Here is a 46,362-nt window from a genome sequence, read left to right on the forward strand (position 1 = left end):
GGCAGGCCACCCTGCAACATCTTGAGCGCCTGGTCGCCGACGGACTGATCGGTCACTCCGACGCGCGTAGGGGCGTGGGCCGGCCGCGCCGCATCTGGACCCTCACCGAAAAGGCCCAGGCCCGGTTCCCGGACACCCACGCCCAGCTGACCCTGGAGATGCTGGACGCCGTGCGCGCCGAGTTCGGCGAGGACGGGGTGGAACGGATGATTCTGCGGCGCGAACAGGCGACCGTGACAGGCTATGCGGCCGCGATGGCCGACGCCGAGACCCTGGAGGCGCGGGTCCAGCGCCTGGCCGAAATCCGGACGGCGGAGGGCTACATGGCCTCTGCGTCGCCCGACCCTGCAGGCGGCTTCCTCCTCGTGGAGAACCACTGCCCGATCTGCGCGGCGGCGGCCGCCTGCCAGGGATTCTGCCGCGCCGAACTGATGGTGTTCCGCGCCGTGCTGGGGCCCGGCGTCGAGATCGAGCGGACCGACCACATCCTGGCCGGCGCCAGGCGGTGCGCCTACCGGATCACGGCGGCCTGAAGCTCAGGGCGCCGGCGGCTTGTCGCGGCCCGGCGTGGCGAGGATCTCGAGCTCGCCCCGATAGCCCAGCTCGCGGACCTTGGCGGTCAGCGCCTCGACGGCGGAGAGCGGCGGCGCCACCTCGCGGGTGAAGATGTAGACCTTGTCGAAGCCCGGCTCGGACGAGATGAACCAGGACCGGTCGGGGTCGGTGGCGATGATCCGATAGGTGCGCGAGATCCGCAGCGGGCCCAGGCGGTAGCGCACAGCCAGGGTGGCGTTCACGCCCGGGTCGCGGATCGTGCCGACGCCTTCGATGCTGCGTTCGGGCGCATCCTGACGCTTGTCGTGGCAGGCGTCCTTCACCGCGATGCGACCCTTGTCGTCGCGGCTGTAGCGCGTGGTGGCCCACTCGCAGCCCTTGGTCAGGCCCGTGGGCGTGCGCGCCTGCTCGTACCAGACACCGGCGTAGAAGGCGTCGGGGGTCAGCGGCCCGGCGCTGGGCGGTTCGGGCGTCGCCGTGGCGGCGGCGAGGAGCAGTCCGGCGGTGGCCAACAGCGACACGGGCGTCCTTCCCAGGCATGGGTGGCGCGGGCGTGCGCCGAAGCGAACATAAGAACGAAGCCCCGGGGGTCCAGAGGGACGCTTACTTCTTCGCGGGCGCGGCGGCTCCCGGCAGTTGTGGTTCGAAGCCGGGCTGCCGGTGGTTGGCGGTGCCCGATGTGACGTACCAGCTGATGAACAGGGCGCAGATCAGGGCGCCGGGGACGTAGGAGTTGGTGCGCCGGTAGGTCCAGGCGCCGATGACGCCGATCACGCCCAGCAGCGGCACGAACTGGATGGCGATCACCGTGTTGAGCGGCTCTTTCGGGGTCAGCAGCAGGCCCGTCGAGAACAGGGTCGCATACTGCCAGGCCACCATCACCAGGAACCCGCCGGCCATGGCGATCTTGGCCCAGCCCAGGGACGCGATCAGCCCCTCGCCCTTCACCGCGATGCGGCCCGCCAGCCCGCGCATGGCGACCAGGAAGAACAGCGTCCAGAGGATCAGGTAGCCGGGCAGCTGCATCGCCCGGGTGGCGTCCAGCGGCTTCAGGCCCAGGACCCAGAACCTGTAGTCCACCTTGAACAGGCCATCGATGACCAGGATTGAGCCGTAGGCCACCGCCATGGTGGCCAGCGAGGCCAGGATCGCGGGGACCCAGCGGTTGGTGAAGACGGCGCGGTTCTTCAGGAAGACGCCGAGGATCAGGCTGATCAGCGCCGTGCCCAGCGCCCACACCAGCAACTGATTCTGGACCCACTGCGGGAAGGGCGCCATCGGGAAGAACACCTGCCCCACCTTCATCAGCGGGAAGTAGGTGAGCGCCGGCAGGATCGCGGTGACCGCCAGCATCAGCCACCAGCGGCCGTCGCGGCGCTCGACCACGGGCTGGGCCGGCTGGGCCAGGGCGGCGAAGGGCGGCAGGCCGATCAGCAGGTCGAAGGTGGCCAGGATCAGGCCGACCAGACCGATGAAAGCGACCAGCGTGCCGAGCTCCTTCGAGAGCCAGACCTGATCGGACGCAGGCTTGGCGTTGGGCGCCGGGATGGTGCGCTGGAACCAGTCGACCGCGCCGCCGACGCCGCTGGCGGAGAAATGTTCCCAGGGGTGGGTGATCGGCGGGTTGAGCAGCAGCCGCGCGGTGCCCTGGGCGATGTCGCCGTAGAGGCGCCCCTCCTCCACCGGGCCGGTGACGCCGAACACCTTCTGGAGCTTGGCGGACGTCTCGATGTCGCCGCCCTTGGGGACGCCCCACATCAGCCCGGCGAACTCGTCGAACTGGCCGAAGACCACGGCGAGGTTCCTCGGATTCTCGGGGGCCGGCGCGCCGAGCAGGCCGGGCGTCGAGCCTTCCAGCACGATCGCGCGGTAGCCGTCCGGGTCGGCCTTGGCCGCGGCCAGGATCGGGCCGCCGCCCATGGAATGGCCCTCGAGCCCGATGTTGGCCTTGTCGACGAACGGTAGGCTCTTGAGGTGGCGCAGCGCCGCGGGGCCGCCGAATCCGGCCGTGCCCACGATGCCGCCCGAATAGCCGTGGCCGGTCATGTCCATGGCCAGGACCACGTAGCCGCGGCGCGACAGCTCGATCGCGAACGGGCTCTGCATCTCGCGGGTGTTGATGTAGCCGTGGCTGACCAGGACGCCGGGTGCGGGCTTGGCCGCCGTGGCGCCGGCCGGCCTGTAGAGCAGCGCCGAGACGGTCACGCCCTCCTCGGCCGGAATCCGCACCTCGGTGATCGTCACCGCGCCGCCGTTGGTCTGCACCCGCGACGCGAAGAACGCGCCGCCCAGGATCAGCCCCCAGGCAAGCGCAAAGGCCAGCCACTTCCGCATCGTTCCCCCGCCCCGTTCCTTCTCGTTGAAGGGACGATGCGCCCTGCACGCGCGCCGCTCAAGTCGCGGATTCCTGTTCCTCCTACCGACGACTGGTGAGGCGGCGGCCGGCAGGGCATAGTCGCCCGGCCACGCGCGGACGGACCCAAGGATCCGCGCGGGCCAAGAGGAGGATCTCATGCCCTACGCGCCCGCGGGCCGTGCGTTCTATGACGCCGACAGCCACATCATGGAACTGCCCGACTTCCTGAAGGCCTATGCCGACCCGGCGTTGCGCGACGAGATTCCGGAGGTCAGCTATTCGGCCTCGATCGTGACCGACGAAGAGGTCGCGGTGATCGTCGGCCAGGGCAACCGCCACAGCCCCGAGCACGTGGCCGCCCAGATCGCGATGGGCGACGAGCTGATCGCGAAGTCCAAGGAGATCCAGGCCCTCGGCGCGTTCAACAGCGCCGACCGGACCACCGCGCTGGACCTGCTGGGCTTCCGGAAACAGCTGGTGTTCGCGACTCACAGCGTGGCGATGCCGTTCTCGCCGTCATCGAAGCTGGAGCACCGGCTGCGCTATGGCGCGGCGCGCGCCCACAACCGGCACATGAGCGAGTTCTGCAAGTCCGACCGGCGGCTGATGGGCGTGGCGGTGATCCCGTTGGACGATCCCGACCTGGCGCTGGCCGAGCTGGAATTCGCGCTGAAGGCCGGGCTGAAGGCGGCGTGGATCCCGCACCGGCCCTGCGGCGAGCGCTCGCCGGGCCACGTCGACCTCGACCCGTTCTGGGCGCGGCTGGCCGAGACGGGCACGCCGTTCCTGCTGCATGTGGGCGGCGCGCCGCTGCAGCTGGCCAAGGCCTGGATGAACAACGGCCGCCCGCCGACCAAGGACTGGCTGGGCGGCGGCGAGAACCTGCGGACCAAGGACATCGCCCTGCTGCACGAGGGGCCCGAACAGTTCCTGACCATGATGGTGTTGGACGGGGTGCTGGAGCGGCATCCGAACCTGCGCGGGGCGGCGGTGGAGCTGGGCGCCGGCTGGGTTCCGGAACTGCTGCGCCGACTGGACTGGGTGGTGAAGCACTGGAGCCGCAACGACGAGAACCTGCAGCGCCTGCGCCGCACGCCGTCGGAACAGATCACCCAGCAGCTGGCGTTCACGCCCTTCGTGTTCGAGGAGGTGGGCAGCTTCATCGACCAGTCGAACGCCGACCTCTACCTGTTCTCCAGCGACTATCCGCACATCGAGGGGGGCCGAAATCCAATCGGCCGGTTCGAGGCGGCGCTGGGCGAGCGGCCCGAGGCGGTGCGGGACAAGTTCTACGCCGACAACTTCCTGCGGATCTTCGCCGACGCGTGACGTCAGACCTGCCTTTCCCACGTAGTGGGAGAGGGGGACCGCTCGCCGAGCGCAGCGAAGAGCGGGTGGTGGAGAGGGCAAGCGGCCGCAGGGGCCGTTGGCCGATCGGCTGCTGAGCCCTTAGGCGGACATTCGATCCGCCGAGCCTGAGGCATGCCCTCTCCACCACGCCCTCTACGGGGCGCGGTCCCCCTCTCCCACTGCGTGGGAAAGGCAGGTTGAAGTCATATAAAGATATCTTTATGTCTTCTGTCGCGCTTAGCCACAGGAGCCGTCCGCATGCCCGTTCAACACGCCAGGGAAGCCGTTGGTCAGGCGTTCTCGCTGCCCGCGATGCTGCGCGCCCGGGACCTGACGTTCGAGGCGGTGCGCAAGATCGCCGCGGCGATCACGCCGGGCATGACCGAGGGCCGCGGCGGCGAGGTGGCGCAGGAGATCCTGGAGGCCATGGGCATGGAGCGCCTGTGGCATCGCAACGTGATCCGCTTCGGGCCGGGCACGCTGGAGACCTTCTACGGCGAGTTCACGCCGGACTATGTGCTGCGGGCCGACGACATATTCTACGTCGACCTGGGGGTGGTCTGGGACGGCCACGAGGGCGATGCGGGCGACACCTTCGTGGTGGGAAACGATCCCGAGATGGCCGCCTGCGCCCAGGCCGCGCGCGACCTGTGGCATGAAGTGGCGGGCCGCTGGCGCGACGACGGCCTGACCGGGGCGGCGCTGTACGCCTTCGCCAAGGCCCGGGCCGAGGCGATGGGCTGGCGGTTGAACTGGGAGGTGAAGGGTCACCGCGTCTCGGACTTCCCGCACGCGATCTACAAGGCGGGCGCCCTGGGCGAATTCGACGCGATGCCGACCACGGGCCTGTGGATCCTGGAAATCCAGATCGCCCACCCGACGCGTCCGATCGGCGCCTTCTACGAGGACCTGTTGGTCCGCGAGGCGGCCGCGGCGGCCTAGCGGGCCGTCAGCCAGGCGGCGACGGCCTGCTTGTCGTCGGCGGTCAGGCCCTCGGCGGCGGCGGCCATGGGACCGGTGGTCAGGGCGGCGACGATCTCGGCGGGCGTCTTGGCGGCCAGCTGCTCGCGGGTCAGCGCGCGCTCGTCGCCGGCCTCGTGACAGTCCTTGCAGCGCTCGGCGTAGATCGCAGCGCCGCGCGGCGGGGCGGCCGGCGCCTGACCGAACGCGGGCGCGGCCAGCACGCCCAGCGCCATCAGTCCTGCAGCACCGGCCCACTTCGCGCTCATGCGAGACTCCCGGACACTCTGGTTGACCTTCCCAAGGGGTTCGCCGGGCGCTAGGCAACGCTCGGTTCATTTCGGGAAGGAGACGCCGATGCGGCGCGTGTTCAAGGCGGTGTCGACCGCGGCGGCTATCACGTCGGGCGTGCTCACCGCAACGAGCGCATCGGCCCAGGTCGAGACCCGGCCGCCGATTACTGCGTACAAGCCGGCCTTCGCGGGCCAGACCCGCGCGCCGGAGCAGAAGCTGGGCGGCGCGTTCGACGCTACGACAGTCACCTCGGGCCTGCAGTTTCCCTGGTCGCTGGCGTTCCTGCCGGATGGCCGGATGCTGGTGACCGAGCGCCGGGCGGGCAAGCTGCGGGTGGTGGCCAAGGACGGGACGCTGGCCGAGGCCGCGGTCGAGGGGACGCCGGCGGTGTTCTCGGGCGGCCAGGGCGGCCTGCTGGACGTTGTGCTGGACCCCGCCTTCAAGACGAACGGCCTGGTCTATCTGAGCTATGCCGAGCCGAACGCCGACGGGACCAACAACACCGCCGTGGCGCGGGGCAAGTGGGTGGACGGGCCGACGCCCAGGCTGGACGGCCTGACGGTGATCTACCGCCAGCGCCCCGCCCTGGCCTCGCCGCTCCACTTCGGCTCGCGGCTGGTGTTCGCCCGCGACGGCAAGCTGTTCGTGACGCAAGGCGAGCGCTCGATCCCCGCCGGCCAGAAGCAGGCGCAGGATCTGGCCAGCGGCCTGGGCAAGATCGTGCGGATCAATCCCGATGGCTCGATCCCCAAGGACAATCCGTTCGTCGGCAAGGACGGGGCGCGGCCCGAGATCTTCAGCTATGGGAACCGCAACGTGCAGGCTGCGGCGCTGCACCCGCAGACCGGCGAGCTTTGGGAAGTGGAGTTCGGCCCGCAGAGCGGCGACGAGATCAACATCATCCGCAAGGGCCGCGACTATGGCTGGCCCACCATCACCTATGGCGTGAACTACGGGCCGGCCAAGACGCCGATCACCGGCGGCGAGACCCAGCGGCCGGGCATGGAGCAGCCGCTCTACTACTGGGACCCGACGATCGCGCCCTCGGGCATGATCTTCTACACCGGCAGCCTGTTCCCGAAGTGGAAGGGCAGCCTGCTGATCGCCGGCAAGCAGCCGCAGGGCCTGCCCGGCGGCTTCGTCACCCGGCTGACGCTCAAGGGCGAGAAGGTGGTCGGCGAGGAGCGGCTGGAGACGCCGGCCCCGGCCAACTGGCGCGACATCCGCCAGGGACCGGACGGGGCGGTCTACCTGCTGAAGGACGGCACGGCCGGGGCGATCGTGAAGCTGACGCCCAAGAAGGGTTAGGTCCGACGTCGTCGCGTTGACGCGGTCGCGGACGTCGTGGTTTTGACGGCTCTGCCCAAAACAGCGGCAGTTCTCGGACCTGAGGCACAGGCGGGCTTTGAGTCTCGGATTTGAAAGACAAAACTGCTAGCTAACGGCCAAGGGATAGGGAGGACGTTTCGCCTAGCATGGCCGCACCTGTCGCCATTCGAGGTCAGCGGAGCCTGCTGCGGCAGATCCGCGAGGCGCTTGCCGGGGGCGGCCCCGCGCAGCAGCGCCTGGACATGGTGGTGCGCATCATCGCGCTCTCCATGGTGGCCGAGGTGTGCTCGATCTACCTGCGGCGCGCCAGCGGCGAGATGGAGCTGTTCGCCACCGAGGGCCTGGATCCCAGCGCCGTCCACGTGACGCGGATGAAGCCGGGCGAAGGCCTGGTCGGCGAGATCATCCGAGCCGGCCGACCGCTGAACCTGGCCGACGCGCCCGAGCACCCCGCCTTCTCGTACCGGCCCGAGACGGGTGAAGACCCCTACCACGCGTTCCTGGGCGTGCCGCTGCTGCGCGGCGGACGCGTGATCGGCGTGCTGGTCGTCCAGAACCGCACCGAGCGGACCTATTCCGAGGACGAGGTCGAGGACATCCAGATCGTCGCCATGGTGCTGGCCGAGATGGTCGCCTCGGGCGAACTGATCAGCGTGGGCGAGCTGGAGGGCGTGGAACTCGCGCCCCGCCGGCCCGACCAGCTTAAGGGCTCCAAGTTCGCCGACGGACTGGCCTATGGCGTGGCGGTGCTGCACGAGCCGCCGGTGGCGTCCTCGCAGCTGCTCAGCGACGACGTGGTGGCCGAGGAGAAGCGCCTGGCCGAGGCGCTGCAGAGCCTGAAGGACCAGATCGACCGCATGCTGGAGGGCCAGCACGGCCTGGTCGACGCGTCGTACGACGTGCTCGAGAGCTACCGCATGTTCGCCCACTCCTCGAGCTGGAACCGCAGCCTCGAGGACGCCGTGAAGAACGGGCTGACGGCCGAGGCGGCGGTGGAGCGGGTGCGGTCCGAGCACCGGGCCCGCCTGGGCCAGGCCCGCGACCCCTACATGCGCGAGCGGCTGCACGACCTGGAAGACCTGAACGACCGGCTGCTGCGCCACCTGTCGGGCGCCGGCAGCGTGGCCCGCGACCTGCCCGAGGGCGCCATCCTGATCGCCCGGAACCTGGGGCCGGCCGACCTTCTGGAATACGACCGCACCAAGCTGGCCGGGCTGCTGCTGGAGGAAGGCTCGTCGGCCAGCCACGCCGCCATCGTCGCCCGCGCCCTGGACATCCCCTGTGTGGGCCGCCTGGCCGGCCTGCGCGACAAGGTGTCGGAAGGCGACCCCGTGATCGTCGACGCCGAGACCGGCGAGGCGTTCCTGCGGCCGCGGCCCGACGTGGTGAAGGCCATCCAGGCCCGCGTGCTGGTGCGCCGCCAGCGGCGCGCCGAGTTCGCCAAGCTGAAGGACACGCCGGCCTTCACCCGTGACGGTGTGAAGGTGACGCTCCTCATGAACGCCGGCCTGGACGTCGACCTGGAGAGCCTGGCCGACACCGGCGCTGAGGGCATCGGCCTGTTCCGGACCGAGTTCCAGTTCATGGTCTCGGAGGAGATGCCGCGCTTCAACGCCCAGACGGCGCTGTACTCGCGGGTGATGGACGCGGCGGGCGACCTGCCGGTGACGTTCCGCACCCTGGACCTCGGCGGCGACAAGGTGCTGCCTTACATGGAGGCCGAGCGCGAGGAGAACCCGGCGCTGGGCTGGCGGGCGGTGCGCATGGGCCTGGACCGGCCGGCGTTGCTGCGGCTGCAGCTGCGGGCGCTGATCGCGGCGTCGAAGGGCCGGCCGCTGCGGATCATGTTCCCGCTGATCGCCAGCGTGGACGAGTTCAGGGCCGCGCGCGCCTGGGTGGACCAGGAGGTGGCGTGGGCCCAGCGGCGCGGCCGCCCCGCGCCGTCGCGGCTGGACGTGGGCGCCATGATCGAGGCGCCGTCGCTGATCTGGCATCTGGACGCGCTCTTGCCGATGACCGACTTCGTCAGCGTCGGGACCAACGACCTGATGCAGTACATCTTCGCCGCCGACCGCGGGAACCCGCGGGTGGCCGACCGCTACGACTTCCTGTCGCCGCCGATGCTGCGGGCGATGGAGGCGATCCAGCGGGCCTGCGCCGAGACCGGCACGCCGGTCAGCGTGTGCGGCGAGATGGCCGGCCGGCCGCTGGAGGCGTTCACCCTGGTGGCGCTGGGCTTCGAGCGCCTGTCGATGCCACCCACCGGCGTCGGCCCCGTGAAGCAGATGGTGCTGTCCTGCGACCGTGAAGCCGCCCGGCGCGGCGTTTCGGCGCTCTTGAAATCGTCGGCCGGATCGGTTCGGAACGAGATTGAAACCCTGGCGCGCAAACTCTACCTCGCCGTCTGAGACTCGCCCGAATCCGTAGACACTATGGGGCTGGAGCCCCCGAACCTTGGCCTTGTTGAAGAAGCGTCCGTCGAAGAAGCCGCCGTCCGGCCGCGACCGGATGCGCGCGATGCTGAGCCTCGTAGGGGCCGAACCGCCGGCCGACGCCCCCGGCGGCGGCGCCGCACCCGAGGAACCGGCGGGGCCCATCGATCCCCTGTTCGCGCACGACACCCTGGGCGAGGCGCTGAAGGCGATCCGCCACGATCGCGGGTTGTCGCTGGAAGACGTGGCCGAGCGGACGCGGGTGCGCCGGGCCTACCTGCAGGCGATCGAGGAGATGCGGCTGGACGCCCTGCCCTCGCGCCCCTTCACCATCGGCTACATCCGCGCCTACGCCGGGGCGTTGGGCCTGGATCCGGACGCCGCGGTCGAGCGGTTCAAGACCGAGGAGCCGGTGCTGGACGAGCCCCTGCGCGCGCCGGTGGGCATGCTGGACGAGAAGGATCCGCGCGTCGCGGCCTTCACCGTGGGCGCCATGGTGATCATCGCGGCCATCGTGCTGTGGAACATCGCCCAGCGCTCGATGATGGCCGCCGCCCCGCCCCCGCCGCTGGCGTCGGAGACCCAGTCCGAGCAACTGTTGGCGAAGCTCAAGGGCGGCACGATGGTCCTGGGCGAGCCGCTGCCGGCGCCGGTCGAATCCACCACGCCCACGCCCTACGAGACACCCGGCCTGGCGGCGTCGCTGGGTCTGAAGACCGATCCCAACGATCCGAGCTCGGGCCACCCGCCGCCGCCGACCCGTTTGGGCGAACCCCCGCCGGTGGACCTGGCCTCGCTGAAGCCGGTCTTCACGCCGGCGGGCAAGATCTACGACAGCGGCAATCCCCGGCTGGGCTCGACGGTGACGGTGCAGGCGATCAAGGCCGGCGCCCTCATCGTGCGTGGCCCCGACGGCTCGGTCTATTTCGCCCGGCAGCTGGCGAAGGGCGAGGCCTACCGGGTGCCGAACCTGGCCGGCCTGACGCTGGACGTCTCGGCGCCGCAGGATTTCCAGGTGTTCGTGGCCGGCCGCTCGCACGGCGTGCTGCCCTCGACCCAGGTGCTGGCCTCGAAGCTGGCGACCGCGACGCCGAACGTGGCTGCGCCTGCGGCCGCTCCGGCGCCGACGACCGCTGCGCCGGCGGCCGCGCCCGTCCTGAAGATCCCGCCGGCGAAGACCGCTGCCGCGCCGGCCCGCTGAACGACCTCCCGCCGTTTCGCAGGGGAGGCGAGATAGCGTTTCGCACCGCCACGGACTATTTTCCCCGCCATGACGACCGAAGCCCATACCGCCGTACGCCCCTGGCGCGCGATCGACCGCCGCGCGAGCCGCAAGATCCGCGTGGGCAGCGTGGAGGTGGGCGGCGACGCGCCGATCACCGTCCAGTCGATGACCAACACCCTGACCGCCGACGCGAAGGCCACGATCGAGCAGGTGCGCCAGCTGGAAGAGGCCGGCTGCGACATCGTCCGCGTCTCGTGCCCGGACGAGGAGTCGACCGCGGCGTTCAAGGAGATCGCCCGGGCGGCCAAGGTCCCGCTCGTGGCCGACATCCACTTTCACTACAAGCGCGGCATCGAGGCGGCCGAGGCGGGCGCGGCCTGCCTACGGATCAATCCGGGCAATATCGGCAACGCCTCGCGCGTGCGCGACGTCATCCAGGCCGCCCGCGACCACGGCTGTTCGATGCGGATCGGCGTCAACGCAGGTTCGCTGGAGCGCGAGCTGCTGGAGAAGTACGGCGAGCCCTGCCCCGCCGCCATGGTCGAGAGCGCGCTGAACCACGCCCGCATCCTGCAGGACCACGACTTCCACGAGTTCAAGATCAGCGTGAAGGCGTCCGACCCGTTCATGACGGTGGCCGCCTACCAGCAGCTGGCCGAGGCCATCGACTGCCCGCTGCATATCGGCGTCACCGAGGCGGGCGCGACGCGGACCGGCACCGTGAAGAGCGCGATCGGGATCGGCTCGCTGCTGTGGGCCGGGATCGGCGACACGATCCGCGTCAGCCTGGCGGCCGACCCGGTGGAAGAGGTGAAGGTCGGCTTCGACATCCTGAAGAGCCTGGGCCTGCGCCACCGGGGCGTGAACATCATCGCCTGCCCGTCGTGCGCGCGTCAGGGCTTCAACGTCATCAAGACGGTGGAGGCGCTGGAGTCCCGGCTGGCCCACATCGCCACGCCCATGAGCCTGTCGATCATCGGTTGCGTGGTGAACGGGCCTGGCGAGGCGCTGATGACCGACCTGGGTTTCACCGGCGGCGGCAAGGGCTCGGGCATGGTCTATGTGGCCGGCAAGCCCGACCACAAGATGGACAACGACCACATGGTCGACCACATCGTCGAACTGGTCGAAGCGAGGGCCCGCGAACTCGAGGCCGCGAAAACCGTCGCCCAGGCCGCGGAGTAGCGCCCATTCGTCCTCTCTACGGGGCGGCATTACAAAAGTGACACCTGCGTCACTCTTGCGTGCGGCGGCGTGTCGCGCTTAGGTGCGCGACCAATTCTCTTGGAGGAACTCATGTCGGCGGACGGCAACTGGAAAGTCACGATCAACACCCCGATGGGCGCGCGCACGATGGCGGTGAAGATCGCCACGAGCGGCGACACCTTCACCGGCTCGGTGGACTCGGAAATGGGCGCGCAGGAAGTGACCGGCAAGGTCGACGGCGACACCCTGACCTGGAGCACCGACATCACGAACCCGATGCCGATGAAGCTCGAGTTCACCGCCAAGGTCGACGGCGACAAGATGAGCGGCAACTGCAAGCTGGGCATGTTCGGCAACGCTTCGCTGACCGGCGAGCGCGCCTAAGACTTACGTCCGCTCCCGCGACTCTGCGGGAGACGTGACGTCCGGATCAGGGGTCGCACCGCGATGGCGGCGCGGCCCCTTTTTCGTGCCTGCGAGATGGCCTAGTTCGCGGGCGTGACCGCGTCGGCGGCCTTGCCGGCGGCGTCGCTGACGCCTTCGGCCGCCGTGGCGGCGCTGTCGGCCACGCTGGAGGCGGCGCTGGTCACAGCCTGGGTCTGGAGCGCGTCGTTGCGGTTCGCCTGCAGCAGGAAGAACGCCACGATCGCCACCATCGCCAGGACGGCGACGCCGACCATGATCCCGCCAAGGCCCGAGCCGCGCTTTTCCACATAGGTCGTGCCGCCGCCGACATCGCGTTCCACCACGCGTTCCGTCGTCTGGCCGTCGCTGCGTTCCGTCACCCGTTCGGTCGCCATGGTCTCGTTCCTCCGCATGTCACCGGGTGCGAGAACACGCGAGGCGGGCGACCGTTCCGGTCAGGCTCTGCGCGGCGGAACCACGTCGGCGAAGTCGGGGAAGGTTTTCCACTTGGGCTCGACCGGCGCCTCGCCCGCGGCGGGAACGTACGGCGAGGCCTCCTGGACGGTCATCTGCGGGATGTAGCGCGGGCAGTTCGGGAAGATGTCGATGGGCGTCACCTTCACCAGCAGCTGGGCGCCGGGGACATCGGCCATCGCCGGATCGTCGCTCACCACCTCGGCGCGGCCGTTGACCCGCAGGCGTCCGGGCTTGTCGCCCATGGCGATGAAGAGCAGGCCCACGTGCGGGTTGGCGGCGATGTTGCCCAGGCTCTTGAACATGCCGTTGCCGTCGTAGTCGGGGAACACCAGCAGGTCGGGCGCGGCGATGCGGACGAAGCCTGGCGCGCCGCCCTTGAACGAGCAGTCAGGGCGTCCCTCGGCGTCGGCGGTGGCGAGGAAGAAGAAGGGCAGGGTCGCGATGAAGGCGGCGTCGCCCTCGGTGAAGCGGTCGCGCCGCAGCTTCTCCTCCAACCGGTCGGCCAGCGCGCGGCTGCCGAAAGCGTCCTGGAGCTGGCGGTTGCCCTCATGGAACATGGCGGTCTCCTCCCTGGCGGCACCATAGCGCATTTGGCGCCGAGGCTCGTCTCGGCTAGAGACCCGCTCCCATGCGACTTCCCCAGGCCCGTCTCGACCAGGTGCTCGACCGCTTCCGCGAGATCGAGGCGCGTATGGGCGCCGCCACCGACGGCGCCGAGATCGTGCGCCTGTCGAAGGAGCACGCCGAGCTGAAGCCTGTCGCCGATGCGGTGACGGCGCTGGAGCGCGTGAAGGCCGAGGGCCCCGAGCTGGAGGAGATGCTCACGGCCGGCGACCCCGAGATGGCGCAGATGGCCCGCGACGAGCTCGAGGCGCTGAAGGCCAAGCTGCCGGCGCTGGAGCACGAGGTGGCTCTGCTGCTGGCGCCCAAGGACAAGGACGAGAACGCCTCGGCCGTGCTGGAAGTGCGGGCCGGCACCGGCGGCGACGAGGCGGCGCTGTTCGCAGGCGACCTGTTCCGGATGTACTCGCGCTATGCCCAGTTGCACGGCTGGCGGGTCGAGATCGACAGCGTCACCGAAGGCGAGATGGGCGGCTACAAGGAGATCGTGGCCGCGATCACCGGCGATGGCGTCTTCGGCCGCCTGAAGTTCGAGAGCGGCGTCCACCGTGTGCAGCGCGTGCCGGCCACCGAGGCCCAGGGGCGCATCCACACCTCGGCGGCGACCGTGGCGATCCTGCCCGAACCCGAGGATGTCGAGATCGAGATCCGCGACCAGGACCTGCGCATTGACACCTATCGCTCGTCGGGCGCCGGCGGCCAGCACGTGAACAAGACCGACTCGGCCGTGCGCATCACCCACCTGCCGACCGGCATCGTGGTGACCAGCTCGGAAAAATCGCAGCACCAGAACCGCGCCCGGGCCATGAAGGCTCTGAAGGTGAAGCTGTACGACATGCAGCGCGAGGCGCTGGATAGCGCCCGCTCGGAGAGCCGCAAGAGCCAGGTGGGTTCCGGCGACCGGTCGGAACGCATCCGCACCTACAACTTCCCGCAGGGCCGCGTGACCGACCACCGGATCAACCTGACCCTCTACAACCTCGCCAAGGTGATCGAGGGCGAGGCGCTGGACGACGTGATCAACCCGCTGATCGCCGAGGACCAGGCCGCCCGTCTGGCGGCGCTGGAAGACGAATTCAGCTAGGCCCGTCCGCTACTTCGGCGCAGGTCCACGTCCGCGCAGGACCCCGACCCGCTGCTGCGCCGCCTGCCAGAGCTCGCCCACGCCCTTGAACCGCAGCCCGACGGTGTCGGCCATCGCGGCGCCCCGTTGGCCCATGGGCGCGGGCGGGCCGATCGTGGAGTCCATGGCGGTCTGGTGTTCGATCTCGGCGTTCAGCTCGGCGCCGATCAGCACCACCATCACCGAGAACCAGATCCACAGCATGAAGCCGATCACCGCCCCCAGGGAGCCGTAGGTGGCGTCCAGGCGGGCGACGTTGGCCAGATACCAGGAGAAGCCGGCCGAGCCCGCCATCCAGAGGAAGGCCGCCACGAGGCTGCCGATGAACACCCAGCGCCAGCGGGCGCGCTGGCGGCTGGGCCCGTAGCGGTAGATCACGGCGAAGGCGCCCGCGGCGGCGGCGTACACCAGGGGCCACAGGGCGAGGGCGCTCCCCTCCCCCCGCAGGCGCAGCGGCGCGGCCACCAGGATCGCGCTGACCACCGTCAGAAGCAGCAGGAAGGCGACGGTGAAGCCGTAGGTCGTGGCCGTCCGCGCGACGAAGCCGCGCTTCTCGGTCTCGTCATAGGCTGTGTTCAGGCCGTCGAAGAGCGACTTCATCCCGGCGCTGGCGCTCCAGATCGACAGGAGAAGACTGACGACGAAGGCCGCCGACAGGCCTGCCGTCTCGCCGTTGGCCAGCCGCAGCATCTGTTCGCCCAGGAGCCGCACGGCTTCGGGCGGGAAGATCGAGGAGAGCTGGGCCAGCTGCTCCTGCACCGTGCGCACGTCGGCGATCAGGCCGTAGAGCGAGACGAACACGCCCAGCGCCGGGAAGATCGCCAGCAGGGCGTAGTAGGTGACGCTGCCGGCCACCACGGTGAGCCGGTCCTCGCCCACTTCGCGCCAGGTGCGCCAGAGGATGTCGCGCCAGCCGCGCCAGGGAATCTGGCGCGGGCGAACGGCCACGCGGCCCCGATCCGGTTCCTGGATTTCGAACACCGCAGGCTCGGCCACGGTCTGGCGCGACAGACCGGGCTGCGGCTCGGGGGGCGGCTCCGCAGGCGGCGCCGGCGCGCGGCGGTTGGACCACCACGCCGAGGTGGCCACGGCGGCCAGCGCCCAGGGCGCAATCGCCAGCAGCCTGTTTGTCATCCCACGCGCCAACCCGAACCTCCGACAGCCGCCCGGGGGTCTAACCGCCGAGCCGCGCGCACGTTCCGGCGCCTCCCGCCTTGAGATCAGCCGGGGTTTCGGTCAGAAGCCGCCCATGAGCGGCCACGTCGCGGCGATCTTCCGCCATCCTGTGAAGGGCTTCACGCCCGAGAGCCTGACCCACGTGGACCTCGCCCCCGGCGAGGGCTTCCCGCACGATCGCATCTGGGCGGTGGAGAACGGGCCGTCGGGGTTCGACCCGGCCCAGCCCGCGTGGACCTCGAAGCAGAAGTTCACCGTCCTGGCGGCCATCCCCCAGGTGGCGGTCGCCAAGACGCGCTATGACGAGGCAACGGGCGTGTTCAGCGCCCAGGCCGAGGGGCGCCCCACGTTCTCAGGGCGGCTGAGCGAGGCCGAGGGGCGCGAGGGCTTCGCCGTCTGGCTGACCGCCTTCCTGGATCCCGACGACCTGCGCGGACCGCTGAAGGTGATGGACGCCCGCGGCGGGTTCCGGTTCACCGACCACCCCGCGGGCCAGGTCTCGATCATCAACCTGGCCAGCGTGCGCGACCTGTCGGCGAAGATGGGCGTGCAGCTCGACCCCCTGCGGTTCCGCGGCAACGTTTATGTCGAAGGCTGGCCGGCCTGGGCCGAGAACGACTGGGCCGACCGCGACCTGATGGTGGGCTGGGCCCGGGCTAAGGTGTTCAAGCCGATCGTGCGGTGCGCGGCGACCGAGGTGGACCCGACGACCGGAGCCAGGGACCGCGAGGTCGTGAAGGCGTTGTTCGACAACTACGGTCACACCCTGTGCGGCGTGTACGTGCATGTGATGTCGGCCGGCCGCGTGGGGCTGGGCGACGCGGCGACCACGCCGCAGGCCCTGGAGGGCGCGCCATGAGCCTCAACCTGGTCCAGGCCTGGAAGGGCGCGCGGGCGCGACTCGAGGCGGCGGGGCTGACAGGCCCGGTGATCGATGCGCGGCTGCTGGTGGAGGCCGCCGCCGAGGCCACCCGGGTGGACATCGTGACCGATCCCTACCGGGAGCTGACACCCCAGCAGGAAGCCACGCTCGAGGACTACCTCTCGCGGCGCGAACGACGCGAGCCGGTAAGCCACATCCTGGGCCGAAAGGGCTTCTGGAAGATCATGCTGAACGTCACGCCCGACGTTCTGACGCCGCGGCCCGACACCGAGACGGTCGTGGAGTACAGCCTGCGCGAGTTCCCCGAGCATGCGCCGTGGCGCATCCTGGACCTGGGCGTGGGCTCGGGCGCGATCCTGCTGGCGCTGCTGGCCGAGCGCCCGGCGGCCCGCGGACTGGGGATCGACGTCTCGGAGGAGGCGCTGGCCGTGGCGCGCGACAACGCCGCCGCATTGGGGCTGGCGGGACGCGCCGCATTCCTGCGCGGTGACTGGACGGCCGGCCTGGCGCCCGACGAATTCGACCTGGTCGTCTCGAACCCGCCCTACATCGCCGACCATGTGATCCCGACGCTGGAGCCCGAGGTGAAGGACCATGAGCCGCACCTGGCGCTGAGCGGCGGGGCGGACGGGCTGGACCATTATCGGATCCTGGCGCCCGAGATCCTGCGGGTGCTGAAGCCGGGCGGACGGTTTTCGGTGGAGATCGGCTTCGACCAGAAGGACGCCGTCGAGGCCCTGTTCCGCGAGGCGGGCGCGGTGTTCGTCACGACGATCAAGGACCTGGCCGACCGGGACCGGGTGGTCGCCGGTGAGAAAAAGGCCTTGGAAACGACGGCCTGACTCGCTACATCAGATCACGTCTCCACCCAAATTCGTCGGTGCTGAAGGTAGATGCGTCCCCAAGCAGGACGCCCGCCGAACCCGACAGGCGCGACGCTTTCTTGATCAAGCAGGCCTCTCGCTGACGAGCTTCCGGGCGGAAGACGGGGAACACTTACGCCTTCACATGACATGCCCAGGCCGGGCCACATCCCTGAAGGCCAGTCGCCGATCAGGCGCTAGGGAAGAACCAAACGGTTTCTTAAAATATGAGAGATTTCAAGGGTATGAAGCGCCAACGCGGGCGCAATCGGGGTGGTGGCGGCGGTAGTGGCGGCGGCGGCAAGCCGCAGGCCCACAACGCCAACCGGGCCTTCGATTCGAACGGCCCCGAAGGCGTGAAGGTGCGGGGCAATCCCCAGCACGTCTTCGAAAAATACCAGCAGCTGGCCCGCGACGCGAACGCGGCGGGCGACCGGGTGCTGGGCGAGAACTACCTGCAGCACGCCGAGCACTATTTCCGCCTGCTGCGCGCCATCCAGCCCAACCGGCCGGCCAGCGAGATCCTGGGCCGCGACCAGTTTTCCAGCGGCTACGACATCGATTTCGAGGACGAGAGCGGCCAGCAGGCCGCCATGGCCGCGGACGAAGCGGCCCCCATTGAGGGCGCTGAAGCGCGCGAGGAGGCCGAGGCCCAGCGCGAACGCGACCGCGAGCAGAACCGCAACCGCGACCGCGATCAGAACCGCGATCGTGGCGAGTGGCAGAGCCGCGACCGGGATCGTGACCGCTTCCGCGACGGCGAAGGCCGCGGCCGAGATCGCGACCGCAACCGCAATCGTGACGACCGTCCGCGCACGGAAGGCGACGACCGTCCCCGGGACGACCGGCCCCGTGACGACCGAGGCGGCGACGACCGGCCTCGCGACGACCGGCCTCGCGATGATCGTCCCCGCGACGAACGCCCCAGGGATGATCGTCCCCGTGACGAGCGCCCGCGCGACGAACGTCCGCGGGACCGTGACGACCGGCCGCGTGGGGATCGCCCCCGCTTCGAGCGTGACCGCCGCGACCGTGGCGACCGGGACGATCGTCCCGAGCGCGACCCGCTGGCCGTGGTGCAGCCGACCGAAACCGGTCCGATGCTCCGCGACTCCGACGGCGGCGCCAGCCACGCGCCGGCCTTCCTCCAGGCGGCCCGACCCGCGCCGGCCCCTGTGGCTGACGACGGCGAAGCCAAGCCCAAGCCCCGCCGTCGCCGCGCCCCGCGCAGCTTCGAAGGCGAAGGCGCCCCGGCGGCCGCCGAGAGCGAAGACTAGCCGAGCCCCCCGTCTCCCCCTGCGGGAGAAGGTGGCGGCCGAAGGCTGACGGATGAGGGGTCGCACCGCGGCCCCTTTTTCGTGTCCGGCCGAACGTCGGCCAAAGAAGACCGCTATTCCGAGCGCTTCAGCAGCGCCGCCAGCTCATCCTTCCACAGGGCGGCGTGCGTGTGCGTGCCGTGGCCGCGGGACTGCAGGGTGGCGGGGATCAGGACGTAGCGGGTGGTCTTCAGGCGCGTGATGGCGGCCTCGGCCAGGCCCAGCTCGGGCGGGTTGATGAAGTCGTCGGCCGAGTTCACCCAGGTCATGGGCGCGGTGATCTTCTCGAGGTCCTTCGAGGGGTCGTAGGTGCGCGACGAATCCACCTGATAGATGAAGTCGTTGGCGTCCATGCCGGCGATCCGGCGGGGCAGTTCGCGCGCGACATAGTCGTCCACGGCCGCCCGCGTCGGCAGCTGCGCCTGCAGCGGCAGCGGCGCCGCGCCCGCCAGGATCAGCAGGTTGGCGGCGGTCTTCAGCCCCTGGACGGGCTGGGTCCTGTAGTCGCCGCCCATCCAGGCCGGGTCGGAGGTGATCGCCTCGATGGCCATCCGCCGCCACAGCCGGTTGCGCCCGGCGATCTCCACCGGCTGGCACGCCAGCGGCATCAGGGCTTTCGCGCCCTGCGGATAGGTCTCGGCCCAGATGAAGCTGTGCATGCAGCCCATCGAGGTGCCAATGATCAGGCGCAGCTTGTCGATCTTGAGGCTTGTGACCAGCGCGTGCTGGGCCTCGACCATGTCGGCGTAGTCGTACCTGGGGAACTTCGCCCGCAGCCCGTCCGACGGCTTGGAGCTGTCGCCATGGCCGATATTGTCGGGCATGACGATGAAGTACTTCGCCGGGTCCAGAAGGCCGCCGGGCGTGAACAGCACGTCGGCGAACAGCGGGTTGGTGAAGCTGCGGCCCGAGCCGCCCGTGCCATGCAGGATCAGCACCGCGTTGGTCACCTTGCCGGCGGCGTCGAGCTTGGGCGCGCCCAGGGTGTGGTAGCGGATCTTGAGCTCGGGCAGCGTCTCGCCGGTGCGGAACCGGAAGTCCTTGATGACGAAGTCATGCCCCACCGGCTCCGGCGCGGCCTGGGCCGCGCCGGTCGCGATCAGGGTGGCCGCCAGGGCGGCGGCGGCAAGTTTCAGGACACGCGACATCAGCAGGCTCTCCAGATCGACGCGCGAGCTTACGGCGCGCCGGCCCTTCGAGCCTAGAAGGTGTAGCCCACGCCCACGCGGAAGCTGCGGCCCGGCAGCGGCGCGATGTCCTTGAGGAACGAGGCGTGCTCGCGGGCCTCGGTGTTGGTCAGGTTGTGGCCGTCGAGGAACACCTTCAGGCCGTCCTTGCCCTTGAGCGGACGCACCACCAGCGAGGCGTTCAGCATCGTGTAGCCGCTGGTGGGCAGCTCGAACGTGGCCACCCGGTCCTGCTTGCCGACGTGATGGACCTCCACCGTGCCGGTCCACCAGCCCGCCTCGTACACGCCGCGGCCGGTGACCGACCACGGCGGGATCCGCACGGCCGGGCCGAAGTCGGTCTTGCCGTGGACGTAGTCGGCCGCCGCCTCGAGGTGGAAGCTGCGTTCGCCGTCGCGCCAGGTCTCGACCGAGGCTTCCGTCTCGAGGCCGTAGAACTTCGCCCCGCTCTGCACGAAGGTGAAGACCGGGAAGCCGGATTCGGCGTCCACCGCGCCCGTCGGGATCAGGTCGATGAAGTTGTCGTAGTCCGAGTAGAAGAGGTGGGCGTCCACCGTCCAAGGGCCGCCCCGATAGTGCAGGCTGGCGTCCGCGGCGTACGACACCTCCTTGTCGAGGGTGGCGTCGCCGATCTCGAACTGGCCCGTGGCCGGGTGGGCCCCCAGCGACGACAGCTCTTCCTCGGTCAGCCCGCGGCTGGTGCGTGAGAGCGCGAGGCCCAGGAAGAGGCCCTCCGCGGGTCGCACGAAGCCGGCCACCGAGGCCGAGATGTTCGTGAAATCGCGATCGGCGCGGACGTTCTTCACCGAACGGCCGTCCACGCGCAGGCCGCCCTCCAGGCCCCAGGCGTCCTTGTCGTATCGCTGGAGGGTGAAGACGCCCCATTCGTTGATCTTGGTCTTGGGGATCAGCGCTTCCTCGCCGATGGCGTCGAACGAGCGGTGCAGACCCTGGACGCCGATCGCGCCCTGCCAGCCGTCCCGCTCGCGCTGGACCAGTTCGATGCGGCCCTCTTCGCCCTTGGACAGGAAGGTGGTGCCGGCCTCGGCGCCTTCGAACTCGGTGTGCTCGTAGTCGGCGTAGCCGCCGGTGAACCGCACGCTGGCGAACGGGCCGCCATCGAAGTCGAGCGCGCCGCGGGCGTCCACGCGGGTCTGCTTGAGCTCGATGCGGACCTCTTCCTCGGCCGCGCTTCCGTATTCGCTTTCGGTGCGCCGGACCGCCACGCCGCCCCAGCCGGGTTCGCCGACGTAGGAGAAGCCACCCCCGAACCCATCCAGCTTCGTATAGGTGTTCGGGACCTTCTCGCCGTCCCGCGACGGCTTGGGCAGGCCCTGATCCGCCGCCAGCCGGCGCGATATCGCCGCCACAGGGATCTCGTAGTCGTCGGTGCGGCGGCGGACGCCGTCCAGCGTGACGCTGAGGCCCTCGGCGAGGCCGGCCTTCAGAGCGCCCGAGACCTGACGGCCGTCGTCAACCGAAGAGTAGGTCCCCAGCGCGCGGCCGTGCACGCCGGCCTCAAACTTGGACGGGATGCGCTCGTCGATGACGTTGACGATGCCGCCGATGGCCGAGCCGCCGTACGCCAGGGCCGAGGGACCGCGCAGCACCTCGATGCGCTCGGCCTCCTGCGGGTCGCTTGCCACCTGGTGGTCGGGCGACAGCCCCGAGGCGTCGATCTGGCCCACGCCGTTGGTCAGCACCTGCACCCGAGGGCCGGCCAGACCGCGGATCACGGGGCGGCTCGCGCCCGGACCGAAGAACGACGAGCGCACCCCCGGCAGATGGGCCAGCACGTCGCCCAGGCCGGCCGACGGGGCGAGGTCGAGGGCGTCGCGCTTGATGACGTTGACGCTGGTCGTGGTGGAGTCGAGCGAGACCACGTACGGCGCAGCCGTGACCACGACCTCGGAGAGGTCCTTATGCCCCGGCTCGGCCGCTTGGTCGGCCTGCGCAGCCGAAGCGGAGAGAACAAGGGCGCCGACGGTGGCGAACAGAGTGACGCGGGACATCAGATGGACCTGGACGGGAGATGGGACTTGAAGAGCGGCGCTACTGTTATGAAATAACATAACGACCCGTCAAGCACGTTGCGAACAGGCAGGATCGGCGGTAGCGGAAAGACATGGCGAGCGACTGCCACCATCACGAACACCATGTGCACCACGGCCTGAAGGGCGCGGCCCTGGGCCAGGCGCTGGGCGCGGCCGAGGATCGCTGCACGACCAGCCAGGAGCGCCTGACGGCCCCTCGGCGCCGGGTTCTCGAGCTGTTGCTGTCGGCCGACGCGCCGCTGAAGGCCTACGACCTGATCGCCGCCTTCGGCCAGCACGGCGAACCGGCCAAGCCGCCCACCGTCTATCGCGCCCTCGAGTTCCTGGAGCGCCTGGGCTTCGCGCACCGGATCGAGAGCCTGAACGCCTATGTGCCCTGCCGGATCGAGGGCGGGCACATGGCCGCCTTCCTGATCTGCGACTGCTGCGGCGAGGCCGCCGAGTTCCAGCCCGACCTGTCGGCGGCGCGCGATGCGGCGAGCCGCACCGGCTACGCGGTCCGCGCGATCACGCTGGAAGCCCGCGGCCTCTGCGCCGCCTGCCAGGCCGGATAGACGTCCCTCCCCGATGGGAGGACCAGGCGCTCAGTACCAGAAGATGTTGCGGACCACCTGGACGATGCGGCCGGTGTACTGGTCGATCAACAGGGCGTCGGGGCCGGAGCGCACCCAGTCGAACCCGGGCGGCGGCAACGGCAGATCGTACTGCCAGGGATCGAGGATCCAGTAGCTCGGGCCGAACCAGCTCCGCGGATAGAACTCGCCGTAGCTCCAGCTGCGGACATAGAAGCCCGACGGCGGCCGCCACGCATGGCGATAGCGGTAGCTGCTGAAGTAGACCGAGGGATAGCGCCCGCGCTCCCAACGGCGATAATCGCGCCGATCGTCGTGGCGGTCCCAGTCGCGGCCGCCGGACCAGCGGCGATCCCCATCACGGCGATCCCCGTCCCAACGATCATGATCGCGGCGATCCTCCCCGCGGCGATCGCGGTCGCGCCAGCCGTCATCGCGCCGGCCCTCCACACGATGATCCTGATCACCACGGCGCCAATCGCCGCCATCGCCTCGACGACCGTCCACAAGGCCGTCACCCCCGGGGCGTCCCTGCCAGCGTGGGCCGTCGCCGCGACGCCCCTCGCCACGTTGTCCATCTCCGCGGGGGCGATCCCCGCCCCCATCCCAGCGGCGGCCGTCACCCCGGCCCTGCCCGCCGTCGCCCCGGAACCGCGGCTGCGCCGCTTCGGGAGCCTGAGGCGCCTGGGGAGCTTCGCGCGCGCGTGGCGGCTCGCCCCCGTCGCGCCGGCCGCCGGTTTCGCTGACTTCGCGCTGGGCGCGCACGCCGCCGCCTTCGGGACGGCCGCGGCCGTCCGCGCGGCCTTCACTGCGCTCGGCCCGGTCGTCGCCGCCGCGGCCTTGCGCCAGCGCCGCGGGCGCCTGGGCCGCCAGTACGACGGCGATCGCCGTCATCACCATTCTCTTCATCGCACCAGTCCGAATTGGGCCACTCACGCAGCCCTGCAGTCCCATCTGCAAGTAAGGTACGCACCGACTGGGTGAACGGGGGTTGAATGGACCCGCTTGAACAGACCGGCTTGAACAGGGGGGGCGGTTCAGGCGAGTTCAGGCGATCGAAGGAAAGAGACCGTGCCCGCGACCCCGAACGACATCCTGACCTTCTGGACCAATGCCGGCCCCCAGAAGTGGTATGCGGTAAAGCCCGCCTTCGACGAGACGATCCGGCTGAAGTTCGAGCCGACACACCACATCGCCGCGCGCGGGGGATATGATGACTGGGCGGTGACGCCGCAGGGCGCGCTGGCGCTGCTGATCCTGCTGGACCAGTTTCCGCGCAACCTCTACCGCAACTCAGCGCACGCCTTCGCCACCGATCCCAAGGCGCGCGCCATCGCCCGCATGGCCGCCGAGAAGGGCTGGCATGCCCAGGTCGAACCGCCCATGCGGCAGTTCATGCTGTTGCCGTTCGAGCATTCGGAAGAGATTGCCGACCAGGACTATGGCCTGGCGCTGGCTGAAGCGCTGGGCGACCCCGAGATGATCAAGTGGCACCGAATCCACCGCGACGTCATCGCCCGCTTCGGCCGCTTTCCCCACCGCAACCCGGCGCTGGGGCGCACGACCACCGCCGAGGAGCAGGCGTTCCTCGACGACGGTGGTTTCGCAGGCTAGCGGCGTTCGGCCCTACTCGGCCTTGGGCTGCTTCTCGGCGGCCTTTTCAACGCCGCCCGACTGGGTCACGCAGACCTTCCGCGGCATGCGCGAGCCGCTGGGCGTGGCCGTGTAGCACGTCTTCTTGGGTGCAGCCTTGGCCTCGGTCGACTTGGCCTCCGGCGCAAGCGCGGGCGCAGGAACGGCTGCCTGGACGGACTCGGGCGCAGCGAGCAGAGCCATCGCCGCGAACGCGGAAACAAACATAGGACCCACCTTACATAAAAACTGTAGGCGGCCCTTAACGAACCGTTCACCGTGCGCCAACCCGGGATTCGACGAACGGTCATGTGGATCGAATACGTCGTCTGTGGACGAGGCAGGCCCTGCGACCGAATCAGCGGTTCCCGAATCAGCCTGCCCGCGCGACGCTCGCCATCGAATGAACGCCCATGTCGCCATCGCCACGCCGTACGCGGCCGCCCCGGACCATCCGGAGCGCCAGTACCTCGACCTGCTCGCCGACATCCTGGCGAACGGCGCGCAGCGCGGCGACCGTACGGGCACCGGCACGATGGGCGTGTTCGGCCGGCAGATGCGGTTCGACCTCTCCAAGGGCTTCCCGCTGCTGACCACCAAGAAGCTGCACCGGAAGTCGATCATCCTGGAGCTGCTGTGGTTCCTGCGCGGCGACACCAACGTGCGCTGGCTGCAGGAGCGCGGTGTCAGCATCTGGAACGAGTGGGCCGACGCCGACGGCGAACTTGGCCCCGTCTACGGGAAGCAGTGGCGCTCGTGGGCCGCGCCCGACGGTCGGGTGATCGACCAGATCGCCACCGTCGTGAACAGCCTGAAGACCAACCCCGAGAGCCGCCGCCACATCGTCTCGGCCTGGAATCCGGCCGAGGTGGAGGACATGGCGCTGCCGCCCTGCCACTGCCTGTTCCAGTTCTTCGTCGCGGACGGCAAGCTCAGCTGCCAGCTCTACCAGCGCTCGGCGGACGTGTTCCTGGGCGTGCCGTTCAACATCGCCAGCTATGCGCTGCTGACCCTGATGATGGCCAAGGTGACGGGGCTGGAGCCGGGCGAGTTCGTGCACACCCTGGGCGACGCCCACCTCTACATGAACCATCTGGACCAGGCCCGCGAGCAGTTGAGCCGCGATCCCCTGCCCCTGCCCGTGATGCATGTGGCCGACCGCGACGACCTGTTCGCCTTCGAGTTCGAGGACTTCAAGCTGACGGGCTATCAGGCCCACCCTTCGATCTCCGCGCCGATCGCCGTCTAGATGCCCAAGCCGCCGCTGACCCTCCGGGAAGTCACCGAGTCCGCGGCGCAGATCTCCGACATCTATGCCGGCAAGTACGGCATCGTCCGCGACGACGACTGGTACCTGCTGAAGATGCAGGAGGAACTGGGCGAACTCAGCCAGGCGCACCTGCGCCTGTCCAGCCGCGGCCGCGGCGAGGCCAACGAGCACGACCGCGCCGACGAAGCGGCGGACCTGCTGTGCCAGTTGCTGCTCTACTGCCGCCGCTTCGGCATCGACCCGGACCAGGCCGTGCGGCGCAAATGGCTGCAGTGGCTGGAGCCTGTGGAGTAAGCTCCCTCCCTTAATGGGGAGGGAGATCGTAGAAGGCTTCCATGTCGAACGTGATCCTCGCCGCCGGTCCTATCGCGCGCGCCCGAAACGGCGTCATCGGGCGGGACGGGACCCTGCCCTGGCGGCTGAAGACCGACCTGGCGATCTTCCGCGCCATCACCATGGGCAAGCCGGTGATCATGGGGCGCAAGACCTGGGAGAGCCTGCCGAAGAAGCCGCTGGTGGGGCGGACTAACATCGTGCTCAGCCGCGACGGCTCGTTCGAGCCAAGAGGCGCGGTCGTCTGCGAGGAGTTTTCCGAGGCGTACTCGATCGCCCGCGAACAGGCCGAGGAGGATGGCGCGACCGAGGTCTGCGTGATCGGCGGCGCCTCGCTGTTCGAACTGGCTCTGCCCAAGGCCCGGCGGCTGTACCTGACCGACGTCGACGCCGAGGTGGAGGGCGACGTCACCCTCTCGCCCATCGACGAGAGCGGCTGGAAAGAGGTCCGCGCCGAGCGGCACGAGGCTTCGGACGTCGACCAATACCCGTTCACTGTGCGTGTGCTGGACCGCGCCTAGCTGACGCCGCGTCACGACTGGCGGCGCGTGATTGGCGCGCTAAGGTCGCCCGCAACAATGAGCGACAGGGAGAGCGCCATGGACTTCGAACTGGTCTGCGAGGGGCTGGAGTTCCCCGAAGGCCCCATCGCCATGGCGGACGGGTCGGTGATCCTCACCGAGATCAAGGCCCAGCGGCTGTCGCGGATCACGCCAGACGGCAAGCGCGAGACCCTGGTCGACACGGGCGGGGGCCCGAACGGCGCGGCCATCGGGCCCGACGGGGCGATCTGGATCACCAACAACGGCGGCTCGTTCGTCTGGCTCGACAATGGCGGCCTGACCATCCCGGGCCCCACGCCGCCGACGCACACGGGCGGGATGATCCAGCGCTACGACCTCAAGTCCGGCAAGCTGGAGACCGTCTATGACAGCTGCGACGGCAAGCGGCTGGTGGGGCCGAACGACCTGGTCTTCGACAAGTCCGGCGGGTTTTGGTTCACCGACCACGGCTGCTCGACGCCGGACGGGCGCAAGAACGGCGCGGTCCACTATGCGAAGACCGACGGCAGCCACATCAGCCAGCAGCGCGGTCACCTGATCTCGCCGAACGGCATCGGCCTCTCGCCCGACGAGAAGACCGTCTATGTGGCCGACACCCAGCTGGGCCGCCTATGGGGCTTCGACGTGGCCGAGACGGGCGTGCTGGCGCCCAACGCCGGCTTCGCGCCGGGCCGGGTGATCTGCAACCTGCCCGGCTATCAGCTGCTGGACAGCCTGGCGGTGGAGGCCTCGGGCAAGGTCTGCGTGGCGACGATCATCAACGGCGGCATCACCGCGTTCGATCCCAACGGGACCACCGAGCACTACGCCTTCCCTGACCTCATCTGCACCAACATCTGCTTCGGCGGCGACGACATGCAGACCGCCTGGATCACGGCCTCGTCCACCGGCAAGCTGTTCAAGGCCCGGTGGCCGCGCCCGGGGCTGAAGCTGAACTTCAACGCCTGAGCGGCGTCATCGATCTGTCGTGAAACTGTGATGACGTGATCTCCCATAGAGGAGCTCGTCCATGGACAGCCTCGACATCGGCGTCGTGATCGGCGGCGTCGCCCTCTTCCTCCTCCTGATCTTCATCGCGCCCGCGGCCTATCGGTACGATCGGCGGATGGCCCGTGGCCGCCGCAGCGACGACGGTGGCGCGACGGTCGCCACCAGCGCCGCGGTCTTCGGCGGCGACGGCGGTGGCGGCTGCAGCGATGGCGGCGGCGGGAGCTGCTGAGCTTGGATCAGGTCGAAGCGATGCTGCTGCTTGGCGGCGGCGCAGTGATCGTGTTGGCGATCCTGGTGGTGCTCGTGTTTCCAGCGCTTGGGGGCGGCGCGACCGACTCGGCTGACTCCGGCATCGGCGGGCCCGGCGACGGCGACTAACCTCTACCTCCCCCGCGAAGCGGCGGGAGGGGGACCGATCGCCGAGCGTAGCGGAGAGCGATTGGTGGAGGGGGCGGGCTTCAAGCTCCGCGGGCCGTAGGCTGTCGTGAATTCCGTTGAGGAGGCTCGCCCCCTCCACCATCCGCTCTTCGGCCTGTGGCCTCGGCGGACGGTCCCCCTCCCGCCGTCGCTGCCGCGACGGGGGAGGTAAGATCGAAGCTCTAGTACAGCGTCGCGAGCGCCCCGCGGTCGTAGGCCTGCAGCTCGTCCTGGCGGCCTTCGCGGACCTTCACGACCCACTCGGGGTCCTGCAGCAGGGCGCGGCCGACGGCGACGAGGTCGAAGTCGCCACGGTCCAGCATCTGCTCCAGCCGCTCCAGCGACGCGGGCTGCGAGACCTCGCCGCCCCAGCTGGTGACGAATTCGCCGGTGAGGCCCACCGAGCCCACGGTGATCGTCGGCACGCCGGTGATCTTCTTGGCCCAGCCCGCGAAGTTGAGGTCGCTGCCCTCGAACTCCGGCTCCCAGAACCGGCGCTGCGAGCAGTGCAGCACGTCGGCGCCGGCCTCCACCAGGGCGCCCAGCCAGCTTTCCAGCGCCTGCGGCGTCTCGGCGAGACGGGCGGCGAAGTCCTGCTGCTTCCACTGGCTGATCCGGATGATGATCGGATAGTCGGGGCCGACGGCCTTGCGGACCGCGCGGATGATGTCGGCGGCGAAGCCGGCGCGACCGGCGATGTCCTTGCCGCCGTAGGCGTCCTCGCGGACGTTGACGCCGTCCCAGAAGAACTGGTCGATCAGATAGCCGTGGGCGCCGTGCAGCTCGACGCAGTCGAAGCCCAGGTCCTTGGCCGCCTTGGCCGCGTCGGCGAAGGCGCGGATGGCGTCGGCCACCTCGGCGTCGCTCATGGGCTCGCCGAACTTCTTGCCCGGGCTCGAAAGGCCCGACGGGCTGTCGTAGGGGCCTGGCGGCTGCCACGTCTCGCTGCGGGTGCGCACCGCGCCGACGTGCCAGAGCTGGGGCGCGATCAGACCGCCCGCCTTGTGGACCTCGGAGGCGACGTTGCCCCAGGCCGCGAGCTCCTTCTCGCCGTGGAAGCGCGGGATGTTGGGGTCGTTCAGCGACGCCGGCCGGTCGACGCCGGTGCCCTCGGTGACGATCAGGCCCACCTGGTTCTCGGCGCGGCGGCGGTAGTAGGCCGCGACGTCGTCTGTCGCCACGCCGCCCGGCGAGAACGAGCGGGTCATGGGCGCCATGACGATACGGTTCGGAAGCTTCAGCCCCTTGAACTCGAAGGGCGTGAAGAGGACGTCGGAAGCCATGCTGTTCCCCAGGACGAAGACTATGGGCGAGAGATTTCAAACGCCTGTTTAGCGCACGATCGGTCGCTTGCCAGACAGAAAAGCTGAAGCTTCGCTCAGCGCCCCGGCCCCAGCAGGGCCTCCCGGCGGGCCAGGCTCTCGGGCGGCCACTCGGCCTGCATGTCGTAATAGACGTCGAAGACCCGCGCGCCCTCCGGGAACCGCACCCACGGCAGTTTCGAGCGGGTGAAGATGTGCACGTCGGGCGGCAGGGCGGCGCGATCGTCGAGGGTGGTGGCGCGCAGGAAGCTGAGCACCTCGCGCCGTCCGTAGTCGGACCAGATCGTGGTCCCGCACGCGGCGCAGCGATGGGTGTCGTGCGGCCGGCCGCTGTCGGTGGGCATCGTGATGCGCACGGTCTCGCCCTGGAGCATCTCGACCCGGTCAGTCTCGATCAGGGCGTTGATCACGAACGCCGAGCCCACCTGCCGCTGGCAGTCTGAGCAGTGGCAGCAGTGGACGAACATCGGTCCCGACCTGAGGCGATATCGCACCGCCCCGCATGCGCAACCGCCCTCAAGCCCACTCATGGCGCCCCTCGGATGAATCGGCGGCATTTTTTCAGGCCGGAAAAGTTGACGCCACCGTCATCTTTCGTTGACTAGGCGCCCGTAGGAGATCATCGTTCAGTAGACGGACTGCGGGCGCGCCAAGACCCGCTATCGGAGGACACCTATGGCTGACGACGCTTCGATCGACCTGCAACGCGCCGCCCGCGATGCGGCCTATTCAATGCCGCTCGAAGAGATCAATCCGGCCAACCCGGAGCTCTTCCGTACGGATACGATGTGGCCCTACTTCGAGCGCCTGCGGAAAGAGGACCCGGTCCACTTCACGGCCGACTCGGGCTTCGAGGACATCGGGGGCTACTGGTCGGTCACCAAGTACAACGACATCATGGCCGTGGACACGAACCACGAGGTGTTCTCGTCCGAGCCCACCATCGTCCTGCCCGATCCGGCGGAAGACTTTACGCTGCCGATGTTCATCGCGATGGACCAGCCGAAGCACGACGTGCAGCGCAAGACGGTCCAGCCGATCGTGGCGCCGCATCACCTGGCCTATCTCGAGCCGATCATCCGGGAGCGCGCCGGCAAGATCCTGGACGACCTGCCGATCGGCGAGGAGATCAACTGGGTCGACAAGGTCTCGATCGAGCTGACCACCATGACGCTGGCGACGCTGTTCGACTTCCCCTGGGAAGACCGCCGCAAGCTGACCCGCTGGTCCGACGTGGCCACCGCGGCCCCGGACTCGGGCCTGTTCGACTCGACCGACCCAGAACTGGCCGAACAGCAGCGCCGCCAGGAGCTGTTCGAGTGCGTCGACTACTTCATGAACCTGTGGAACGAGCGTGTGAACGCCCCGCCGCAGCCCGACCTGATCTCGATGCTGGCCCATGGTGAAGCCACGCGGAACATGGACCGCATGGAGTACCTCGGGAATCTCATTCTGCTGATCGTGGGCGGCAACGACACGACCCGGAATTCGATCACGGGCTCGGTGCTGGCGCTCCACCAGAACCCCGACCAGAACAGGCTCCTGCGCGAGAACCACGCCCTGATCCCGAACATGGTCTCCGAGACCATCCGCTGGCAGACGCCGCTGGCCTACATGCGCCGCACCGCGCTGAAGGACGTCGAGCTGGGCGGCAAGACGATCAAGGCCGGCGACAAGGTCGCCATGTGGTACGTCTCAGGCAACCGCGACGAAGAGGTCATCGACCGCCCGAACGACTACTGGATCGAACGGCCGCGGGTGCGCCAGCACCTGTCGTTCGGTTTCGGCATCCACCGCTGCGTGGGCAACCGCCTGGCCGAGCTGCAGCTGAAGATCATCTGGGAAGAGATCCTGGCGCGCTTCCCGCGCCTTGAGGTCACGGGCCCGCCGCGCCGCGTCTACTCGTCCTTCGTGAAGGGCTACGAACACCTGCCGGTGGTGATCCCCACCCGCAACTGATCACGACCTGCGAGCATCTGGTCGCTTTCCCTGAGCCTCCGCGCAAGCGGGGGCTCTCTCTTTTTGGCCAGGGTGTGGAGAGTATCGTCGCGATCGATTGACGGGCCTCCACGCGTGGTCTTCCATCCGCCCGCTCAAGCGGGGGCTGGGCCCAATGGAGACTAACCATGACCAAGGCTGCCGCCTGTCTCGTCGCACTCGCCATCGCGGGGCTCGCCGCGCCCGCCTCCGCGGCTGAAACCAAGCTCTCGGCCCATCTGGGCGGCGCCGGCTCGGCCGACACGGACGGCGCCGGTCACGCGAACTTCCGCATCGACGCCGCGACAAACCAGGTCTGCTACGACCTGATGGTCGAAAAGATCGCCGAGGCCACCATGGCCCATATCCACAAAGCCCCGGCCGGGGCGAACGGCCCGGTCGCCGTGCCGCTCAACAAGCCCGGCGCCGACGGCAAGGCCTCGGGCTGCGCCACGGTGGGCGCGCCGGTGGTGGCCGACATCCTGGCCAATCCCGGCGGCTACTACGTCAACGTGCACAACGGCGAGCATCCGGGCGGCGCGATCCGCGGACAGCTCTCGAAGTAGCGACCGTCAGGTCTTGGGCGTCGCCTTCGCCGGCGGCGCCTTGGCGGCGGGAGCCTTTACGGCGGGAGCCTTGGCCGCAGGGGTCTTCGTCGCGGGCGCCTTGGTGGGCGGAGTCTTGGCCGGCGACTGGGCGCTGGGCGGCACATAGGGCGTCGGCGGCGGATCCCATGAGCCCATCAGGCTGATCACCACCTTGGCCACGGATTCCGCCGACACCACCGAACCCCCGCCGCCGCCTTCGCAGATCACCCGGTGGGCGGCATAGGTGTCGGAGGCCTCGTCGGCCGGGCCCCATTCGGGGTTCGGGTTGACCTTGCTCACCAGGAGCGCGCCCGACCGGGAGAAGGCCGAGAACTCGCGCCAGCGGGTGCGGGTGGCCTCGCAGTCGTACTCGGTGAGGGTGCGCACATAGCCCGGCGTGGGCGGGTTCCCGGTGAGGATGTTGCGCTGGACACGGACCACCCAGGCGCGGCGCTGGGCTCCCCCGGGCCCGATCCGCTCGATGCCTTCAGGATCCATCACCGTCCAGGCGTCGGCGCCCGACTGAATAATGTAGAAGCTGCGCGCCTGCGCGGCGCCGGCGGCCAGGGCCAGGGCGAGGCCGGCAGCGAGGACGCGGGAAAGGGTGCGGCGGGATGTCACGATCGCCACCTTAGACTGCGGTCGTTAACGGCGCCTACCACCCTCTGGTCACGTGCCGTTCAGGCGAGCGCAGCACGGCGACGGCGCAGGAACGCGCCGGCGGCCCCGAAGCCAAGAATCATCATCGCCCAGGTCGCGGGCTCGGGCACGGCCCCCACCGCGCCGTTGCTGGGCGGCGGGTCCATCGACGGCGGCTCCGGCTCGTTCGTCGGCGTGATCACCGGCGGCGGAATGACCGGAGCCGGGCCGGTAGCGTAAAGGCGCGCCGCCGAGGCCGAGCCGTAGGACAGCATGAAGCTGGCCAGATTCACACCCGCGTCGAAGCGGTAGAAGCCGGTCACGCCGCCGGGGGTCTGCGGGCTGGGGCTGTTCGTCCCGGCGCCGAAGTGGATACCGACCCAGGTGACGCCATTCAGGGCCGTCTGGAAATCGACCAGCGAGCTCGACAGGTTCATCTGCGGTTCGACCAGCGAGCCGTCCCAGTTGCTGAGGCCGATGGCGTTAAGCGCCGCCAGCTGGGCCGAGACGTCGGGGCTGCTGTTGTTGAGCAGGTTGCCCTGGAAGAAGCCGCTGCAGGCCGCCGCTCCGGGCGACAGATCGCTCAGCGCGCAGACGGGCAGCACCACCGGCGCCGCCTGACCGCCGGTGGCGCCGCTGCCATTCGAATTGCCGTTGCCGTTGCCCTTCGAACTGGAAGACGACTTGTCGTTCTTCGCCCAGGCAGGCTCTGGCGCGACCGCCACAATCGCGACGACGCCGATCGCAGCAGCGAGCGTCGCCGCCATGCCGGACGGGAGGCTGGCGGCTTTCGCCGTGGCGGCCAGGGGCTTCAACATCACCTACTCCGGTCTCTCTTGCGCTCGAAGCCTAGGCCCCAAGATGTTGCATCGCGGTATACGGACGCGACGCGGCCTTGGCCGTGCGACACGATCGCCTGAGGTACCCGTTCCGGGGAAATTATGATTACTGCTCAATAACTTGTAGGTTGCGCGCACCGACCAGGGCGCGTCCGGCTCCGCCTCAAGTCACGGCTTCGCGCACCTGGTATTCCGGCCGCCGCCAGGCGGCCGTGGCCATGATCTCGGCCAGGATGTCGACAGCGTCCCAGACGTCGAGGTAGCGCAGGTAAAGCGGCGCGAAGCCGAAGCGCACGATGTCGGGGGCGCGGAAATCGCCGATGACGCCGCGGTCGATGAGGGCGCGCATGATCGCGTAGCCCTCGGGGTGAGTCAGTGAGACCTGGCTCCCGCGGTCCTCCGCCGCGCGCGGGCTGGCGACGCCGAACATCTCCGGACAGCGCTGCTCCGCCAGCCGGATGAAGAGGTCGGTGAGCGCCATCGACTTCTTTCGCACCGCGCCGATGTCGGCGGCGCAGGCGATGTCGAGGCCAAGCTCGGCCAGCGACAGGCTGACGATCGGCTGGGTGCCCGTGAGGAACTGACGGATGTCGCCGGCCGGCGCATAGGTGGGCCGGAAGGCGAACGGCTCGGCGTGGCCCCACCAGCCGGTGAGCGGCTGGATCGCCTGGCCATGGTGGCGGCGGGCGGCGAACAGAAAGGCCGGCGAGCCCGGACCGCCGTTCAGGTACTTGTAGGTGCAGCCGACCGCGAAGTCGGCGCCCGCGCCGTTAAGGTCCACCGGCATGGCGCCGGCGCTGTGGCAAAGGTCCCAGATGGCCAGCGCGCCGGCCTCGTGGGCGCGGGCGGTGAGCCCAGGCATGTCGTGGATGTGGCCGGTCTTGTAGTGGACGTGTGTCACGGCGATCGCGGCCGTGCGCGTATCGATAGCGCCTGCGATCTCGTCCTTTTCCAGCAGCTTCACCTGCAGCCGGCCGCCGCTGAGCGCGGCCAGGCCCTGGGCCATGTAATTGTTGGTGGGAAAGTTGCTGCCTTCCAGGATGATCGTGTCGCGGTCGGGGCGCATGGCCACCGCCGCCGCCATCGCCTTGAAGAGGTTGATTCCGGTGGCGTCTGTCACCACCACCTCGCCTGTCCCCGCCCCGATCAGCGGCGCCAGCCTGTCGCCCAGCCGTGTCGGCAGCTCGAACCAGCCGGCCGTGTTCCAGCTCTTGATCAGGTCCACGCCCCACTCGACGCCCACGACATGCGCAGCACGGTCCAGGGCGGCCACAGGGCGCGGACCCAGCGAGTTGCCGTCGAGGTAGATGCAGCCGTCGGGGATCGCGAAGCGGTCACGGAAGCCGGCCAGGGGGTCGGCAGCGTCCAGCGCGAGGATGGCGGCGCGGTCGAAGGTCATCGGGGCGTCCTGCGGATGTGCAGAGGGTAGAACGACAAGGCGGCGGCCGCCGCAAGGCCTGTCGCGCATCGGAGGCGCCGGGACGGGAAAGTCCGCCCGAGCCGCTCAGAGGCGCTCGGGCGGCAAGGAACGGCGGCGGGGAGGATGGCGCGCGCCGGTATCTCGATCAGCTCGGCCTGAGCCTCAGGCGGACGCCAGCGGCAGGTTCAGAGCCGCGGCCACGGCGGGATGGACGACCTTGCCGCCCGCCACGTTCAGGCCGGCGGCGAAGCCGGGGTCGTCGGCGAACGCCCGCTCGACACCCTTGTCGGCCAGCGCCAGGACATAGGGCGTGGTCGCCGCGCCCAGGGCGTAGGTCGAGGTCAGGGGGGCGGCGCCCGGCATGTTCGCGACGCAATAGTGGACCACGCCGTCGACCTCGTACGTCGGCTCGGCATGCGTGGTCGGCCGGGAGGTCTCGAAGCAGCCGCCCTGGTCGATGGACACGTCCACCAGCACCGAGCCCTTGCGCATGATCTTGAGGTCTTCGCGGCGGATCAGCTTGGGGGCCGCCGCGCCAGTGACGAGCACGCAGCCGATCACCAGGTCAACGGTCGGGAGCATCTCGAGCAACGCGCCGCGCGACGACAGCATGGTGCGGGCGCGACCCTCAAAGTGGGCGTCCAGCTGGGCCAGGCGGCTGGGCGAAATGTCCATGATGGTGACGTCGGCGCGCATGCCGACGGCGATCTCGGCGGCGTTGAAGCCCGAGACGCCGCCGCCGAGCACCAGCACCTTGGCCGGCGCCACGCCGGGGACTCCGCCCATCAGAAGGCCGCGGCCGCCGGCCGGGGCCAGGAGGTAGGCCGCGCCGACCTGGGCGGCCATCCGGCCCGCCACCTGGCTCATCGGCGTCAGCAGCGGCAGCCCGCCCTTGCCGTCGAGGATGGTCTCATAGGCGATGCAGGTGGCGCCCGACGCCATCAGGCCCTGGGTCTGGGCCAGGTCGGGCGCGAGATGCAGGTAGGTGAACAGGACGTGGTGCGGCTTCAGAAGAGCGATCTCGGAGGCCTGGGGCTCCTTCACCTTCACGATCATCTCGGCGGCCGCGAACACCGCCGGCGCGTCGGGGAGGATGGTCGCGCCCGCCGTGGCGTAGTCCGCGTCCGACAGGCCGACGCCGGCGCCGGCGCCCGACTGGACGAAGAGCTCGTGGCCGTGGGCGACGAGGGTGGCGACGACGGATGGCGTCAGACCGACCCGGCGCTCCAGCTTCTTGATCTCGGTGACCGTTCCGATCCGCATGCGCTGTCTCCGCTGGTGTCGCGGGCGGAGTGTAATCGCAAAGCCGGGAACGATCCTTGATTTGTCACCGCCCGGGCGGCATGCGAATGCAAGATTTCTCCGACATCAAAACGCAAATTGGAGAAATCTTCAGTGATCATCGATAATCAAGACAAGGTCCTGCTGCGCCATCTCCAGGAGCATGGCCGGGCCACGAACGCCGAACTGGCCCAGGCGGCGAACCTCTCCGAGAGCGCCTGCTTCCGCCGCGTGCGCGCCCTGGAGGCGGGCGGCGTGATCACCGGCTATGCCGCCACGGTGGACCCCGCCGCCGTCGGACTGGGCCTCACCGTCTATGTCTCGATCACCCTGGCCAGCCAGGCGCAGGACGTGCTCAGCGCCTTCGAGGCGGCGGTGAACGAGGCGCCCGAGATCATGGAATGCCACCTGATGACCGGACAGGCGGACTATATCGTCCGCGTGGTGGCCTCGGACGTCGCCGACCTCGAGCGGGTGCACGCCCACGTGCTGACCCGCCTGCCCGGCGTGGCCCGGCTGAACTCGTCGATCGCCCTGCGCAGCATCGTGCGCCGCGGCGCGCTGCCCATCCGATAGCGCAGGGCGAGCGCCGGCGTGAGCTAGGCTCTCCGCACCACCGGCAGGATCACGTGGCTCGGATGCGTGGCGTCGAGGTGCACGACGTTGCGGGCGGGCCGCATCCTGCGCCAGCGCCCCTCGGGCTCGCCGGTGTTCGGGTTGAGGTCGAAGTGCGGAAAGTTGGCCGAGGCGATGTCCAGCCGGATGCGATGCCCGGCCTTGAACAGGTTCGACGTCGGGAAGGCCTCGACGCGGATCCTGTAGATGCGCCCCGGCGTCATCAGGGACGGCGTCTCCCAGGAGTCGCGATAGCGACAACGCAGGATGCCGTCGGTCAGGTTCATGGCGAACCCCTGCGGATAGTCCGGGTTCGGCGGGTAGACGTCGACCAGCTTGATCGTGAAGTCGGTGTCGGGCGCGTCGGACGAAATCCAGAGCTCGGCCGTGATCGGGCCGGTCACCTCGACATCCTGGGCTAGCGGCGGCGTCTGGAAGACCAGCACGTCGGGCCGGTCGGCGAGCGCACGGCCGGGCTTCTCCGAGGCAAAGAACCGATCGTCCTCGCGCTGGTCGAAGGCGCCGCCGACCATGATCGGCTGGCCGGAGGTGATGGTGCCGCCCACGGACGGGGTCGGATGGGCAGGGTCGTAGGTGAAGCGGCGGTCGGCCTTGGCGGCGCCGGACCGCTCAGGGCGCAGGCCGCCATCGGCATGAAGGTAGTACGGCGTCTCTCGGGCGTCCGGCAGGGGCCAGTCAGGCTCGGCCCGCCAGCGGCCCCCGTGGTCCATGCGCCCCTCGGCATTGCGGCGGCCGGAGCCTCCGCCCATCACGAAGATCCGCACCCGCGGCTCGTCGTCGACGCCGTTCGCCTCGCCTTTGAGGTGGCGATCAAACCAGCGCTTGCGGAGCGTGGTGAGGTCGGGGGCCAGGTTGCCGGCCAGGACCGCCTGCGGGCCGAAATCGACGTCGCCGGAGAAGCTCTGGTGGTTGTTGCCGTGGGTCCAGGGCCCGAGGATGAGCCGCACCGGGGCCGTCGTTCGGCGGCTGAGCGCCATGTAGTTCTGTGTCGCCGTCCGCGGATAGGGGTCGTACCACGACGACATCCAAGTCATCGGCGCTTTCGGAAACGCGTCGTAGTAGCCCTCGGCATAGATGCCCAGCTGCTTCCAGAAGCCGTCGAAGTCGCCCGCCTCCCATTGGTCGAAGACATAGTCCTCGTATTCCGGGACGAGGCTAAGCGGCGAGTTCCCGCGGGTCCAAGGCCAGCGCTTGAACCAGGCCTTGATGTCGACCGCCTGCAGGGCGGCGGTCTTCGCCGGATCGTCGCGAACCTCGGGCGACTCGAACGCGGCCCGGTAGGCCCAGGTCACCTGCTTCAGTTCGAACGCCCCGCCCTGGCGAATACCGCCCTGGTAAGCGTTGGCGAAACCGCCGCTGTCGAGGAACAGCGCCGCCAGGGGCGCACCGGCGCCCGCCATCGCGCCGACTGTGTGCGCCCCGTACGAGAGACCCTGGGCTCCGATGCGGCCGTTGCACCAGGGTTGCGCCAGAATCCAGGCGCAGCAGTCGGACCCGTCCTGACCGTCGCTCAAATACTTGACGTAATCGCCCTGCGAACCGCCGCGACCGCGGCAGTCCTGGAACACGACGACATAGCCATGGCTGGCCAGCATCCGCGCGATCGCGACACTGGCGTGGCGCAGGCCGTCCTGCGATTTGCCGTAGGGCGTCCGCTCGAGGATCACCGGGAACGGGCCCGGCAGCGGCGTGTCGCCATCGGCCGGACGGTAGATGTCGGTCGCGAGTTTCACGCCGTCGCGCATGGCGACCATGACGTTCCGATCCACAGCCACCCGATGCCGGCCGTCCGCCGGGAACGCAAGCGCGGGCGCCGGCACGGCCAACGCCGCCGCCAGCCGCAGGAACTGGACGCCCAACTCACGCCGGTCGATCGGGCGCGCCAGGCTGCGCGGCGTCATGCGGGTGCTCCTGTCTGATCGCCGGCCGAACGTAGCCGTAACGACGGCGGACGTCGTAGGTGTAGTTCTCGAACCCGATGAGATTCTTCATCGTCGAGGCGAGCGGCATGAGGTCGGACGCGTCGTCGATCCCGATCGCCGCACCGGAGCTGATCCATGACCCTGGACCGCCGCACGCTGCTCGCTCTGTCCGTGGCGGCCGCCGCCAGCCCTGCCGCCGCCGCCACCGGTAGCGATCCGCTCCGGAACGTCGTCGTCGTGAACGCCCTGGGCGGCCTCAACGACCCGAATTTCCCGGAGCCTCCGCGGCCGGTGCTCACCCCCCGCATCCTGGCCGACGCGCGGGCCTCGGGCACGACCGCCGTCAACGTCACCATCGGCTACGTCGCCGGGCCCGCCGAACCCTTCCAGGCCTCGGTGGCCGAGGTGGCGCAATGGCAGCGCCTGATCCGCGAGCACGCCGCCGACCTTAAACTCATCCTGTCCGTCGGCGACATCGCCGCGGCCAAGCGGGAGAAGAAGATCGGGGTGATCCTGGGCTTCCAGAACGCCGCCCAGATGGGCGACGACCCCGGTCGGGCAGACGTCTTTGCCGACCTGGGCGTGCGCATCATCCAGCTCACCTACAACCTCCGAAACCAGCTTGGTGACGGCTCGATCGTCCCCGAAGGCCGTGGCCTCAGCGACTTCGGCCGCCAGGTGGTCGAACGCCTGAACGCCAACCGCATCATGGTCGATCTCAGCCATTCGGGGACCCAGATCTGCCTGGACGCGGCGCGCTATTCCAAGGCGCCGATCTCGATCAATCACACCGGCTGCCGCGCGCTCACAGACCTGCCGCGCAACAAGACCGACGAGGAACTGCGCCTGGTGGCCGACAAGGGCGGCTTCGTGGGCATCTACTTCATGCCGTTCCTGAACCTCTCGGGCCACGCCCGGGCCGTCGACGTCGTGGCCCACCTGGAACACGCCATCAACGTCTGCGGCGAGGATCACGTCGGCATCGGCACGGATGGCGGCACGACGCCCATCGACGACCTGGAACTCTACAAGGCCGCGCTCCGCAGGGAGCACGAGGACCGCAAGGCCAAGGGCATCGCCGCGCCGGGAGAGCGGGCCGACACCCACCCCTTCGTCGACGACCTGCGCGGCCCGGACCAGTTCCGCAAACTGTGGCGTCTGCTCGCGGAACGCGGCCACAAGCCGGCCCGCATCGAGAAGATCCTGGGCCGGAACTTCCTCCGCTACGCCGCCGATATCTGGGGCGCGTGACCGGGCGCGCCGGCCGACGGGCCTACTTGGCGACGAGGTCCCGGTTCAGCCACCTGGCGGTCAGCAGGAAGAACCCGCCACCCACCGCGTAGAGGCCCGAGGTGATCAGCAGGGACCGCTGAAGGCTCTGGGGATGGGCGCTCGCGCAGACCGCCTCGAGCGTGGCGGACAAGTTGGCCCGGGCCGCGCCCTCGCAGGCGCTGCGCGCGAGGCCCGGCGCATCCATCGCCGCCACCTGCATGGAGAAGAGCACGTCGCTCAGCCAGCCGATGGCCAGGGGCCCGAAGCCATAGCCTAGCATGTTGATCACGAACATCAGGACCGCGGTCGACAGCGCGCGGGTCTGCGCCGACACCACGCCCTGCCCGATCGTGTACTGCGCGGCGAGATAGCCGTACTTGGCCCCACCCCCGACGACGAGCCCGAACAGGCAAAGCCAGAGGTTCTGGGTGGTGAAAGCCAGGACGTAGAAGGGCACTGACAGCGTCATGCCCACGGCTGGAAGCCAGGCGATGGCGGTCGGGCTGCGCGATCCCAGCTTCTCGGCCAGCCATCCCGTGCCCAGGGTTCCCAGAGATGAGGCGATCGCCACGGGCACGTTGATCATCAGCGCGGCCTCGCCGGCCGTGAGGCCGAAGCTGCGGTTGATGAACAGAGACTGGAACGACGAGATGCCATAGCCGCAGAAGGCCGCGATGGTCGCCGCCGTGGTCATGGACCAGAACGAGCGCTTGGAGGCGATTTCCCGAAGGCCGTCGGCGAACCGCACCGTCTCGCGACGCGGAGTTCCCGGCGGATCGGTATAGCCGCGCGGCGGCTCCCGAACGGTCAGCTTGAAGACGACCGCCACCAACAGCCCGGGCACGCCCAGGATGAAGAACGCCCACCGCCAGCCTAGGGCATCGGTGATCGGGCCGCCGATCACGTTGGCCAGCATAGTGCCCAGCGTTACGCCCATGGCGTAGTAGCCCAGCGCGGTGGAGCGCGCGCGCGGCGGATAGTAGTCGGCGATCAGCGAGTTGGCCTGGGGCGTGCAGCCCGCCTCGCCAATCCCCACGCCGACCCGGCAGGCCAGCAGCACCCAGAAGGCGCCGATGGTCAGCGAGCCGATGGTGATCTCCGCGGCCAGCCCGCACAGGGCGGTCATCATCGACCACAGGGCCACGCAGACGGTCATGATCCAGACCCGGTGACGCGTCTCTGCGAACTGCGCGAGGGGCACGCCCACGATCGTATAGAGCAGCGCGAATCCGAAGCCCGTCAGGAGGCCGAACGCGGTGTCGGAGATCCCGAGTTCGGGCTTCATCTGCGGCGCCACGACCGAAAGCAGCGCCCGGTCCATGAAGTTCAGGATGAAGATGAACAGCAGCGCCGTGAGCACATAGGTCCGGTACGGCCGCGAGCCGAAGCCGTGGATGTGTCCCTGCCCGGCGTCGGATGCGGCGGCGGTCATCGTCTCAGTCCTGCGCCGGCGCGATCTTGTCGCGCAGCCGCGCCATGCCGCCGATCCAGCGGTCGTAGTCGCCGGTCTTGCGCTGCATGTAGGTCAGCACCTGGGGATGCGGCAGGATCAGGAAGGTCTCCTGCTCCAGCCCCGCGACCACGCATCCCGCCACGTCCGCCGGCGACATCACGCCGTCAACGGCCTGGGATCCGCGCGCGCCGCGGATCATCGGCGTATCCACCGCCTGGGGGCACAGGATCGAGACGCCGATGCCCTGGTTGCGATGGGTGATGGCCAGCGCTTCGGCGAAACCGACGGCCGCGTGCTTGGTGGTGGCGTAGACCGGGCTGCCGGGCTGGCTCAAGAGGCCCGCCGCGGAGACCGTGTGCAGGAAGTGGCCGCCGCCCCGCGCGATCATCCCCGGGAGGGCTGCGCGCGCCGCGTAGACGTGGGCCATCACGTTGACGTTCCAGCCCAGCGTCCAGGTGTCGTTGGACGCGGAGGTGGCGTTGTTGAAGTCGGGGTCGCGGACCGACACGCCGGCGTTCGAGCACATCAGGTCGATGCGGCCGAAGCGGTCCTCGGCCAGGGCCACCATCCGCTGAACATCGGCCTCCACGGCGACATCGGCCCGGATCGCCAGGCCGCCGACCGCCGCCGCGACCGCCTCGGCCGCCGCGCCGTCGAGATCCGCCACCAGGATGTCCGACGCGCCTTCCGCGCGGAACCGTTCGGCCATCGCCTTGCCGATTCCACTGCCGCCGCCCGTGATCACGACGGCCTTGCCCTGCAAGCGCATTCGCCTCCCCCCATTCGAACCTGCGCCGTTGGCTCGGCGTCTGCTGAATCCGCCCCGAACCTGAGGTCTGGCGGCGGCCCCGTCAACGACGTTTGATACCACATCGGAACATTTGAGTTGAACGCCGCCGCGGCGAGGCCTAGCGTCCGGAAAGGCCGCGTTAGAGACGGCGGGACGGGGAGAGGCATGTCCGAGGCCAACGGCGACGCACGCAAGGACGCGACGTCTGCGACCCGCGCCGCGCAGGCGGCCGTGGCGGCGAGTCTGCCGGCCGACGACGGTCAAGACTTCGCGCTCGCGCGCCGGGGATTTCTGGGCTCGATCCCGGACGCGGACGTGCCGGGCGCCTGGAGCCAGCGCCCCTTCGCGTTCCTGGAGGGCGAACGGCCCGACACGATCAACCCCAGCCTCTGGCGTCAGGCGCGGCTGAACGCCCTGCACGGGCTCTTCGAAGTGACCCCCGGCGTCTACCAGGTGCGCGGCTTCGACATCTCGAACATCACGTTCATCCAGGGGCGAGAGGGCTGGATCGTCATCGACCCGCTCACCTCGGCGCAACCGGCGGCGGCGGCCCTGGAGCTGGTGCGGCGGCTGAAGGGCGATCGACCGGTGACGGCGGTGATCTATACCCACAGCCACGTCGACCACTACGGCGGGATCATGGGCGTGCTGTCGCCCGACGACATCGCCCGCGGCGTGCCCATCGTCGCGCCCGAGGGCTTCCTGCAGGCGGCCGTCGCCGAGAACGTCCTGGCCGGCAACGTCATGAGCCGCCGCGCCACCTATATGTACGGCGGGCTGCTGCCGAAGGACCCCCGCGGGCACGTGGACTCGGGGCTGGGCAAGGGCACATCCACCGGCAAGGTCGCGCTCGTGGCGCCCAATGTCTCGGTGACCCACACCGGCCAGACCCTGACACTGGACGGCGTGGACGTGGTCTTCCAGGTGACGCCCGACACCGAAGCGCCGGCCGAGATGAACTTCCACTTCCCGCAGTTCGGCGCGCTGTGCATGGCCGAGAACTGCACCTGCCACCTGCACAACCTGTACACGCCGCGCGGCGCCCAGGTGCGCGACGCGAAGGCCTGGGCCTTCTACATCGACGAGGCGCTGGAGATGTTCGCCGGCCAGGCGTCGGTGATGTTCGCCAGCCACCACTGGCCCCGCTGGGGCGAGGACCCTATCCGCGCGTTCCTGGCCAAGCAGCGCGACCTCTACAAGTACATCCACGACCAGACGCTGCGGATGGCGAACCACGGCATGAACGGGCCCGAGATCGCCGAGGTCCTGAAGCTGCCGCCGACGCTCGAGGCCGAGTGGCACACCCGCAGCTACTACGGAACGCTCAGCCACAACGCCAAGGCCGTCTACCAGAAGTATCTGGGCTGGTTCGACGGCAACCCGGCCAACCTGAACAAGCACCCGCCCGAGGCGGCCGGTCGTCGCTATGTGGAGGCCATGGGCGGCCCGGACCGCATCCTGGCCGAGGGCCGGCGGGCGTTCGACGCCGGGGACTATCGCTGGACCGCCGAGATCGTGGGGCATCTGGTCTTCGCCGATCCGACGCAGGCGGAGGCTCGCGCGCTGCAGGCCGACGCTCTGGAGCAGATGGGCTACCAGGCTGAATCCGGACCCTGGCGCGACTTCTACCTCACCGGCGCCCAGGAGCTGCGCAAGCCGCGGCCGAGGTCGGACACCCCGCGCCAGGCGTCCGCCGGCCAGCTGCGCACCCTGCCCGCCGACAACCTGCTGGACGCGCTTTCGGTGCGGCTGAACGGGCTGTCGGCCGGCGACCAGACGATCGGGTTCACGGTCGCCTTCACGGACACGGGCGAACGGTTCGCCGTGCGTGTGGAGAACGCGGTGCTGCACCATCGGCCGGGCGAGGCGGGGCCGGTTGTCGAGCTGGCGCGCGGCGACCTTGTCGACCTGGTCACCGGTGCGAAGACCCTGGAGGAGGCGGACGTCCGTGGCGCGGGCGCGTCCCAGCTCGGCCGGCTCGTCGCCCTTCTCGACCGCTTCGACCTCTGGTTCGAAATTTCAGCGCCCTGACGGAGACCGCATGTCCAAGCCCCAGTTCGAGACCCTTCTCTACGATGTCGAGGACGGGATCGCGACGATCACGCTGAACCGTCCAGACCGCCTCAACGCCTTCACGCCGAAGATGATGCTGGACATGATCGCGGCGTTTGACGCGACCGACGCCGACGACGCGGTGAAGGCCGTCATCGTCACCGGCGCGGGCCGCGGATTCTGCGCCGGGGCGGACCTGGGCGCCGGCGGCGGCACCTTCGACCAGGGCGCGCGCGAGGCCGAGCGGCGCGCGGCGGGCGACACCGGGGACGTGACGCGCGATGGCGGCGGCCGCGTGTCCCTGCGCATCTTCGAAAGCCTGAAGCCGGTGATCGCCGCCGTGAACGGCGCGGCCGTCGGCGTGGGCGTCACGATGCAGCTGCCCATGGATATCCGGCTCGCGTCCACCGACGCCAAGTTCGGCTTCGTGTTCGCGCGCCGCGGGATCGCGCTGGAGGCCTGTTCGTCGTGGTTCCTGCCCCGGCTGGTCGGCCCGCCGACAGCGCTGGAGTGGTGCTACTCGGGCCGGGTGTTTTCCGCTCAGGAGGCGCATGCCAAGGGCCTCGTCCAGGCGCTGCACGCGCCCGAGGATCTGCTGCCGGCCGCCCGGGCGCTCGCCACCGAGTTCGTGGCCAACGCCTCGCCGATGTCGATGGCCGTCACACGTCAGCTGATCTGGCGCGGAATGGTGGCCGACCATCCGATGGAGGCGCATCGGGCCGACAGCCGCTCCATGCGCCAGCGCGGCGCGTCGGATGACGCCCGCGAAGGGATCGCCGCGTTCCTGGAAAAACGCCCCGCCGACTTCCCGGATCGGGTTTCGAAGGGTCTGCCCGACCTCTGGCCGGAATGGCAGGCGCCCGAGTACCGCTGAGTTGGGCGCGCCGGCGGCCCATGCCCAGGGTCGACAGCGCCATGCCCTACGGCTTCTGGCCCCCGGCCCCTGAAGCCAAGTATCGCTGATCTGGGCAGGAGAGAGCGCCGATGAAGACTCGCAACAGGCCGGCCGTCGTCCGCTATGTGATCCCAGCCGCCGTGGTGGGCGTCCTTGTGGGGGGCGGCGCCATCGCCCAGGCGTTGCGCGGCGAGCCCGCGGCTTCCGCAGCCGACCATGCCAAACCGGCGGCAGCCACCGCGCCGACCGCGCGCCTGCCGGGCCACAACCCCGACCGCAACGCCTACTTCGGCGACCTGCACGTCCATACGTCGATCTCGAACGACGCCTACATCTTCAACGTCCGCCGCACGCCGGACGACGCCTATCGGTTCGGCCGCGGCGAGACGATCGGACACGCGTCCGGCTACCTGGTGAGGCTGGCCGGCGGCCCGCTGGATTTCGTCGCTGTGACCGACCACGCCGAATACATGTCGGCGATCCGGGAAGCCGGGAACCCGGATAGCCCGCTCTCGAAGCTGGAGTTCAGCAAGGGCCTGATGAGCCCCAACCCCGACGACATCCAGAAGGCCTTCAACGCCTTCAACCGCGCGCGCCGCGACGGGACGTTGCCCAAGGAGTACGGCGATCCCTCGATCGTCTCGCGCGCCTGGCGCGAGGTTCAGGACGCTGCCGCGCGGAACAACCAGCCGGGCCGCTTCACGACCCTGGTGGGATATGAGTACACGGCCGCATCGACGGGGCGAAACCTGCACCGCAACGTCATCTTCCGGGGCTCCAACGTGCCGGCGATGCCCTATTCGGCCAGCGATTCCGCCGACCCCGAGAACCTGTGGCGCACGATGGACGGCTGGCGGGCCAAGGGCATCGAGGCGCTGGCCATCCCGCACAATTCGAACGGGTCGGACGGCATCATGTTCGACAGCGTGCGCCTGAACGGCCAGCCGATCGACAAGGCCTACGCCGAGATGCGGATGCGCAACGAACCGCTCGTCGAGATGACCCAGATCAAGGGCACGTCCGACACGCACCCGTCGCTGTCGCCCAACGACGAATGGGCCAACTTCGAGATCATGGAAAGCTACATCGGCTCCAGCACCAAGGTGACGAAGTTCGCCGGCGGCTACGTGCGTCGTGCGCTGCAGGACGGGATCATCCTGCGCGAGAAGCTGGGGGCGAACCCCTTCAAGTTCGGTTTCATCGGCTCGTCCGACACTCACAACGCCGCGCCCGGCAGCGTGGAGGAGCCCAACTACTTCTCCAAGACAGGGCGGCGCGACGGCCTGCCCGAGCTGCGGGGTTCGGCTCCGCCCGGAGGCGCGCGCGACTGGTCGGCCCTGACCGGAGAACAGTTGGCCAATCCGCCGGTCTTCCAGACCTGGGGCGCGTCGGGTCTGGCCGGTGTCTGGGCGGAGGAGAACAGCCGCGATGCGATCTACGCGGCGCTGCGGCGCAAGGAGACGTTTGCGACCTCGGGTCCGCGGATCAAGGTGCGGTTCTTCGCCAGCTACGACTTCCCGGCCGACCTGATGACCCGGCCGGACACGGTGCGCCAGGCCTATGCCCGGGGCGTGCCCATGGGCGGCGACCTGCTGGCCGCACGGGGGAAGGCCCCGCAGTTCCTGGTCTGGGCGGTGCGCGACCCGCGCGCCGGCTACCTCCAGCGGGCCCAGGTGGTGAAGGGCTGG

At 69.6% G+C, this 46,362-nt stretch carries 46 protein-coding genes; 27 read left to right on the forward strand and 19 right to left on the reverse strand.

The window, feature by feature from the left end:
* On the forward strand, window positions 1-533 hold a 533-nt coding region (locus tag EPN98_RS15415), incomplete at its 5' end, for a hypothetical protein (protein WP_293363793.1).
* Window positions 534-536: 3 nt separating this feature from the next.
* Here the strand turns inward: EPN98_RS15415 and EPN98_RS15420 are convergent.
* On the reverse strand, window positions 537-1,076 hold the full coding sequence (locus EPN98_RS15420) for a lipocalin family protein (protein ID WP_293363794.1): 540 nt from the start codon (window positions 1,074-1,076) through the stop codon (window positions 537-539).
* Window positions 1,077-1,158: 82 nt separating this feature from the next.
* Window positions 1,159-2,889 carry an alpha/beta fold hydrolase gene (locus EPN98_RS15425; protein WP_293363795.1) on the reverse strand — a complete coding sequence of 577 codons (1,731 nt, stop codon included), beginning with the start codon at window positions 2,887-2,889 and terminating at the stop codon, window positions 1,159-1,161.
* A gap of 178 nt (window positions 2,890-3,067) precedes the next feature.
* On the opposite strand from EPN98_RS15425, the gene EPN98_RS15430 reads away from it, so the two are divergent.
* Both EPN98_RS15430 and EPN98_RS15435 read left to right on the forward strand, forming a co-directional pair.
* Entirely contained in the window at window positions 3,068-4,240 is a 1,173-nt protein-coding gene (locus tag EPN98_RS15430) for an amidohydrolase family protein (RefSeq protein ID WP_293363796.1), read from the forward strand.
* Window positions 4,241-4,519: 279 nt separating this feature from the next.
* Window positions 4,520-5,203 (forward strand): M24 family metallopeptidase, encoded by a 684-nt coding sequence (locus tag EPN98_RS15435; RefSeq protein WP_293363797.1) that lies wholly within the window; start codon window positions 4,520-4,522, stop codon window positions 5,201-5,203.
* Here EPN98_RS15435 and EPN98_RS15440 read toward each other — a convergent pair.
* A complete protein-coding gene (locus tag EPN98_RS15440; protein WP_293363798.1) occupies window positions 5,200-5,490 on the reverse strand; it encodes a c-type cytochrome in 291 nt (96 codons plus the stop codon). The genes EPN98_RS15435 and EPN98_RS15440 overlap by 4 nt on opposite strands.
* An 88-nt stretch (window positions 5,491-5,578) precedes the next feature.
* Here EPN98_RS15440 and EPN98_RS15445 point away from each other — a divergent pair, with 88 nt between their 5' ends.
* The 5 genes from EPN98_RS15445 (at window position 5,579) to EPN98_RS15465 (ending at window position 12,091) form a co-directional block, all read left to right on the forward strand.
* A complete protein-coding gene (locus EPN98_RS15445) occupies window positions 5,579-6,823 on the forward strand; it encodes a PQQ-dependent sugar dehydrogenase (RefSeq protein ID WP_293363799.1) in 1,245 nt (414 codons plus the stop codon).
* 167 nt (window positions 6,824-6,990) lie between these two features.
* Window positions 6,991-9,252: a phosphoenolpyruvate--protein phosphotransferase gene (gene ptsP, locus EPN98_RS15450; protein WP_293363800.1), complete on the forward strand. Its 2,262-nt coding sequence runs from the start codon at window positions 6,991-6,993 to the stop codon at window positions 9,250-9,252.
* 46 nt (window positions 9,253-9,298) lie between these two features.
* The gene (locus EPN98_RS15455) at window positions 9,299-10,477 is read left to right on the forward strand and encodes a helix-turn-helix domain-containing protein (RefSeq protein ID WP_293363801.1); all 1,179 of its coding nucleotides are present in this window, start codon (window positions 9,299-9,301) and stop codon (window positions 10,475-10,477) included.
* Window positions 10,478-10,546: 69 nt separating this feature from the next.
* A complete protein-coding gene (gene ispG, locus EPN98_RS15460; RefSeq protein ID WP_293363802.1) occupies window positions 10,547-11,686 on the forward strand; it encodes a flavodoxin-dependent (E)-4-hydroxy-3-methylbut-2-enyl-diphosphate synthase in 1,140 nt (379 codons plus the stop codon).
* 111 nt (window positions 11,687-11,797) lie between these two features.
* Window positions 11,798-12,091: a hypothetical protein gene (locus tag EPN98_RS15465; protein WP_293363803.1), complete on the forward strand. Its 294-nt coding sequence runs from the start codon at window positions 11,798-11,800 to the stop codon at window positions 12,089-12,091.
* 101 nt (window positions 12,092-12,192) lie between these two features.
* Here the strand turns inward: EPN98_RS15465 and EPN98_RS15470 are convergent, their stop codons facing one another.
* On the reverse strand, window positions 12,193-12,507 hold the full coding sequence (locus EPN98_RS15470) for a hypothetical protein (RefSeq protein WP_293363804.1): 315 nt from the start codon (window positions 12,505-12,507) through the stop codon (window positions 12,193-12,195).
* Between the two features lie 60 nt (window positions 12,508-12,567).
* Window positions 12,568-13,146, reverse strand: a complete 579-nt coding sequence (locus EPN98_RS15475) for a pyridoxamine 5'-phosphate oxidase family protein (protein ID WP_293363805.1) — start codon at window positions 13,144-13,146, stop codon at window positions 12,568-12,570.
* A gap of 71 nt (window positions 13,147-13,217) precedes the next feature.
* Between EPN98_RS15475 and prfA the strand changes: the two genes are divergently transcribed.
* Entirely contained in the window at window positions 13,218-14,294 is a 1,077-nt protein-coding gene (gene prfA, locus EPN98_RS15480; RefSeq protein ID WP_293363806.1) for a peptide chain release factor 1, read from the forward strand.
* 9 nt (window positions 14,295-14,303) lie between these two features.
* On the opposite strand, the gene EPN98_RS15485 is transcribed toward prfA, so the two are convergent.
* Complete coding sequence (locus EPN98_RS15485) at window positions 14,304-15,467, reverse strand: YihY/virulence factor BrkB family protein (RefSeq protein ID WP_293363807.1); 1,164 nt, start codon at window positions 15,465-15,467, stop codon at window positions 14,304-14,306.
* Between the two features lie 115 nt (window positions 15,468-15,582).
* On the opposite strand from EPN98_RS15485, the gene EPN98_RS15490 reads away from it, so the two are divergent.
* From EPN98_RS15490 to EPN98_RS15500, 3 genes are all read left to right on the forward strand, one after another.
* The gene (locus EPN98_RS15490) at window positions 15,583-16,368 is read left to right on the forward strand and encodes an MOSC N-terminal beta barrel domain-containing protein (RefSeq protein WP_293363808.1); all 786 of its coding nucleotides are present in this window, start codon (window positions 15,583-15,585) and stop codon (window positions 16,366-16,368) included.
* Window positions 16,365-17,234, forward strand: a complete 870-nt coding sequence (gene prmC / locus EPN98_RS15495; RefSeq protein ID WP_293363809.1) for a peptide chain release factor N(5)-glutamine methyltransferase — start codon at window positions 16,365-16,367, stop codon at window positions 17,232-17,234. The genes EPN98_RS15490 and prmC overlap by 4 nt, the downstream gene beginning before the upstream one ends.
* 248 nt (window positions 17,235-17,482) lie before the next feature.
* Window positions 17,483-18,532 carry a DUF4167 domain-containing protein gene (locus tag EPN98_RS15500; protein ID WP_293363810.1) on the forward strand — a complete coding sequence of 350 codons (1,050 nt, stop codon included), beginning with the start codon at window positions 17,483-17,485 and terminating at the stop codon, window positions 18,530-18,532.
* A 113-nt stretch (window positions 18,533-18,645) separates the two neighbouring features.
* On the opposite strand, the gene EPN98_RS15505 is transcribed toward EPN98_RS15500, so the two are convergent.
* Both EPN98_RS15505 and EPN98_RS15510 read right to left on the reverse strand, forming a co-directional pair.
* Entirely contained in the window at window positions 18,646-19,719 is a 1,074-nt protein-coding gene (locus tag EPN98_RS15505) for an alpha/beta fold hydrolase (protein ID WP_293363811.1), read from the reverse strand.
* Between the two features lie 53 nt (window positions 19,720-19,772).
* Window positions 19,773-21,770 carry a TonB-dependent receptor gene (locus tag EPN98_RS15510; RefSeq protein ID WP_293363812.1) on the reverse strand — a complete coding sequence of 666 codons (1,998 nt, stop codon included), beginning with the start codon at window positions 21,768-21,770 and terminating at the stop codon, window positions 19,773-19,775.
* A gap of 113 nt (window positions 21,771-21,883) precedes the next feature.
* On the opposite strand from EPN98_RS15510, the gene EPN98_RS15515 reads away from it, so the two are divergent.
* Window positions 21,884-22,366, forward strand: a complete 483-nt coding sequence (locus EPN98_RS15515) for a Fur family transcriptional regulator (protein WP_293363813.1) — start codon at window positions 21,884-21,886, stop codon at window positions 22,364-22,366.
* A gap of 30 nt (window positions 22,367-22,396) precedes the next feature.
* Here the strand turns inward: EPN98_RS15515 and EPN98_RS15520 are convergent, their stop codons facing one another.
* Complete coding sequence (locus EPN98_RS15520) at window positions 22,397-23,278, reverse strand: RcnB family protein (RefSeq protein ID WP_293363814.1); 882 nt, start codon at window positions 23,276-23,278, stop codon at window positions 22,397-22,399.
* A 177-nt stretch (window positions 23,279-23,455) separates the two neighbouring features.
* Here EPN98_RS15520 and EPN98_RS15525 point away from each other — a divergent pair, with 177 nt between their 5' ends.
* Window positions 23,456-23,998, forward strand: coding sequence for a DUF924 family protein (locus EPN98_RS15525; protein ID WP_293363815.1), 543 nt, complete (start codon window positions 23,456-23,458; stop codon window positions 23,996-23,998).
* 12 nt (window positions 23,999-24,010) lie between these two features.
* Here the strand turns inward: EPN98_RS15525 and EPN98_RS15530 are convergent, their stop codons facing one another.
* Complete coding sequence (locus EPN98_RS15530; RefSeq protein WP_293363816.1) at window positions 24,011-24,244, reverse strand: hypothetical protein; 234 nt, start codon at window positions 24,242-24,244, stop codon at window positions 24,011-24,013.
* A gap of 175 nt (window positions 24,245-24,419) precedes the next feature.
* Between EPN98_RS15530 and EPN98_RS15535 the strand changes: the two genes are divergently transcribed.
* The 6 genes from EPN98_RS15535 to EPN98_RS15560 all read left to right on the forward strand — a co-directional run bounded on the left by EPN98_RS15535 (window position 24,420) and on the right by EPN98_RS15560 (window position 27,550).
* Window positions 24,420-25,265 carry a thymidylate synthase gene (locus EPN98_RS15535; RefSeq protein ID WP_293363817.1) on the forward strand — a complete coding sequence of 282 codons (846 nt, stop codon included), beginning with the start codon at window positions 24,420-24,422 and terminating at the stop codon, window positions 25,263-25,265.
* Window positions 25,266-25,580 carry a phosphoribosyl-ATP pyrophosphohydrolase gene (locus EPN98_RS15540; protein ID WP_293363818.1) on the forward strand — a complete coding sequence of 105 codons (315 nt, stop codon included), beginning with the start codon at window positions 25,266-25,268 and terminating at the stop codon, window positions 25,578-25,580. It begins immediately after the preceding gene.
* 41 nt (window positions 25,581-25,621) lie between these two features.
* Window positions 25,622-26,140 (forward strand): dihydrofolate reductase, encoded by a 519-nt coding sequence (locus tag EPN98_RS15545; RefSeq protein ID WP_293363819.1) that lies wholly within the window; start codon window positions 25,622-25,624, stop codon window positions 26,138-26,140.
* A gap of 78 nt (window positions 26,141-26,218) precedes the next feature.
* The gene (locus EPN98_RS15550) at window positions 26,219-27,130 is read left to right on the forward strand and encodes an SMP-30/gluconolactonase/LRE family protein (protein ID WP_293363820.1); all 912 of its coding nucleotides are present in this window, start codon (window positions 26,219-26,221) and stop codon (window positions 27,128-27,130) included.
* Between the two features lie 61 nt (window positions 27,131-27,191).
* Window positions 27,192-27,401 (forward strand): hypothetical protein, encoded by a 210-nt coding sequence (locus EPN98_RS15555; RefSeq protein WP_293363821.1) that lies wholly within the window; start codon window positions 27,192-27,194, stop codon window positions 27,399-27,401.
* 2 nt (window positions 27,402-27,403) lie between these two features.
* Window positions 27,404-27,550 (forward strand): hypothetical protein, encoded by a 147-nt coding sequence (locus EPN98_RS15560; protein WP_293363822.1) that lies wholly within the window; start codon window positions 27,404-27,406, stop codon window positions 27,548-27,550.
* Between the two features lie 221 nt (window positions 27,551-27,771).
* On the opposite strand, the gene EPN98_RS15565 is transcribed toward EPN98_RS15560, so the two are convergent.
* Window positions 27,772-28,872, reverse strand: a complete 1,101-nt coding sequence (locus EPN98_RS15565; protein ID WP_293363823.1) for an NADH:flavin oxidoreductase — start codon at window positions 28,870-28,872, stop codon at window positions 27,772-27,774.
* A 95-nt stretch (window positions 28,873-28,967) separates the two neighbouring features.
* Window positions 28,968-29,378, reverse strand: coding sequence for a GFA family protein (locus tag EPN98_RS15570; RefSeq protein ID WP_293363824.1), 411 nt, complete (start codon window positions 29,376-29,378; stop codon window positions 28,968-28,970).
* A gap of 208 nt (window positions 29,379-29,586) precedes the next feature.
* On the opposite strand from EPN98_RS15570, the gene EPN98_RS15575 reads away from it, so the two are divergent.
* Both EPN98_RS15575 and EPN98_RS15580 read left to right on the forward strand, forming a co-directional pair.
* Window positions 29,587-30,870, forward strand: coding sequence for a cytochrome P450 (locus tag EPN98_RS15575; protein ID WP_293363825.1), 1,284 nt, complete (start codon window positions 29,587-29,589; stop codon window positions 30,868-30,870).
* A gap of 167 nt (window positions 30,871-31,037) precedes the next feature.
* Window positions 31,038-31,454 carry a CHRD domain-containing protein gene (locus EPN98_RS15580; protein WP_293363826.1) on the forward strand — a complete coding sequence of 139 codons (417 nt, stop codon included), beginning with the start codon at window positions 31,038-31,040 and terminating at the stop codon, window positions 31,452-31,454.
* 6 nt (window positions 31,455-31,460) lie between these two features.
* Here the strand turns inward: EPN98_RS15580 and EPN98_RS15585 are convergent, their stop codons facing one another.
* The 4 genes from EPN98_RS15585 to ald all read right to left on the reverse strand — a co-directional run bounded on the left by EPN98_RS15585 (window position 31,461) and on the right by ald (window position 35,636).
* On the reverse strand, window positions 31,461-32,096 hold the full coding sequence (locus EPN98_RS15585; RefSeq protein WP_293363827.1) for a surface-adhesin E family protein: 636 nt from the start codon (window positions 32,094-32,096) through the stop codon (window positions 31,461-31,463).
* A gap of 59 nt (window positions 32,097-32,155) precedes the next feature.
* The gene (locus EPN98_RS15590) at window positions 32,156-32,932 is read right to left on the reverse strand and encodes a PEPxxWA-CTERM sorting domain-containing protein (RefSeq protein ID WP_293363828.1); all 777 of its coding nucleotides are present in this window, start codon (window positions 32,930-32,932) and stop codon (window positions 32,156-32,158) included.
* 184 nt (window positions 32,933-33,116) lie between these two features.
* Window positions 33,117-34,352 (reverse strand): kynureninase, encoded by a 1,236-nt coding sequence (kynU, locus tag EPN98_RS15595; protein ID WP_293363829.1) that lies wholly within the window; start codon window positions 34,350-34,352, stop codon window positions 33,117-33,119.
* Between the two features lie 183 nt (window positions 34,353-34,535).
* Window positions 34,536-35,636 carry an alanine dehydrogenase gene (gene ald / locus EPN98_RS15600; RefSeq protein ID WP_293363830.1) on the reverse strand — a complete coding sequence of 367 codons (1,101 nt, stop codon included), beginning with the start codon at window positions 35,634-35,636 and terminating at the stop codon, window positions 34,536-34,538.
* A 117-nt stretch (window positions 35,637-35,753) separates the two neighbouring features.
* On the opposite strand from ald, the gene EPN98_RS15605 reads away from it, so the two are divergent.
* Complete coding sequence (locus EPN98_RS15605; protein WP_293363831.1) at window positions 35,754-36,230, forward strand: Lrp/AsnC family transcriptional regulator; 477 nt, start codon at window positions 35,754-35,756, stop codon at window positions 36,228-36,230.
* Between the two features lie 23 nt (window positions 36,231-36,253).
* On the opposite strand, the gene EPN98_RS15610 is transcribed toward EPN98_RS15605, so the two are convergent.
* A complete protein-coding gene (locus EPN98_RS15610; RefSeq protein WP_293363832.1) occupies window positions 36,254-38,191 on the reverse strand; it encodes a CocE/NonD family hydrolase in 1,938 nt (645 codons plus the stop codon).
* Window positions 38,192-38,347: 156 nt separating this feature from the next.
* Here EPN98_RS15610 and EPN98_RS15615 point away from each other — a divergent pair, with 156 nt between their 5' ends.
* The gene (locus tag EPN98_RS15615) at window positions 38,348-39,463 is read left to right on the forward strand and encodes a membrane dipeptidase (protein WP_293363833.1); all 1,116 of its coding nucleotides are present in this window, start codon (window positions 38,348-38,350) and stop codon (window positions 39,461-39,463) included.
* Between the two features lie 22 nt (window positions 39,464-39,485).
* Here EPN98_RS15615 and EPN98_RS15620 read toward each other — a convergent pair whose 3' ends face one another.
* Entirely contained in the window at window positions 39,486-40,916 is a 1,431-nt protein-coding gene (locus EPN98_RS15620) for an MFS transporter (protein WP_293363834.1), read from the reverse strand.
* Between the two features lie 4 nt (window positions 40,917-40,920).
* Window positions 40,921-41,706, reverse strand: coding sequence for an SDR family oxidoreductase (locus EPN98_RS15625; RefSeq protein ID WP_293363835.1), 786 nt, complete (start codon window positions 41,704-41,706; stop codon window positions 40,921-40,923).
* Between the two features lie 186 nt (window positions 41,707-41,892).
* On the opposite strand from EPN98_RS15625, the gene EPN98_RS15630 reads away from it, so the two are divergent.
* The 3 genes from EPN98_RS15630 to EPN98_RS15640 all read left to right on the forward strand — a co-directional run.
* The gene (locus EPN98_RS15630; RefSeq protein WP_293363836.1) at window positions 41,893-43,758 is read left to right on the forward strand and encodes an alkyl sulfatase dimerization domain-containing protein; all 1,866 of its coding nucleotides are present in this window, start codon (window positions 41,893-41,895) and stop codon (window positions 43,756-43,758) included.
* Window positions 43,759-43,768: 10 nt separating this feature from the next.
* Window positions 43,769-44,653, forward strand: a complete 885-nt coding sequence (locus EPN98_RS15635; RefSeq protein ID WP_293363837.1) for a crotonase/enoyl-CoA hydratase family protein — start codon at window positions 43,769-43,771, stop codon at window positions 44,651-44,653.
* A gap of 110 nt (window positions 44,654-44,763) precedes the next feature.
* Window positions 44,764-46,362 (forward strand): DUF3604 domain-containing protein (locus EPN98_RS15640; RefSeq protein ID WP_293363838.1); only part of this gene is annotated, 1,599 nt, incomplete at its 3' end.

Origin of the sequence: Phenylobacterium sp. (assembly GCF_004299445.1) — a bacterium.
Classification (GTDB): domain Bacteria; phylum Pseudomonadota; class Alphaproteobacteria; order Caulobacterales; family Caulobacteraceae; genus Phenylobacterium.

Coding starts and splice junctions, on each gene's coding strand:
- EPN98_RS15425 (WP_293363795.1), bottom strand. CDS start 2,889: ATGCGGAAGTGGCTGGCCTTTGCGCTTGCCTGGGGGCTGATCCTGGGC.
- EPN98_RS15430 (WP_293363796.1), top strand. CDS start 3,068: ATGCCCTACGCGCCCGCGGGCCGTGCGTTCTATGACGCCGACAGCCAC.
- EPN98_RS15435 (WP_293363797.1), top strand. CDS start 4,520: ATGCCCGTTCAACACGCCAGGGAAGCCGTTGGTCAGGCGTTCTCGCTG.
- EPN98_RS15440 (WP_293363798.1), bottom strand. CDS start 5,490: ATGAGCGCGAAGTGGGCCGGTGCTGCAGGACTGATGGCGCTGGGCGTG.
- EPN98_RS15445 (WP_293363799.1), top strand. CDS start 5,579: ATGCGGCGCGTGTTCAAGGCGGTGTCGACCGCGGCGGCTATCACGTCG.
- ptsP (WP_293363800.1), top strand. CDS start 6,991: ATGGCCGCACCTGTCGCCATTCGAGGTCAGCGGAGCCTGCTGCGGCAG.
- ispG (WP_293363802.1), top strand. CDS start 10,547: ATGACGACCGAAGCCCATACCGCCGTACGCCCCTGGCGCGCGATCGAC.
- EPN98_RS15465 (WP_293363803.1), top strand. CDS start 11,798: ATGTCGGCGGACGGCAACTGGAAAGTCACGATCAACACCCCGATGGGC.
- EPN98_RS15470 (WP_293363804.1), bottom strand. CDS start 12,507: ATGGCGACCGAACGGGTGACGGAACGCAGCGACGGCCAGACGACGGAA.
- EPN98_RS15475 (WP_293363805.1), bottom strand. CDS start 13,146: ATGTTCCATGAGGGCAACCGCCAGCTCCAGGACGCTTTCGGCAGCCGC.
- prfA (WP_293363806.1), top strand. CDS start 13,218: ATGCGACTTCCCCAGGCCCGTCTCGACCAGGTGCTCGACCGCTTCCGC.
- EPN98_RS15485 (WP_293363807.1), bottom strand. CDS start 15,467: ATGACAAACAGGCTGCTGGCGATTGCGCCCTGGGCGCTGGCCGCCGTG.
- EPN98_RS15490 (WP_293363808.1), top strand. CDS start 15,583: ATGAGCGGCCACGTCGCGGCGATCTTCCGCCATCCTGTGAAGGGCTTC.
- prmC (WP_293363809.1), top strand. CDS start 16,365: ATGAGCCTCAACCTGGTCCAGGCCTGGAAGGGCGCGCGGGCGCGACTC.
- EPN98_RS15500 (WP_293363810.1), top strand. CDS start 17,483: ATGAGAGATTTCAAGGGTATGAAGCGCCAACGCGGGCGCAATCGGGGT.
- EPN98_RS15505 (WP_293363811.1), bottom strand. CDS start 19,719: ATGTCGCGTGTCCTGAAACTTGCCGCCGCCGCCCTGGCGGCCACCCTG.
- EPN98_RS15510 (WP_293363812.1), bottom strand. CDS start 21,770: ATGTCCCGCGTCACTCTGTTCGCCACCGTCGGCGCCCTTGTTCTCTCC.
- EPN98_RS15515 (WP_293363813.1), top strand. CDS start 21,884: ATGGCGAGCGACTGCCACCATCACGAACACCATGTGCACCACGGCCTG.
- EPN98_RS15520 (WP_293363814.1), bottom strand. CDS start 23,278: ATGACGGCGATCGCCGTCGTACTGGCGGCCCAGGCGCCCGCGGCGCTG.
- EPN98_RS15530 (WP_293363816.1), bottom strand. CDS start 24,244: ATGTTTGTTTCCGCGTTCGCGGCGATGGCTCTGCTCGCTGCGCCCGAG.
- EPN98_RS15535 (WP_293363817.1), top strand. CDS start 24,420: ATGAACGCCCATGTCGCCATCGCCACGCCGTACGCGGCCGCCCCGGAC.
- EPN98_RS15540 (WP_293363818.1), top strand. CDS start 25,266: ATGCCCAAGCCGCCGCTGACCCTCCGGGAAGTCACCGAGTCCGCGGCG.
- EPN98_RS15545 (WP_293363819.1), top strand. CDS start 25,622: ATGTCGAACGTGATCCTCGCCGCCGGTCCTATCGCGCGCGCCCGAAAC.
- EPN98_RS15550 (WP_293363820.1), top strand. CDS start 26,219: ATGGACTTCGAACTGGTCTGCGAGGGGCTGGAGTTCCCCGAAGGCCCC.
- EPN98_RS15555 (WP_293363821.1), top strand. CDS start 27,192: ATGGACAGCCTCGACATCGGCGTCGTGATCGGCGGCGTCGCCCTCTTC.
- EPN98_RS15565 (WP_293363823.1), bottom strand. CDS start 28,872: ATGGCTTCCGACGTCCTCTTCACGCCCTTCGAGTTCAAGGGGCTGAAG.
- EPN98_RS15570 (WP_293363824.1), bottom strand. CDS start 29,378: ATGTTCGTCCACTGCTGCCACTGCTCAGACTGCCAGCGGCAGGTGGGC.
- EPN98_RS15575 (WP_293363825.1), top strand. CDS start 29,587: ATGGCTGACGACGCTTCGATCGACCTGCAACGCGCCGCCCGCGATGCG.
- EPN98_RS15580 (WP_293363826.1), top strand. CDS start 31,038: ATGACCAAGGCTGCCGCCTGTCTCGTCGCACTCGCCATCGCGGGGCTC.
- EPN98_RS15590 (WP_293363828.1), bottom strand. CDS start 32,932: ATGTTGAAGCCCCTGGCCGCCACGGCGAAAGCCGCCAGCCTCCCGTCC.
- kynU (WP_293363829.1), bottom strand. CDS start 34,352: ATGACCTTCGACCGCGCCGCCATCCTCGCGCTGGACGCTGCCGACCCC.
- ald (WP_293363830.1), bottom strand. CDS start 35,636: ATGCGGATCGGAACGGTCACCGAGATCAAGAAGCTGGAGCGCCGGGTC.
- EPN98_RS15610 (WP_293363832.1), bottom strand. CDS start 38,191: ATGACGCCGCGCAGCCTGGCGCGCCCGATCGACCGGCGTGAGTTGGGC.
- EPN98_RS15615 (WP_293363833.1), top strand. CDS start 38,348: ATGACCCTGGACCGCCGCACGCTGCTCGCTCTGTCCGTGGCGGCCGCC.
- EPN98_RS15620 (WP_293363834.1), bottom strand. CDS start 40,916: ATGACCGCCGCCGCATCCGACGCCGGGCAGGGACACATCCACGGCTTC.
- EPN98_RS15625 (WP_293363835.1), bottom strand. CDS start 41,706: ATGCGCTTGCAGGGCAAGGCCGTCGTGATCACGGGCGGCGGCAGTGGA.
- EPN98_RS15630 (WP_293363836.1), top strand. CDS start 41,893: ATGTCCGAGGCCAACGGCGACGCACGCAAGGACGCGACGTCTGCGACC.
- EPN98_RS15635 (WP_293363837.1), top strand. CDS start 43,769: ATGTCCAAGCCCCAGTTCGAGACCCTTCTCTACGATGTCGAGGACGGG.